Origin of the sequence: Frankia sp. R82 (assembly GCF_023716925.1) — a bacterium.
GTDB lineage: Bacteria > Actinomycetota > Actinomycetes > Frankiales > Frankiaceae > Frankia.
This window is the reverse complement of the sequence record NZ_JAMQQG010000026.1, coordinates 1-48,940: the sequence shown is the minus strand read 5'-3', so window position 1 is coordinate 48,940 and position 48,940 is coordinate 1. Positions and strand designations below refer to the sequence as shown.

Here is a 48,940-nt window from a genome sequence, read left to right as displayed (position 1 = left end):
CGGCATGGCCTACATCGCCACCTACGCGAGCGTCCAGGGTTTCAACGTCGGTGTCCTCGACGCCGAAACCCTGGGCCTGGGCATCAAAGAAACCTCCCAGCTCGTCAACCGCCTCCGGCCGCGCTGGGCCGGGTTCAACCTGTTGGCCCCCACCTACGAGGTCAGCGCCGAGATCGCCGCCGGACTGGACGGCGACATCATGGTCATGGTCGGCGGACATCAGGCCAAAGCCATGCCACAGGCCATCCTCACCGATCCCCGCTTCGACCGGCTCGAAGCCCTCGTACTCGGCGAAGGCGAAACCCGGGTCACCGAACTCCTCCATGACCGGCGTTCCCGCGCCGACCTGCCCGGCGTCATGTGGCAGGACCCGATCCTGCACCAGCCCGTCACCGGCGGCCGGCCGGGCGCTGGCCACCATCTGGCCCCCGACGTGGACGGCCTGCCCTTCGTCGACCGACGGTTCCTCGTCAACGACCCCTACCCGGCACCCGACGGCCGCCTCGAGGCGAACATGGTCGGCGCCCGCGGCTGCCCCTACGACTGCTCCTTCTGCGGGGCCGCCGTCAGCGCCAACCCTGACATCACCATCCGCACCCGCACACCCGACAACATCATCGCCGAGATGGAAACGCTGCACGCCACCCACGGCGTGACCGCCTTCCGTTTCGTCGACGATCTGTTCCTCGGCTACGAACGGTTCATCCGCCGCTGCATGGACGCGTTCACCGCCGCCTGTCTCGGCGACCGCTTCATCTGGGACGCCACCGGCCGGATCAACATCCTGCACCGCGCCGACGACGCCCTGCTCGACACCCTCGCCGCAGGCGGCCTACGGGAAGTCGCCCTGGGAGTCGAGTCCGGCAGCGAACGGCTGCTTGGCTACATGGGCAAACGGATCAGCCCCGACATGACCCGCGCCGTCGTCCGCCGCCTCACCCAGCGCGGCATCTCGGTCAAGGGCTACTTCATCCTCGGCTTCCCCACCGAAACCGTCGACGAACTCGCCGCGACCGTCCGTCACGTCCATGAGCTGTGGGAGACCGCGGACGACCAGCCCGGAGACTTCCGCGCCTCCGTCTTCGAGTTCCGCCCCTACCCCGGCACCCCGGAATGGGACCGCCTCCTCGCCACCGGCCGCTACCAGCCTGAGCAGCTCCTCGCCTACACCGCCATCGACCTCACCAACAGCGGCATCGACGAAGCCATGCGCGGCCGCGACGAGTTCAACTTCTCCGTCAACCTCCAGTTCGGAGACGCCACCATCGACCAGGTCCGCGCCGCCCTGGTAGACCTCTCCCGCCGGCAGCACACCCGCACCGACCCCCGCGGCTAACGCCTCGGATCGTCTCCCACCGACGGAAGGGGATCAGCCACGTGGGGCAGTGATCGCCGAGCTGGCGAGTCCACACTCTCCCGGCTCGCAGGTACCGTCGCCGCTGTTGTCTGTGCAGCCCGGACCAGGGAGTCGTAGGTCTCGGTCGTGCGTTCGACCGCGACTCCTAGCGAAGTGACGAACCCCGCCAGCTCGTCCTGGACGGCGGTGGCCGGCGTCTCGTCGGGCACCATCCGTTCCAGTTCCAGAAAGGTCCCGACGCCCTCCACCTGGTCCAGGCACAGCGAGACCTCGCCGAACCGGCCCGTGCGCCGGGACTTCGCCACGCGGACCGTCGCCCGGTAGCCCATCCGCAGGATCGCCTCGTGCATCTGCCCGCGGTCGGCGACCTCCGTCTCGTACTCCAGGCAGTCCTGCGCGTTCACACCCGGCTGTTTCAACGCAAACCAGTGCTGGCCGTCCACCGTGCGCAGCCGCAGGAACGACACCCCGAGCTTGCTGTCCCCAAAAGCCCAGCCCAGCGGAGCGAACGCCTGATCATCCTGAAACGCTGGCGCTCCGAAGGAAACGCCCCGCTGCCCAAGTGCAGTGAGCAGCACCTCCGGATCCGACACGGAGTACTTCACCTCGACCTCGCGCATGCCCGGCACCCTACTGGCACCCAGCGGGCATGCCGGGCGCAGCGTCGATCAACCCGGAACTGGCCGGTGCCGACTGGCACCGCCGATGCCACCCGCGGTGGACCAGCCAGCCGCCCACTGCCCGACGGACAGGATGAACGCGCCGCCGCGACGACCATCGCCTGCGTAGGTCTCACCACGGCTGGGCACCCACGCGGCCGTCACGAAGAATTCATGATCGCCGACGGTCGACGCGCTCCGCAACCACCTCACGCTGCACGACACCCGACCCGAAGCACATCCTCGCCTGCCCCAGTCATCCGAACGGAACTGCGATCTCAACCGCCATGAACGCCTCCGTCGGTCTGAATATTAGAGCGCTCAACCTGACTGTCGCGTAGGTGGGATACAATATAGCGTTTCTTTTTGAGCTCTCCAGGTTGGTCAAGAATCGAAAATACTGGAGTCTTTAGGAGCCAGATCGGTGGCCTGAATTTCCAAACAGGAAAGGCGGAGGGGAACCTGCGCAGCATGGACTTGCTCAGCTACCTGCGGCTGGAAGCGCAGATCCCGCTCCACTACTCCGATCGAGTGTCGAGACTGTCCGAGGAACTGCTAGCCGAAACGCTCCGCGCCGTTGACCTACCGGCGGATATTCTTGGCGAGAGTGAACGGAAAGCGTCGAATACCGCAGAAGGTAGTTGATTAGCTATCGGACGCTAGATGTAAGGCCAGCGTTGATTTCTCGGTCGTGTCCGGTGTCTTCTTTCTCTCTAGGCTGACCTCTTTCTGCCGGGCGGCGATCTGCCATCAGGCACTACTGTAGTGGAGTCCATCAAACACGAAGGGCGGACATTGTCATAGCCATCTGCTCATCCCGCACCAGAATCCCGACCCCCCTGCGATCAGCCACCGATTCACCATCACTTTCTGTCATCATCATCCCGCGCACTCATCCATCTGAGGGCCCCCTACCCCCGCCTGCCTGCCTGCCTGCCTGCCATCGCCCAGAGACGGAGTTTCCGCAGAAGCCAGCCGCTCGCGACCCGCTGCGACATCGCCCTAGCGGCCCACCTACAGACGGTTGATCGACAGAGTCGTGCGGAATGAGCCCATAATGAGCCCACAAGCGATCTTAACGGGGCTCGCGTCGATCTTGGGAACGATAAAACCGCAGCTCAGGACGGGTGGCTGGCTATCCACAGAGAAAGCCGGGGCGCTAATCACTCGATTACAAGTCGAGTGCGCTATCAATTGCGTTACGTCGGCCAGTGTCCCGACAATCCTTATCTATGCGCGGTTCGGGGGCTGCTGGGCTGGTGGGATTATTAGTTGGCGCTTTCGCGGGAAAATTTTGAATGGAGTGAGATTTCGTGGAGGAGGCGTTGGTGGAGCGTCTCCAGGTTACGGTCAGTGTCGCCGTCCCAGTAGGGTTCGGCCTGTTCTGCGCGGAGGTAGGCGCGGTATTCGGCGCGGAGGGCGTTGGGGTCGTGGTTGAGAGCGTGGGCGCGTAGGCGTAGGGCGAAGAGTTCGGTGTGGGCGGGGAGCATCTCGAGGCCTCGGATGGTGGTGGCGAGGGCGGCGGCGGTGTCGCCGTGTTCGAGGTGGTGTTGGGCGAGCAGGATGACGGCCTTGATGGGGGTGGTGGTGAGAATGGATCCCATGTGGGCGTCGAGCCAGGGGTAGCCGGCGGGGATGCCGCGGATGAGGTCGACGGCTTCCTTGAGGACGGGGATGGCGGTCTCGGGATGGTTGCGATGTTGTTCGGCGTGGTGGATGCGGGCTTCGAGGAGGTCCAGGTCGGAGGTGACCTGGGGGGCGAGGGTGAGGGCGGTGCGTTCGAAGCGGGGGAGCCAGTGTTCGGCGTCGTCGCCGGCGAGGGTGGTGAGTAGGCGGCGGACGCGGCTGAGGGCGTTGGCGATGGTTTTGGGGGTGGCGCCGCGGGGCCACAGGGCGGATTCAAGATCGGTGCGGGTGCCGCGGCGGTGGGTGACGAGCCAGGCGAGGACTTCGTTGGTGCGTTCGCGGGTGGTAGCGGGGTCGGCGTGGGTGCCGTCGCGGGCGGTGACGTCGACAGGGCCGAGGAGGCGGACCATCACCTGCCATGGAGGTTCGGTGAACGGGTGCGGGTCGGGTGCGGCGGGCGGGAGCGGCGATTCGGGGAGCGGTGCTGCTGCGTCGGCCCACAGTTCGGCGAGGGTGTCGCTTGCGTCGGCGGGTAGGCCGGTCAGGACGAAGGGCAGGCCGAGCGGCTGGAGCAGCCAGAGGTCGGGGTTTTCCTCGGTGGGTGTGGGGCGAAGGGTCCACCTGGTGGTGATGCCGGCGCCGGCTGGGATCAGCGCGCCGAGGCCTCGCAGTCCGTCGCCGGAAAGGTCAACAAGTTCCTGAACGGGTCCTGCCTCGTCCTCAGGGCTGCCGTTCGGGTCGAAGTCGGTGACGAGCAGGGCGATGAGCGGGTCGAACTCCTCGCCGGGTTCGTTGATGCGGGCGGTGAGGGTCGTGGGGTATCTGCCGGCGTCGAGCGTGTGTCGTAGGAGGTCGGAGTCGTGCCGGGCTGCGGCGAGGAGGGTGTCTGCGGTGTCGTCGGCGGTGACGCGTTCGGGGTCGGTGACGACGCCGGTGTCCAGGCCGAGGGTGTGAACGCGGGTGAGGTCGGCCCAGGTGGACGAGATGAGGGTCGCGAGGATGGCGCGGGTGGTGGCGCACAGACGGTCGGTGTCGGCATGAATGCCGAGGCTGCCCAGGGCCTCGAGGTCGGCGAGTACGTCGGCTCCGTCGAGGGTCGTGCCGAGCTGGACGAGCGCGGGGCACGGCGGTGGCAGGTCGGTGAGCGGCGGGAGGACGGCGTCGGAGGGCAGGGCCCAGATGAGGGGGTCGGGGCCGGCTTCCCACGGCGGGGGAAGGCTATGGATGCCGTTCGGATGCAGGTAAATCTCGACGGCGTCGTCGGGGTGGACGAGCAGGACCTGGGGATGCGGCCCGGTGGGCTGGCCGAGGTGGGTCAGAGCGAGGTGGCGTAGGGCGGCGTCGAGCCGGTCGAGGCGATCCGGGTCGTCGGCGTCGAGGAGCGCCGCGTGGAGCTCGGCCTGGTCGGGTGGGGCCGGGGGGACGAGGTGGCGCGGGGTCGTGTGGTTGTCGCGGTGGCGGCGTCTGGCCGTCCAGGATCCGACGATCGTGGTGGCGAGGAGTCCGGCGGCGGCGAGCCAGGTCAGATTTTCCGTGGTCCTGTCGTGCGGCGAGTGCGACGTGGCCGGCATGGCCGGTGTGTGGCTGGGACTCGGACTCGGGGCTACGAGCTGCTGGCTGGCGGCCGTGGTCGGTGCAGGAGCTACCTGGGCGGGCGATGGGGAAAGCGCCGGGGTTTGTGTTGGCCCAAGGGGAGTGGGCTGACTGGTCGGTGTCGGCGTGGCAGAGGAGGCACTGGGCGTGCTGACGGCTGGTTCTGGGGTGGTGAGCGCGGTGGGGGTGGCGGCGATCGTCGGGGCTGGCGGGGTCGTCGGAGTTGCCGAGGATGGCGCTGCCGGTCGTCCTGCTTCGGGTGACGGAGGGAGTTCGGGGCTGGGAGGGAGGTCGGGCAGTCGTAGCTGCATACCCGGGTTGATCAGCTGGGGTGAGGTCAGGACGTGGCCATGGTGGTCGGTGACCCCGTGGTTGGCGGCGAACACTGTGTCGACGGCGGCGGACACGTCGAGGGGCGACAGGTCACGGTAGGCGGCGTCGACGATCGTCCAGAGGTTCTCGCCGGGCAGCACCTTGTGGTTGCCGTCGCGTGGCTGGGTCGCCGGCCCGGCGGGTTGACGCTCGGCAGCGAGCGCGTAGGAAACGTCTGCCGATGGCGCGGCCGGGATGTGCAGGATGGTTCCGGGATCGAGGGCGACGAACCCAGCGGGCAGCGACGATCCGTCAGGTTGAACGACGCCGACGCTGGCGTCCCGGATGATCCACCACAGGTCCGCGGAGCCGTAGTGCTGGACTGCAAGGGACCGCAGGGTGTCGTAACGCTCGCTGCGGTGGAGGTCGTATGGCCCGGCGTGCGCATGCGTCGCGGTGATGGCTGCGGTGTTCGGCCAGGCGGCCTCCGGTGCTGAGTCCGGCGACATGGGCGGCAGGGCGGGCGTCGAGGTGGCGGCGGTGACAGCGGCAGGTAGCGGTGCGGAGCTCAACCGACCTGCGGCGAGAGCGAGCAGCAACGGCAAGCTGGTGATCCAGGTGCTGGCGAGCCGTTGGACGACTCCGGGAAGCAGTCGGGTGCGCGCGGCGGCGCCACCACGGCGCAGCTGGGCGGCGACCTCGCGCAGCAGCGCTGCCGCGAGCAGCAGCCACACGAGCCAGGCCAGGACGGCGAGGCCGTTGGGAATCACGTCCGGGTGCAGGTATCCGATGCGCGCCAGGCTGATCCACCGGCTGGGCTGGAAGGTGTGCGGCAGCGGGTCGGGGCGCCAGGCGTGCAGGACGAGCGGCACGGCGGCGAACAGCACAAGCCCCGTGAGCGCGGTGGCCGCCCGGGTGAGAGCGCCGGGGGCGGTAGGTCCGGCTGCGGGCCGTCCCGCAGAGAGCATGGCAGGCCTGCATCGGCGGGTACGGCTGGTGGTCATCGGCATGCCTCGCGGTCGGGGGCAGGGAAAGTGGCGATGCGGAGCAGGGGCAAGCATCGGGACGGCGCCGGGGATGAAGTCGGGGAAGGCCGGAGTCGTGACCGAAACCAGGTCCAAGGCCGCCGCGGGATCACGGGCCGGGGGTGGCGATCGCCGAGCGGGTCTGGGTGACCGTCGCCCGCGAGCCTGCGGTGAGCACGGGGATGCGGAAGAACACCGGCTGGTGCACGGTGACGGTGACGGCCGCGCCGGTGACGGTGATCTGGGCGTCGTGAATCCCGTGGGCGTCCAGGTAGGCGAGGGTGGCGGTGCGGGCGGTTGTGGGGTCGAGGCGGATGGTGCCGGTGTCGAGTGCGGCGGGGTCGAGTTGCTGGGCGCCAACGCGGGCGGCCTTGCCGGCGAGATCGAACGCCTGCCCGTTGGCGTGCAGCACCCGGACCTGGTCGCTGAGTAGCGCGGCGAACAGAACTGCAGCGACGAACAGCGCACCGAGCAGAAACAACGTGATCGAGCCCGTGTCATCGCCGCTGTGGCCGTCCACCTGGGTGAGGCGCCTGCCCAACGAGCCACAATGCCTGGTCAGCCACCTGCAGCAGCTGTCCGCATGATGCCGGGGCCGGGCGGCCATCAGAGTCCACCTCGGTACCGGTCGATGATCTCGTCCGCGCTCGCGTGCACCACCCGCCGATGGCCGAACAGACTCGCCGTTCGACAGGTGACAGCAACGTGCACCGTGCCCGCGGCATGGAACGAGGTGGTAGTCGTGACGACGGAGACGTCCGTGCAGGGGCCGGAGCCCGGCGTGATCCGCGCGTGGACGATCTGGTCGGCAGCGCTTTCGGCCTCGGCAGGGGAAGCGGCGAGGGAGGCGGCGCGGGCGGCTTCCCTCGCTGCGGCGGTGACCGCGGCGCTGCTCTGGCTCGCCTGGTAGGCCACGGCGACGATGAGCAGGGCGAGCAGCACGACCGCGGCGGCAACGGCGAACTCCACCGCATACGAGCCGTCGTCACGCCCGGTATCACGCTCGTCGACACGAAGCACAAGCCGCCTTGCCGGTGAGGCCGCGCGCCTCATCAGCGGAGCCCGGACCGCTGCTGGGGGACGAAGCGGATGCGCGGACCGGTGGCCGTACTGCTGACCGCACCCCCGAGTGGGCTGTGCGCGGTGACCGTTACGGATACCAGATCGTCCTGCCCTCCGATCCGGACGTCGGTACCGGATACGAGCAGAACACCGGCGGTGATCCGGCGAGCGACAGCGTCCACGGCCGGAGCCGTGGCACCGGGTGCCTGGGCGACCTCGAGGGCGCGCTGGCTTGCGGCCTGCGCGGCCTCGGCGGTGACCCAGCGGACGCCCATCATCAAAAACAGCAGTAGAAGTGCGAAGACGCCGATCATGATCGCGGCGAGTTCGGTGGCCTCACCCGCGTCCCGCGGGCTGCGCGACGACCGGCGCAGGCGGGTGCGGATGCGAAGACACGCATGCAAGGGGGTTCGCATGGCGTTACTGCTGCTGGCACTGGGCCGGATCGGTGGAGGTGCAGACGTTCGAGGCGATCTGCGTGGCCTTCTGCCGCAGATAGAAGATCACAACAGCGGCGATGAGGACGAGCCCCGCGGCGATCAGCGCCGTGGACAGTCCGCCGTCACCACGATCGCGTTCGCCGGGATCCGCGCCAGGGCGCAGGCAGTCAATTCTGCGTAGGCGATCGACGATGCAGGCGCTGAGTGTGAGGTGAGCAAGGAGGAGACGGGCTGCCAGGACGCGCAGCATGCGGGTGGCCCTTTCGCTCATGGCCGGCGGTCTCGCTACTGGCCGACCGTGCTATTGATCATGGTGAGGAGTGGATAGGCGAGGAAGGCGACGAACGCCAGGGCGACGACGGCGGCGGGCAGGTCCATCTGGGCATCGGCGGTGGCCTCTGCGGCGCGCTGCCGGGCGGTGTCGAGTCGACGTATCGCGGTGGCGCGGGACTCGAAAGCGAGGACGGGCGAGGCCCCGGCCCGTGCGGCGGCGAGCGTGCGGGCGAGATCGGTGAACTCACGTAGCGGGTAGGCGTCTGCGAGGGCGGCGACGGCGCGGTCGGGCGGTTCGCTGCGTTGCCGGGCGTCGGCGAGCGCTTCGCGGAGCTGGGTGAACGTCCAGCTCTGGCCGCGGTCGGCGGCGGCGGTCAGGGCGGCGGGTAGGGGAAGGCCGCCGACGAGCAGAACGCGCACCAGGTCGACGTAGGCGGCGATGGCGAGGGCTGCGTCGCGGCGGCGGTGGCGGGCGAGCCGGCGGACGGGCCGGTCGGCGAGCAATACGGCGGCGACCGACGTCCCGAGGAGGAGCAGCACGGACAGCAGGGTCGGCGGCCGGGCGACCAGATGGCCGAGGGCGATGCAGGCCAGCCCGGTGGCGGCCCGCCGAGCAGGTGCAGCACCCGGGACGCCATGTGGGCCTCGTCGCTGCGGTCGGCGAGCGCGACATCGTCGGCGAGCAACAGCCGCGTCAACCCGCTGGCCCGCAGCACGTCACACAGCCGGCCGGGCAGCCGCTGCAACGCGGTCGACCGTGGCGCCGGCGTGGCGAACAGGGCAGAGAGGTCGGCGCCGAGGTCGGGCCGGCGGGCGAGCACGGCACGTCCGGTGGCGAACAGGCCGTAGCCGGCGAGCGCACCGCCGGCGGCGATCGTCGACGTGCTGTTCATGCCGGCTCCGGGTCGGCGGCGAACTCATGATCGGCGGCGAAGACATCCGGGGGAAGGTCAGGCTGGCCCATGCGGATGAGCGTGTGGACCGCGCCCGCGACGGCTGCCCCCAATGCGAGGAGGACGAGCTGGCCGGTCGGGCTTCGGTAGGCGGCGAAGAACGCCGGCCAGACCAGCAGGACGCCGGTGATCGCGGCGGTGAACAGGCCGAGCAGCATCGTCATGGACCGGCGGTGCCTGGCACGCAGCGCATGCTGGTCGCGTAGCCGGGCGACGTCGTCGCGGGTGGTGTCGACCTGGCTGGCCATCAGTTTCACCAGGTCACCGGTGCCGCGCCGGTAGGCGATGTCGAGGACGGCGACGACCGGTCCGAGCGCGGGATGGTGGACCTCGCGGCGGAACTGCCACAGCGCGTCGGGAATCGGCGCCGACTCAAGGGTGGCGGCCAGCCGCGCCAGGGGTTCGGCGAGTTCGGCGGGTGGCTGGTCGCAGGCGGCGGCCAGCGCCGCGCGCAGGTGGCGGCCGGCGGCGAGCCCGTCGCGGACCATCTCGGTCCAGGTGGCGATCGCCTCGCCGAGGCGGGTGACGGCGGGCACCGACGGTCCGCGGCGTTGGGCCAGCACCACATAGCCGACGGCGGCGACCATCAGGCCAAGACCAGGTGTCCTGGTCACCGCCCCCGCACCAGCGGCAAGCGCGAGCACTCCGATCGCTGGTCGGCCTGACACCGGCGCAGTGCTGCCACGCAGGCGCCGAGGTGCGGGAAGCGCGACCCGGCCGGTCAGAGACATGGCAAAGAGCCAGACACCGAAACCGGCCACCGCACCGGCGAGGAGGAGAACAGCCACCGTGAACCCGTTCATCGGCGGATGCCGATCAGATAGCTGCGGTTGCGGTCGAGAATGTTCACGTCGAGGCCGGCGCCGGTCATCCGGGCGGTCAGCTCATCGGAGGCGACGAGGTCGGTGCGGGTCGCCCGGCCCGCGGACGGGTTCCACCGCCACAGCTCGGCGATGCTCACCCCCCGTTCGCCCCGGCCGGCGACCTCCAGGACGGAGCTGATGACCCGCCGGCCGCCGATCCGGCTGACCTGGACGATCAGGTCGACGGAAGCGGCGATCGTGTCGAGCACGACCGAGTCGGCAACCCGATGCTCGCCGAACGCCGCGTAGGTCCGGATCCGGGGAATCACGTCGGCGGCGGACGGCGCGTGGATGGTCGCTGCGACACCGCGGGCGACGCCCTGGCCGAGGGCGAGCAGCAGCGGCATGACCCCGCCGTCGGGCCGCAGTTCACCGAGCGCCACCCGGTCCGGGGTGAGCCGGCGCAGGTCGGCGGACAGGAACCGTTCCATCGTGTAGGCGCCTTCGCCCTCGACGTTGGCCTCCCGGGCCTCGAACGCGACGAGGTTCGGGAAACGGTTCGGGTCGAGGAAGAGCTCCATCTCGTCCTCGACGGTCACGATCCGGTCGAGCACGACGTTGGCCGGATGTGCGTTGAGGCAGGCGCGCAGCAGGGTGGTCTTGCCGGCGGTGGTCGCCCCGGAGATGACCAGGCCGAACGGGTCTTGCATCCAGGCAGTGGCGGTCAGCACGGCGGTGAGATCGGCGTCGAACATGCCGACGGATTCCAGGCCGGGCAGGCTGTCGAGGCCGGGGTCGGACAGCCGGCAGGAGATGTGGACCCGGCCGGTGACCTGGGCGATCGCGTGCAGCCGGATGCCTCCGGCCAGCCGGCAGCGGACGCTGGGCGCGGCGTCGTCGAAGCGGCGGCCGTGCGCGGCGGCCTGGGCGGCCACCCAGGAGAACGCCTCGTCCTCGCTGCGGAAGGGGCTGGCGATCTGGATGCGGCGTCCCGACCGGTCGGTGCAGATCGCGTTGGCGGCACCGTTCACCTCGACGTCGCTCCAGCTGTCGGGCGTGAGCAGGTAGGCCATGGGGCCGAGCGGTGACTGGGCCAGGCGCAGGCGGCGGCTGACCTCCCGTTCGGTCGCCCGGTCAAGCGGGGGCTGGCCGGTGTGGGTGCGGCGCAGCTGCTCCTGGCGGAGGCTGCTCTGCACGATCTCCTCGAGCCGCGCAAGGCGATCCTCGCCCGAGGCGGTCCCGTGCAGCGCGGACGCGACGATGAGGCGCAGCCGGTCGACGAGCGCGTCAACCTCCTGCGTGTGCGCGTTCGGTGGCGTCCAGGTCATGGGGCAACCTCGGTGGCGAGGCTGGTGATGTCGGGTGCCGGGCAGGCGGCCAGCACATGATCGGTGGCCCGCAGCAGCGCCGACCTGCGGCGTAGCCGGCGGCCTTCGGCCAGGTCGCGGGCGCTGCGCGGATCGTCGGGAAGGGCGAGCACCGGGACGAGCGAGGAGCCGAGCTGCTCGGCGACGAGCCGGCGGACGTCGGCGAGCGTGTAGGGGGCGGACCCGCGCACGACGAGGACGATGCGGCGCGCGAACAGGAACAGCCCGGGCAGGCGCACCAGCGCGCAGGCCAGCCCCTCACGTTCGGTGGACGTGACCAGCACCAGCGTGTCGCAGAAGGTGATCAGTTTCGCGGTGGCCTGCCGTATACGGCCGACGTCGAGTAGCAGCGGGACGTCCGCGTCCTGGCGTAGCCGTGGCATTGCGGTGGTGAAGCCCTCCAGTGCGCCCGCGACGGTCTCTTCGGTGGTGGAGGCCGGGACCACGGGCAGGCCGTTCGGGCAGGGCTGCGCATGGTCGAGCACGTGGACGCGTCCGCCGGTGGCGGCCACCGCGAGGCTGGCAAGCCCTGGCGCGTCCGCGCTGAGGGACAGGTTGCAGCGGGCCGCGAGGACACCGCCGTCGGCGCCGGCCTCGATGACGACCCCACCGCCCACGGCGGCCAGGGCGAGCGCGAGCGTGGTCGCCCCCGGCGATCCCGGTCCGGCGGTTCCGATGGCCCAGCAGGTCGTCATCGGCGAACCCCCAGCAGCCGCAGCCCCTGACCGGTCGTCCCCGTTCCGGCCGCGGCGGCGATCCGCGCTGCCTGGTCGGCCGGAGCGTCGAGGTCCACCACCAGGTCACCGTTCGCGGTCTGGCCGGACAGCGGCCGGACCTCGGCGACCTGCACCGGGTCGCCGAGCAGATTCGGCGCGGTAGCACCGGAACTGCCGTCCGTGCCCTCGGTGCTGTCGGTGGCGCTCGACCCGGCTGGCGCGCTGGAGACGACAATCTGAACCCAGTCGCCCGCTCGCAGGGTCCGCGACGGCAACGTGTCCGCGGACAGCCGCAGACCCACCCGCGCCGAGCCGGCCGGAGGCGTGGCCGAACCGACCATCTCGGGAGAGACCAGCGTGCCCGCCGCCAGGGAGACCAACGCCTGCCGTCCCACGATCGCGGCACGCGCGGTCGCCGGTGAGGCCAGCCGGGCCGCGGTCCCCTCCACCGAGACGCGCGCCACCGCAAGCACCGAGGAGTCAATGATGTCGCCGCGGGAGACCGGGCGGGTGAGAATGACGGCGTCAATGCGATCGTCGTGCAGGCGCGCCGCCCAAACGGCGGTTCCGGCTCCGAGCACTATGAGCAGGACCGCGACTGCGAGGCTTCCCCGGGATGTTCGGCGCGGCCGGAACTGCTCGTCGGGGGAGGACCTGGATAGTTTTTCCGTACCCATGGTTGCCGTCATCGCGTCACCCATCCTGCTTTTCTCGTCATGCTTCAGATTTCCTTGACGTGCGTGGTCAACTGGCCTGCTCCACGGCCTGGATCTCGCCGACGGCCACGTCGTACGATGCTTCTGTCGTGACGTCCGGCAAAGTGCCCCTGTCTCCAGTGGATGCCGTCCATGCCACGGCCCACGTCATCTGCAGGCGTGCCGGCCAGGACCGTCCATTCGGCGCGACGGAGGAGGCGTTCCGATAGGAATAGGCGCAGAGCGATGCCGACTGTGGTTGTGTTTTTTCGAGGGTGCAGCCCAGGGCGGGTGATCCGTCGCCGGGGGAGAAGGCCAGTGCCCGTGGCGTTGCGGTGACGGTCGCGGTCACCCCGGCGACGGAGGCCGTCGCTGTTGTCGGGGCCCACGAGCGCACCGCGAAGCGCAGCGGAGCATGCACGACGACCCGCTGGCCGCCGCGCAGATCCGGAGTGAACACACCGTCCGGTGGCGGGATCCGCTGCCGGGCCAGACTCATCGCGAGTGCTGCGACCTGCTGTGCCATAGGGGTGGCCCGCACCCAGTAGTAGGTGATGTCGGTCGGGCCGCACACCCGCGCATACAGCGTGGCCTGCACACCGTCGGCATCGGTACGCGTACTCGGCTGCGGGGTCCGTTGCAGATAGCTGAACAACGCCCCGGACTGCCAGCTACACGGATCGGGAGCGGCGCTCGTCGAACGCGGTGCGGTGGCCGGTGTTCGCATCTGGGCGTAGGCCTCGATCTGCCCAAGTACCGGGTCGACCTTTCCGGAAGCGCTGTGCTCTGCGCCGTTACCGACGGCCGCCTGCGCTGGGGTGCGAATCAGCGCGAGCGAGGCAATCATCAGAGCGGCCATCGTGAATGCCGGCGCTAGCGGGCGGCGCATCGGTCTGCTCCCGGCCATGTCGTGAGCGTCGTGGCATCGACAATCTTCCATTCGCCGGCGACCAGCAGCCAGGTCCATCGAGTGCGGTAGCTCTGTGTTTCGTCGTTCACCACGATCTCGCTGCCGTCAGGAGCACGGTTGAGCGCATCCACCACCCGTCCGGAGTCGTAGGTGCAGGTAATCGTCTCCGCTTTCCCCTGGGGCGAGGAAGGCGGCACCGTGACCTGCTCGATTGACTGGTGGTCCAGCGTGCCTCGGCGACCGGCCCAGCCCTTGGTGCTGAACGTCTGCAGGAACGTCGACACCCCGGCGCGCTCGGGCGAGTCGGCGGTGTACATCGCCAGAAGGGTCTGCCGCTTTCCCGTGCTCGTCGGATCGGCGACCGCGTCCAGGTAGGCCTGCTGGTAGGCGGCAGTCGCGGCGCGGATCGCCCGCTCGGCGCTGGTGGGCGGACTGGGTGTCGGTGACGTGCCGCTCGACCGGGTGCTCGGTGACACGGCCGGTGCGAGCGGACGAGGGGACGCGCTGCCGGAACAGGCAGCGGGCGCCAAGCCCACGAGTGCGAGACATCCGGCGACAACGAGACCGCGCCGCGCTGGTGCGATGACAGGCAGGGATTGCAGGGGCGGACGGGCTCTCGGGGCATCAGTAGCTGGCCGGTCGTCCGTTGCGCACGATTCGGGCACGATGGCCTCTCGGGGCTATGGATGTTGACGTTTGATGCTGTTTACCCCCGTAAGCATCAAATCTGATCCGTATGCCGCGAGGTGTCAAGGCTGTTGCGGAGAGTGGGATGTGACATGCGCCGTTCCGTGAACGTCGGGTTACGCGACGGCTGGGGTGATCAGGGCAGGCAGCGACTGAGTACTGAAGCGCCGGAACCTTGATCAACGGAAGCGGTCGGGTGCCAGGAGTACGCGGCGTCTCCTCGGCCTGGCGTCAGAGGCGTAGATCCAGCGCGTCCGCTGTGGTGATCAACTCGAGATAGCGGCGACGCTGATCGGGATCGTCGGGCATCGCGCCGAGCGCTCGGTGGGACGGGAGGGCAGCCTCGGGTTGCGCGGGCTGGCCGTAGGGGAGGCCGAGGGCGCGCAGACGGTAGTCCTCGATCTGACCGGCGCGGGTGTACCAGCTGTGCGCCAGGTTCGCGGCCGACGGGACCGGGCCGAGGAGGTCGGTGAGGTAGCGGGCGGGGTTCTGCCGCAGGTGGAGCTGCGCGGCGTCGGCCTGGCGGGTGAGCGCGGCGTCGAGACGACGTTCCCGGTCCTGCAGGGCCCGCTGCGCGGCCTGGTCATCCTCGGGGATCGCGGCCGTGCGGTCGGCTGCTTCCGGAGCACGGCGGGCGCGGCGTACATGGTCGAGTTCGTCGGCCAGCTGGTCCGGCGAGTGGGTGGCGAGATGGGCGATCTCTGCGGCGTCCAGCAGGGTGGTCGCGGCGTGCCACAGGTCGGTCAGGCTGCGCGGTGGCGGGAGCTGGTAGAGGGATGCGTCCACGGCGTGCTCGTGGCAGAGCGCTGTAACGCGATGGTCGAGGATGGCGGCCGGGTCGCGAACAGGGGACTGGTCCTCGGTGGTGAGCTGGGCGAGCAGGCCGGACGGGGTCCAGCCGCTGTCGAGCAGTGCGTGGATGCCGGCGATCGCGCGGTCGCGGGGAATGGCCCGGGTGCGTATGTCGAACAGCTCCCGGGCGCTCGGGCCGAGCCTGGATACCCAGGCCAGAGCGAGGTCCCGGGCATCTCTGCGTCGCACCTCCCACTCGTCCGGATGGCTCCTGGCGGGAGCGGGCGGGGGTTCGGGATCGTCGAGGCGGGCGTTCGGCATGTGGGCCTGGTAGATCGTGGCAGCGGCGACGGCCCGGTCCCAGTGGTCACGGTGGAGTCCGCTCGCTGGGCGGGGACCGAGGCGGGCGAGCAGTTCCGGTGCGGGATCGGCCAGGGCTGCGGAGACGAGTGCGGCCTCGGCGGCGAGTTCGGCTCGGCGCACGATATCGGGTGACGGGCGAGGTGAGCCGCGGGTGCTGCTGGCCTGGCCGTGTCGAAGGCGGTGCAGCTCGGGCAGGGTATGGGCGGCGGCGAGGTGGTGGGCGGCGTGGGCGTGGGGATCGATGTCGCGGGCGAGGCGTTCGTCGCGGGAGGCGCGGATGCGGTCGGCGAGGCGGGTGGTGGCGTCGGCGGTGGGCAGGACCGGAAGCCAGTTCTCGTCGTCGAGGCCGGATTCGAGGTCGTGGCGGCGGATCAGGTAGGCGCGCAGGTCGTGCTGGGCGCGGGAGAGCATGACGTACAGGCCCGCCCGGGACGTGTCGTCGGCGATCAGCGGGCGGGCGGTGGACATGGTGGAGCCCTGCGCCTTGTGGGCGGTGAGCGCGTAGGCGTGGGCGAGCCCGCCGTCGCGTCCGTCCGGGAAGGGATGGGTGAGGTAGTCCCAGCCGACGAGCACGGTGCCGCGGCCCGGGAAGCGCACCCGCAGGTACTGGGTGTCAGGCCGGTCAGGGTTCACGTGGACGGCGGTGATGCGGCCGATGGTGCCGGTGCGGATGTAGTGCTGGCGGCCGCGGCCGTGCGGGATGAGGGTGTGCCCTGCCTGGGTCAGGGTGATGACCTTGTCCCCGGCCTGGAAGTCGCGGCCGGCGACGGTGAGGACCGGGCCGGTGAGGCTGCCGTCGGCCTGCAGGGCGGCGCGGGCGGTGATGTTGAGGGCGTCGACGTCACGCTGGTGCTCGGCCATCATCGGCGCCGCCGCACGTGCGGAGCCGGTGGTGCGCTCCTGGTACCAGTCGGTCGCCGCGGCCGACAGCAGGGATTCTCGGTCGTCGAACAGCCGAAGGTGGCCGTCGTCGGCGAGCCGGGCGAGGGCGGACATCGTCCGCGCGGGCACCGCGGTGCGAAGCCCGTCGAGTGCGGCGCGGACGCTGCGCATCGCGGGACCTTCCTGACGGCGCACGCTGGCCAGCCCCGGGGGTGGATGCCGGTCGACGAGATGGGCGAACCAGCCGCCGGCACCGACCGAGCCCAGCTGCGCGGGGTCCCCGACGAGGATCACGACCGTGCCGGTGCGGGTCGCGTGGCGGGCGATCTTTTCGGCGTCGCGGGTGGAGACCTGGCTTGCCTCGTCGACGATAAGCACGGTCTGGTTCGCCGGCCAGTGTGTGGTCGGGTCGTCGGCCGTGTCGAGCAGGGTGATCCAGGCGCTGACGACCCTGCTGGGTACGTCGAGGACGGCGCCGAGCTGCTCGGCCTGCCGCCCGCCGTGGGCCGCGCCGAGCACGGCGTATCCGCGTTCGGTGAGGATGCGGGCGAGGACTCGCATGACGGTGGTCTTGCCCGAGCCGGCCGGGCCGATGACGGGGCGCATCAGGTCGGTGCTGGTGAGTACGGCGCGTAGGAGCACGTCCTGCTCGTCGCTGAGGTGGATGACGCCCGGTTGGGCGCCTGACGCTGGCGATGACGAGTCGGCGACGGGACTGGTGCTGGTGCTGGCGGCGTTGGCCGGCGCGTCGGCCGCCAGAGCAGCACTGATCGCATCCTCAGGCAGCAGGGGATGCGGCAGACCGCCATGGTCGACGCAGCCTTGGCGGTGCAGGGCCAAGAGGCTGTCCTCGGCGGCAAGCAGATCCTCGGTGGTGTAGTACTGCTCGGTACGTCTGCGGCGCTGGTCGCGTTCCTCGATCAGGACGACCCGGGGGTCCGCCATGGCACGGTCGACGATGCGGCTGATCTCGGTGGCATTGAGGCGGTCCACCGCCCAGGCGGCGACCTGCTGGTAGACGTCGCGGCGGGTGAAAGCAGTGCTGTTCGCGGTGACACCGTGCGGGCCGACCAGCTGGTCGACGAGCGCGGGGACCTCGTCGCCGGCCGGGGTCTGCGCTGGTTGTGGCTGGTGAGCAAGAAGTGCGTTGACCTGCGACGGCGTCCATCCTGCGGCGGCGAGGATCGCCGCCTGTCTCGCGCGGATCTGGTCGTCGGCAAGGACCTTCTTGGATGCGCGGGAGCGCCGCTGGGCGGCGGCCTCGGTCCGTCCGTCGGGGAACAGGCCGCCGGCGACGAGCTGCGCGAACTCCTCGTGGACCTGGCCGTGCCGGGTTGAGAAGGCTGCCAACAGCGACGGCGGGAAGGCAACGAGCTCCGCGACCCCGTTGCGCACCGGCCCCCACGTGACCCCGCGGCATCGGGTCAGCTCGTGGCGCATCGCGGCGGCCCCGACGAAGCCGGCCGTGCGGACATGCTGAAGGAACAGCTCGCCGTCGAGTGCCCGCCACTGCACGATCGCCGTGCCATCCGCCTCGCGCAGCGGCGTGCCGTCCTCGTCGAACAGCGGCACCGCCACCGCGTTCGCGACGATGTTGTGGATGTGCAGGTGTGCCTCGTCCGCGCGGCTCACCTCGTGCTGGTAGGAAGCGGCGGCGAGCCCGAGACCGGGCCGGTTTCGGCGATCGATCATGCCCTGTACGGCATAGCGCTCGAGGTAGTCGACGAGCGCGTCGACGCCGGCATGCACGGCGGCGACGATGTCGCCGCGAAGCTCGTCGTCGGCGAAGGCATAGGCGACGCTGATGCTCTTCGGGGCGCTGCAGACCACGTCGTACCCGATCACCATCGTCGGCGGCTCGCGCTGGCGCAGAAAGCGGAGCAGCTCATCCCGGGAGACTCGCCAGCGCCCCGACTGCGGATCGCGCTCTGCCCGAAGCATCGCGGGAGCGGGCTCACTGTTCGTCGAGTCATCTGCCGTGGTTGTCGCCGGGCCTGGTTGTGCCTGGGTGGATGCGCGGGCGAGCCGGCGAAGGTACGACACATCTACCCCGGCGACATCTGCCGCTTCGGTGAGCGTGAACCACTCGCGCCCGAGTTGAAGATGGTGCCGGGTCCGCGCGAGCCGGCTGGCCGAACCTACGGCGGACAGCAGCGGACGCCCCGAGGCCGCGTGTTCCCCGCTCAGCAGCCGCTGCAGCTGCTCGGCCGTGACGTTGCTACCCGCGCTACCCAGCCCGACGATCCTGGCGCCGCTTCCCCGGGCCCGACCGGACGCCCGCCCGCCCTCGCGATAGTAGGCGGCCCCCGGCGCCGCAGGTTTTTCTGTGCCGCCCTCGACGTAATCGACCACCCGTCGCACCGCAGCGGCGATGCCCGTTTGGCTCCGCACAGCGATCCCCAGCACCTTGACCGTAGCGATCACTGCCATGCGCCTCCGCCCACCGCCCGGCGCGACCGACGGCCGGGCGCGCCTTCCTCGCTGGCTGGTCCATGAAGCGTGCTGGAACAGAGGCGCGGAAGAAGCGGCAGACGTCGGCCAGCAACAGCAGACGCTGGGCTTTGAACGAGTGAAAATCGGAGTTTTACCGATCTGGATGGAAAGTGAGAAAAATAGAGCTCAAACGTGCCCCGCGATGCACGTTTCCTGGAGATCGGGACTGGCCGCGAGCCGCTACCCTAGCGCAGCTGGTCGCGCTGGTTCAGTGACATCCCACAGTCGTATTGTTCGGTCTCTGCTGCCGCTGGCCAGCGTCCGTCCGTCAGGGGAAAAAGCAACCGAGGTGACGGCGCCCAAGTGTCCTATCAGAGGTGCGGAAACGGCGCGGCTGACCGTGTCCGCCAGCTGCACGGTTCCTGTCCTTGTGGCGCTGGCCAGCGTACGTCCGGTTGGAGAAAGGGTGATCGTAGCGGATGAGTCTTCTATACTGGTCGGTATCTTGCCGAGGTCGGTCGGTCGGGTGCGATCACTCAGGTCCCACAGGTGCGCTATGTCATCGGCTCCTGCGGTCGCCAGGGTGTGTCCGTCTGATGAGAAGGCCAGCGCCGTCAGTACCTTGAGCTCGGCAGCCAGGGGTCTGCCGAGGACTGTGGGACGTGTGCGATCAGTCAGGTCCCACAAGCGCAGGACCCCGTCGGCGCCGCCGCCGGCCAGGGTGCGGCCATCTGGTGAAAATTCGACGGAGGCCACATGGTCGCCGGCCGCCAGAAGTTGGCCGAGGGGTAGAGGATGGGTGCGGTTTGCCAGATCCCACAGCTGAATCATTCGGCCCATGCCGCCGACGGCAAGGGTTCGTCCGTCGGGCGAGAAAGATATTGAGTTTACCTGGCCGGCGACTCCAGTGAGGGGGGCGCCGAGGAGTTCAGGGTGGTTACGATTATTCATATCCCAGAGCTGGACCGTTTTGTCCCAACCTCCGACGGCCAAGGTCTGACCGTCTGGGGAGAACGTCACCGAGGTGACATAAAGGCTGTGACCAGTTAGGGGCTTGCCAATAGGCGTTGGGTGATCGCGATGGGTTACGTCCCAGAGTCGTACGGTGTTGTCTTCGCTGCCGCCGGCAAGGGTGTGGCCGTCCGGTGAGAACGCCACTGAGGACACTGCTTCTGAGAATCCGGAGAGGGCAAGTCCCCGGAAGGATGACGGGGTGGAACGTGGTGCTGGACTGGCTGTCGTCCGCGGGCCTGTGCCTGCAGCAGGGTTGCCCGGTGCCCGGGCCGTCAGCAAAACGGCCGCGATAGCAGCGACGAGCACCAGGGTGAACGGCACGACTATCTGAGGACGGCGGATCTGTCGCCGAGCGGGCGGGCGGGGAACACGCCGTGCGCTGTGACGCTGGGCCGGTATCGACCCCGCGCCGATGGAGCCTGAGCGATCGACAGTCCGTAGATCATGGTGGGGCGCGGGGTGTGGAGGAGGGAAAATCGACTTGTGATCTGCGGCGTGTGGGGAGCGCCAGGAGGAGGTCTGTCCAAGACGATCCGATCGCGCAGCCACGGCCAGGGCAGAAGGCGCAAGCACAGCAAGGGTGGGCACCGCGATACGGCGGATCCCCTCGTCGAGGTGCAGCGAGAAGCCGGTCGAGACCAGCCAGCGCGGCCCATAGACGTCGACGGCTGCAGCAGCCAGGTCACGGGCGAACGCGTCGGCGTCGGGCTGGCGATCCGCGGGATCCTTTGCCAGAGCGCGCAGAATGACGTCGGCCAGGGGGACGGGTGTGCCGGTGGGCGGCGTGGGCTCGACGGACAGGTGCTGGGTCCACAGCTGCGGCAGTGGCAGAGACGGGTCGAACGGCGGGGCACCGGTCAGCATCTGGTAAAGCAGGATTCCAAGGGCATACAGGTCGGTGCTCGGGCCGAGGCGCCCACCACGGATCTGCTCTGGCGCCATGTACGCCGGAGTGCCAGCCCCCCGCGCAGTGCCGGTTACGCCGCTTCCGGCGAACAGCCGGGCGATCCCGAAATCGGTGACCTTCGCGAGACCCGTGCTGTCGAACAGCACGTTGGCCGCCTTGATGTCCCGGTGCAGCACTCCACGCTCGTGCACGTGCGCCAGTGCGGCGGCCACTGCCAGGCCTACGGCGCATGCCTGCGGTGGGCTGATGCCCATCTGCTGCTGGCGTCGGGTCAGTGTTCCGCCGTCGAGTAGTTCCATCACGATGAATCCGAGACCGTCGGACTCCAGATAGTCGAAGACGCGCACGATGTGTGGATGGTCGAGGCCTGCAAGTAGTCGGGCCTCGGCAACGAAGGCGGATGCATCGTCTGCTTCCGAGGGCACTACCTTGATCGCGACCTGACGTCGGAGTCGACGATGCCGGCCTGCAACCACGAGGCCAAAGCCCCCGACTCCGAGCTGTGCGCCCAACTTGTAGCCGGGAAGAGCCGCCGCTATCCGTCCCCGATCGACGATCACGCGGGCAGAGGACGCAGTAGTGCCGGCAAGCCGCCCCGAAATGTCACGCTGCCCCCGCACTGTCCAGGCTGTCATTGCCTGCCGCTATCACCACAAATCCGAAATATATGGCGCACCAGGGCATGTGGGCTGTCTGATGCAGGACCATATGGAGGATTGCAACGGCATGATCACCGTGCTTGTCGGCCCGGGCTTCCGCGCGTGCTGAGCGGTGCGCTCCATCGGGGCGATGGTCGTCTCGGTGGAGGGGTGTGTCATGGCGGAGCCTGGTGGTCAGCGCGTGTCGGGAGGGTGGGCGGCTCGGGGGGTCGCCCCGCACAGGGCGGCGGGCATCGTCGCGAGCAGCGGGCGGTGGCCGGTGCGGATCGCGGTGGCGGGGGCCTGGTGGAACATCGCGCCGGTTGCTCGGCGGGGGTATCCGGGGAACGTGGCGGCCGAGCTGGTGGGCGCCCAGTCGGGGCGGGTTCTGGCGCAGACCCAGGCGGTGGGCCGGATCATCGAGGAGCGACTGGGTTTTCCGCTGCCCGAGCGGGTGCACGATCTGGTCCGCCGTGCGCCGGCCCAGGCGTTCTTCACGATCAAGGCGCAGGCCGTCAGGATGGAGCGGATCTGGGCGACGCCGGGTCTGCGACCTCAGGTCACAAGCGATGTGCAGCTGGACGGTCGTGGGCACGCACGGTACGGGGATCTTTTTGAGCCGAGCATCCGCACGTGGGATCATGATGATGTGGAGGTCGAGATCATCTCGGCCAGGTCGGCGATGCTGTCGCCGGGCTCGGGATCGCGTCTGACGTACCGGGTCTCGCAGGCCGGCTCTGTGATCTTCGCGGGTGATGATGTCGTGATCCCGGCGGGGATGCATCCTGGGTCGGCTGGGGCGTTGCAGAGAGTCGCTGTCGGGCCGGCAGGTGAGTGGTCTTCGCTCCATTTCTCGCCACGGCAACGCGAATTCATCGAAGCGCGAGGCAGGTCGCTTTGGGATGCGGTTTCCCGACTCGCCGATCCGCCGGGCGGTCCAGCACTCGGCGGGACGGATGTGCCGCCGCCCGAGTCTCTACCTCCGCCGGAAGATTTTGGGTTCGACCTGTAGCTGTAGGTTCCGTACCAAGCAGAATGGAAGTTCTGAGCGGTCGGTCGCAAGGTGGAGGTCGGATCCGTGAGATCCGACGCGAGCTCTCTCAGTACCCGTCGAGCCAGCTTCGGTAGTCGACGATGCTGACGGTTCGAGGGTAGCGCCATGTGCTGGCGGGTGTCAGCCGGTAGATTGCTGCAAGGTCGGTGGCAATCCGCGCGGCTGCCTCCTGGAAGGCCGGCGACTCGGCGGAGATCACCGGATCGCCGAAGAAGTCGCGCATGGCACACACGCGCAGTGTGGTGCCCATCTGCTCGTCCTGGACAGAGGCAACGTCGAGCACGACGATCTGTGCGGTTGCGGTGAGGATTTCGCGGATTCTGCTCACCGCGGCGGCGACGAGATCGGCCATGTCCTGTTCGTGCGCGCGCCGGGCCGCGGCCTCCGGCGTGTTGTATCCAGGTGCGAAGAAGTCCATGTCGGCCTCGATCTCCTAAGCGGTTGAGAAATCAGCCTACGTGGCTGCTGACATCACCAGACAGTAGTTGTTCTTATGCGCATGGTGTTGCCGGCGGAAGTCGGCCGGTGCCTCCGCCTGCGGCGCGAGGCCTGGCGCTCGCTTTCCACGTTGGTGCTTCCGCAGCGGGCCACCGCTGCACTTCACGTCATGTGATGTCGCTACTGCATCGGAGGCACAGGTGAGGGCGCAGAGGAGAATCAGAGGGGTCGCGTTCGTGCGTCGCGTCCTCGTGGCCTGGTCGGTGTGTCTGGTGACGATCGGGGCCGCGGCGCTTCCGGCGGTCGCTGAGGACGTCGAGGTCCATCCCAGCTGGGACAACATGCCGGGTGTCCCCGTGATCCAGCGCGTGCTCGATGTCATCGCGCAGGCAGGTCTCGCCAGCTCGGTGGGATCCCTGCTGGTCGGCGGCGGCATGCTCGGGCTGGGCCGGATCACCGGGTCGATGGGATCGGGTAACCGGGCCGCCGGTTACATCCTGGGCGGCGGCGGAGGCGCCTTCGTGATCGCCGTCGGGGCGAAGATCGTGACCTGGCTGATCGCGCCCAGCACCGTTCATGCGACATGACCGGGCGCCATCGCGCCAGGCGACGAAGCTCCGCGCAGCCGGCGTCCCCGTCGCCGTCCGAGCTGGCGAAGCCGTGTGACCAGGTGGAATCAGCGGAACCGTCCGAGCCGGTGGGACCGGCAGTAGACCCGGAGCAGGACCTCCAGGCACGTGGGCGGCTGCGCAGGTACGCGGCGGCTGCCCTGGTGCTCGCGGTCGTCGCCCTTGGCGTTGTTGCGCTCTGGTCGGAACTGCGCGGAGGTTCACCTGCACCGTCGGTACCCGGGCAGAGCTCGGACTGCGGCCAGCCCGGACTCGTCCATGCGCCCGGATGGACGTTGGGTCCGGCCACATCACCGCAGACGGCGGCGTCGGTGGGGATCAGTGGCTTGCGGAGCACACGGCCGGTGGCGGGTGAGGCTGCCGGCCAGCTCGGCGTCGTACCGGCAGGCTTCACGGCGCAACCCGTGTCCGTCTCGAGCTGGCTGCGTGGCGGCATCACGGGAAGCATTGATGGTCTGGCGACGAGCGCCGCCAAGGCGATCGTTTCCTGGCTGAATGAGAATGTTGTCGACGCCGCCCGATCGATGGTGACCGGATTCGTGCACCGATCCATGACACCCCGCGTGACCGCCGAGGAGTTCATCGGCCAACACGGGGCTTATCATGATGTCGCCTCGTTTGCCTGCCTGGGCCTGATGGGCTGCATCAGCCTCAGTGTGATAACCGGCCTGTTCTCCGGTGAACCGGGGCAGGCTCTGGCTCGCCTGCCCCGTGACGTCGTCGTTGCGATCCTTTCCATTCTCGGATTCCCCTGGGCCGTGAGCAAAGGCGTGGAGGTTTCCGACGTCCTCGCCACCTGGATGTTGCCACCCAGCAAGTTCAGGCCAGACGACCTGGCCGGCGCAATACTGCCGTACGCGGCCACGCCCGGCGCGAACATCGGTGTCCTGCTTCTCAATCAGCTCGTTCTGTTCGCGGTCATGGTGATCTCGCTTGAGCTGGTCGTCCGGACGGCGCTTGTCTATGTGACGGTGGCGATGGCTCCGCTGTCCTTCATGACGATGACCACGGCGTCCGGGCGTGGTGCGGCGAGGAAAGCCGTGGAGATGGTGGTCGCCATCGTCATGATCAAACCGGCGATCTTTCTTGCGCTGCGGGTCGGGGTCGATCTGGCGAAAATCAACGGCAACCCGAGCCCCGCCAGTGGGGACGACTGGGCCGCCATTCTGCTGGGCCTGGCCATCGCCGGAATCGCGGCTTTTATGCCGTGGATTGTCTGGCGGATGATCCCGTCCATGGAGCAGGCCGTGATCGCCCAGGGCCTGAGCCGGGCGCCGTTTCGCGCGGGGATGCAGGCGATGCAGACCGCCTACTTCGGGTCGGCGCTGGGATCGTCGCTGTCGCGGATGGGCGGACGTGGCGCGGCGACGCCGGGTTCGTCGTCCCAGACCGGAGGCGGCGGACTGGGCCCGTCCCGTCGGCTGGCGACGGCCACCGCGGGAACCGCTGGCGGGGAGCGGCCGATGGGTGGCCGGTCGACCGGTCCGGCGGCAAGGTCCGGGCAGTCCTCAGGCCCGAGATCCGCGGCGCCAGAAGGCGAAAGCGTCGGGCAGGGCCGCCGCTCGGCGGGGTCCGGCGCACGAACGCTGGTCGACCCCTCGCCGTCACCAGGTTCGAGCGGCAGCGGTCCGTCGCCGCCGCCGCGTAGACCACGGCCACCTCGCTCGTCTCGTCCCCCAGGAGGCTTGTCGTGACAGACAGTTCCCCGGCGCCGACGTACCGCCTGGCACGGCGTCGCCAGAACGGCTCGTTCCTCGGCCTGCAGGTCGGGCCGCTGAGCCTGCTGGTGTTCGGCCTGATCGCGCTGTTGGCCCTGCCGCTGCTGACCGGATCGGTGCTCGCCGGTGTGGCTGTCGCGGCCGGCTGTTGCCTGGTGGCACTGCTGCCGGCACCGGGCGGACCGGCACATCAGGTGCTGCCCCTGGCCGCCCGCCAGCTTGCTCGGCGGGCGAGTGGACGGGACCGCTGGTGGGCACCGCTGCCCGCGGCGCGAACCGCGCCGATCGAGAGCAGACGAGGTGGGCCGCCGGCGGTGCTACTGCCACCGGTACTCACCGGCCTGGAGATCGTCGGTGTGGCCCGCTCGGCTATGGCCGGGGCGACGGACTCCGTTACGCCGATCGGCGTCATTCGCGACCGGCGCCTGGGCACCATGAGTGTCCTGATCTCGGCGCGCGGCACGGAGATCGTGCTGCTCGACCCCGCCGACCAGCATCAACGCCTGGGCGCCTGGTCGGCGGTGCTGGCGAACCTCACGCGGGACAGCACGGTCGTGCAGCTGGGCTGGTCCCTGTGTTCGGCGCCGGCCTCCTTCACCGCCCACCGCCAGTGGCTGGCTGGCCGGCGGGCCGAGCACCCGGCCGAGCCCGAACATGATCAGGTGGCGATCCACTATGAGGCGCTGCTCGACCAGATCAGCCCGGCCCTGGCCGACCATGATCTGCGCCTGTGGGTGACCATTGACACGCGGCGGCTACCCCGGCACGCCGACCCGGCCGAGGCGGCGGTCGCCACCGCGTCGACCCTGCTGGAGCAGTGCCGGTCCGCGGGCCTGGTGGCCGGCGCGCCGGACTCTCCGGTCGCGATCGCCGAGGCTTTCCGGATCCGCGCCGACCCGGGCGCGGTCGGCCGCCAGCGTGGCGCGCGGCGGGGCCTCGCCGAACATGCCGGCCTCGCGAGTCCGCTCGCCGGGGTGCACGCCGGCCCCCTGTCGCTGCTCAACCGGTGGGATGCGGTCCGCGTCGACGACGTCTGGCACCGCATGTTCTGGGTGACGCAGTGGCCCGGGTCCCAGCTGCAACCGGGCTGGTTGGATCCGCTGCTGTTCGAGCCGGACGGCATGCACACACTGGCGATCCTGTGCGAGCCGATCTCGTCGCGTTCGTCGCGGCGACGCATCACCTCGGATGCCGTGCAGGTCGAGTCCGCTGTCGCCGCCCGGGAACGGTACGGCTTCCGCGTCCCGACGCATCTCGCGAGCGCCCAGAGCGCGGTGGACCAGCGGGAGGTCGAACTGCAGAGCGGGCATGCCGAGTTCGGCTACCTGGCCCTGGCCGGGGTGGCCGCACACACGCTGGAGGAACTCGACGAGGCCAGCCGGCGCCTGATGGACCGGGCCGCGCAGACCGGCATCACCGAGCTGCGCGCATTGCACGGCCGGCACGATCGCGCGTGGGCCGCGAGCCTTCCCGGTGGACGCGCACCAAGCCAGGGACTACGCAATGCCGTCCGGTAGCGGCCACCGGCCAGGCGGAGCAGGACGCGACGTGGGCCGTCGGTCCACGGCCGGGTTCGCACGGCACCGCCTGACGCTGCCCCGGGATCTTGCCACCACAGCGCACCTGTGTGTTCTGTACCCGGGGCGGATCGGCGCCCGGCTCGGGGTGGCCGGAGCCTTCCTCGGCGGCAACCGGCTGGGCGGCGGCGGGTTCTTCTTCGACCTGCACGAGGCCTATCGGGAGGGCCTCGTGCAGGGACCCAACATGGTGCTGTGCGGCGCCGGCGCCTATGGGAAGAGCGCGATCGCCAAAACGCTCGTCTACCGATCCACCGCACTCACCCCCACCCGGTTCACCGCGGTCCTGGACCCGAAGGGCGAGTGGGCCCGTCTGGGGGAGGCTCTCGGCTGGGCCGTGCTCCGGCTCCGCCACGGCGGGGACGTCCGGGTGAACCCTTTCGACCTCGGCCCGGCGCGCGCCGCCGCGGCCGACGAGGACCTGCTCGCCCACCGGGTCGGCGTCGCGGCCGCACTGGTCGCCATCGCGACGAACCGCACGAACCTGCCGGCCGGCGAGCGGCGCATCCTGCACGAGAGCCTGCGCCTGCTCACCGCTGCCGGAACGCCGGACCCGACCCTGCCCGACCTGCGCCGCCTGCTCGCCGAACCCCCGGCCAGCCTTGCCGACGATCTCAACACCACCCCGGACGAGCTCGCCGACCGGCGCCGGCCGCTGCTCGACGCGGTCGCCCTGCTCGTCGAGGATGACCTGCGGGGCATCTGCGACACCGCGACCAGCGTCGACCTGGACTGGGCCCGAGCACCCGGACTCATCGTCGACCTGTCCGCGTTGCTGTCGCGCCGCCGCACGCTGCGCCTCGTGCTGGCCGCCGCCGCAGGCTGGCTGCAGGGTGCGATGTACGGCAGCCGTGACCGGCACAAGCTGACCATCGTCGACGAGGCCTGGATGGCCCTCGAGGACCTCGCGATCACCCGCTTCCTGCAGGACCAGTGGCGGCTTGGACGGCAGTGGGGGGCGGCGAACATCCTCATCACGCACGCGCTGAGCGACCTGCGCAGCCAGGTCGACGACGGCTCCGCCGCAGCGAAGATTGCCGAGGGGCTGCTGACGACGACCAGCGTCCGGGTCTTTCTTCACCAGAATCCCGAACAGATCCGGGGCCTGCTCGCCGACCTCGGCCTCACCAGCACCGAAGCAACGCTGCTCCGATCTCTGCAGCCGTTCCAGGCGCTGTGGAAGGTCGGTACGCAGTCGGCCATCGTGGATCACGTAGTCGCCCCCTGGGAATGGGACCTCTGCGACACCGACCATGCCATGACCGGATCTTGATTTCTGATGTCTTCGACACCGAAGCCTTCTCCGCCGGTCTTCATCCACGTCGATGGGGCGTACTGGGAACTGCACCATGCCCGATCGGCTGCCTCTCCGATCGTCGTCGCAGAGCTTTACCCGACGGGCACGCGAACCGAGCCGGTAGAGGCCACGTACCGCGTGGCCGCCCCCCGCTGGAGACTCGAGGAGTCACTCGGATTCGTGATACCGGAATCCATGTACCAGGCTGTCCTCGCGGCACCAGCACAAACCATCGACGCTGCTCCAGCGGCCGCGAACGACTTTCCCTCGGCTGATCGTGACAGGTGGCGGCCGACTCGGACCAGCCCTGTGCTGATGCCCGGGGCCGGGTTCGCCACGTACGGCAGAATCCTGCACGACAACGCCCCACTGCGGACCTGGGAGGACGGCAGCCATCGCATCGAGATCGTCAGCCTCACCGCCGGCCCAGCTGCCGCGCAGGCGGTCTCCTATCGGCTGTGGCTGGACTCCGACCTGACTGCTGCCGACAATGTGCCCGTCTCCCAGGAGTTGGACGCCGAGGACGACGAGCTGGTCCGCCAAGTGGCAGCGCATGCGATCACCGGCCGGGCGCCGAGCACCCTGACAGCGCGCCAGCAAAGCGCTGTCGCAGCTCACGGGAAGGATCTGCTACGGTCCATTGCGCTACCAGCATCCCCGTATCCCCAGGGAACACGGGTCGCACTTGTCGGCAAGGACGGCCGGCCCACAGATATCACGGTGACCGTCACGGACACGATCACCGACGCAAACGGCGCCACATGGTACGCAGTCCATCCCGAGATTTCCAGAATTCCGGGGCACCCGCTGAGGGAACATCCTGACGCATTCCTGATTCTCTCCGCAGATGACCTCGTGCCGACGCTGCAAGCGCCGAGCAGCGGCATCGAGCCGATCCTCTCCTACGGTTCTCGAGTTCGAACGATTGACCATCACACCGTTACCACGGGAACGGTGGTCCGTACCTTTGCGAGAGCTGACGTTCCCTGGTACGAGATCCAGGCTGATGATCTCGCCGAGTCGACCGTCAGGCTGAGCGCACAGGACATTGAGCCGATCTCCGGCAGTTTTTGGCCATCGATCGACGATCTCGTCGCAACTCGCACCGAGGCCGGCATTCACCTGCAGGAGGGCGAGGTTCTCGTCAGCCTCAGCGGGTTCGCCACGGTCGACGCCGGCCCGCAGGGGCCGGTCCTCGGCCCGGAACGTGAACTACCCCCACGCGACCCGGTCCTCGGCCAGGTATGGAGCCACTCACATCGCGTGGAACCATCGAGCGCAGGAACAGAGGTGGAAATCGAACCGCTCTGACGCGGGCGGGGTGCAGTTTCGTCGGCCACTCGCGTGGAAGCCTGAACCCGCACAATGAAGCGCCCCGCCAGCTCGGGGGGTGCTGGCGAGGCGTACTGAGCATAGCATGAATAGCGACATCGACAGGCCGAAAGCGATTGATGGTTTCGGATGCAGATGTGTGACCACATCGACCAGGGCATCGTTGCGGGAAGTTCATAGCGGCCCGACGGCTCCAGTCGGCCTCTCGTAGATCAGGTTCTCGAGATTGAGGACGACCAACCGGCTGGGCAACGGGCCGGCGCTGCTTGGCCAGGCGAGCCTGCCGAGTCCTTCCACCCGGTGCTCCTGGTATCCGGCCGGCAAGGGCGGCAGCGGTGGCTGGTCGCTGGGCTGCAGAACGCCGATGGGTGGTTCCGCCGGACATGAGGCTCCCTCGGCGTCGTTTGGCAGAAACGGTAACGCCCCGCCGGGCAGATAGAGGAGGATCGTCGCTTGGCGTCCGTCGTCGGGTGGACGGGCCGGCAGGGCCGAGGTCACGACGGCTGCGTCCGCGAGTGACGTGCGCTGCCGGTCCGATGATGCTTCCGGGACGGCGGTGATCTGGACGGTTCCCGCTGTTCCATCGACGGTGAGCAGGGTTCCCGGCTTGATCGTGTGTAGGTCGGCGGGCAGGGCGGTGACGCAGGGGACGCCGAGCTCGCGGGCAACGATGGCTGCGTGGGAGAGCGGCCCGCCGGAGGTCGCGGCGATTGCCGCCGGGCCGGCGAGGAGAGCGTCGAGGGCATCAGGGCCGATGTTGTCGCAGATGATCACAGCGCCGCCAGCCCCGCCGGCTGGGGTGGCCGCCGCCGCGCGCACATGGTGGGCGGGACCGCCACCCCGGCCGGGCGATGCCGGGATACCGTGCCAGGCCGCGTCGTCGTCGGAGGGAGTGTCTGTGTGAGGCTCGGGGATGGGTCCGGTGAGCGGGCGGGCCTGAAGGATGTAGAGGGTCCGGCCGCCGGTGGCGGCCCACTCGATGTCGATCTGGTCGAGGCCCAGGGCCGCGGCGGCCCGGCCAGCGAGGCGAAGCAGGCGGTCCCGAGTCGGCGGGGTGACGAGGGGATGGCCCTCCGCCTGGAGGGTCGCATGGAGCTGAAGCAGGCCGTCGGCAGAAGTCTGGATCTTGACCCGGTGCGGCGGTAGTCCTTTCTCTGCGGGCAGCTCGATCCATTCGCCGGGGGGTCGGCGTAGCTCACGGGCGGTGCCGGGGAGCAGCAGAACGTCCTGCTCGGCGGGGACCGGGCTGTCCCGGTCGCTGTGATGATGTTCGCCGCGCTGGCTTCCGTTGACCACGGGCACCGCAAGGCCGTGCACGGCGTCCAACGCCCACCGTCGCAGGCGTCCCGTGGGATCGAAGTCCGCGGCGAGCACTCCGGCGGCGCGGGCGCGGATCGCGGGTTGGATGAGGACGGCAAGGCGGCCGGTGAGGTGGATATGGCGGTGCGCGGCGTAGGCGGCGACAGCGGGGGCGGTCGCGCCGGCGCGTACCTCGCGGATGGCGGCGAGCAGCGCTGGGGGACGGATGCGCGTGAAGCGCGAGGCATAGAGGCCGGCGAACGACGCCTGCGGGCCGTCCTCCTCGGGCGCCGAGGACCGAACGACAAGGCCGAATCGGACGGCGTGGGACCTGGCCCAGGCCACGATGTCAGGGACCGCCCCTTCGATCTGCGCGTCGGTGAGGTCGGCGGGCAGGACGAGCCCGTCGGGCACCGGAAGCCCCTGGGCGATCAGGGTCGCGAGGGCCGCGGCCTTGCGTCCGTGCCTGGCCCGGTCGGTGGCATCGGCGAGGCCGGTCACCTCAGCAAAGGTCATCGGGGTTCTCCCAGGAGGTCGGCCGCGGTGATCTGGTTGCGGTCGGTGTTGGTGAGGGCGCACCAGGCGTGGGCAGCGGCGAGAAGGCGTCCGCGGAGTTCGTTGCGCCGTTCCTCGCTGTCGGCTGCCCAGCTGAGAAGACGGCTCAGCGCGCGGACCTCGGTGACCACGGTGTCGGTGCCGGCGGTAGCGAGCAGGGCGGCGGTGGTCCAGGCCTCGCGGCGGCTGGCGGCCCGGGTGCGGCGGGCATGCAGGTCCGCGGGCCGGTCGGTGGAGGCCTGCGGTCGGGCCGTTGCCACCACGCCGGATGCGGCTGCTGCCACGGGCGGGTGACGCGGCTGCAGGTAGGTGGCCAGGATGTGCCCGGGTGCGGCCGGGAGTTGCAGCGCCGACAGGCAGGTGAGCGCCGTGTCGGACGAGCCGAAGATGCCGGTGAGCAGGCGTTCCCAGTGCTGCTCGGGAAGCAGCCAGTTGACGATGTGCGTGGCGTTCACCCTGATGAAGGCCGCGGTGGTCGCTGCGAGCGCCCGGGTGAGGTCGTCGACGTCCTGGCGCCGGCGGGCGTCGTCCACACGGTCCAGAGCAGCGCGGGCGACGGTGCGGTCGCGGGTGGTGCGGGCGATCAGGTGGTCGGTGTAGCGCAGGCTGGCGAGCTGGCGGTGCCAGGTGCTGGTCAGGTCGCGGTGGGTGGGCTCGGGGATGTCGACGATGCCCGCGCGGCGCAGCCGGCCGTAGGGCCTCGGATCGTCCATGAGAATCGTGGGCCAGCTGATCAGGGAGGTGGTGTAGAGATCCCATTCCAGGCGGCTGGCCTGCGGCCGGGTTCGTTCGTAGTCGCAGGTCAGAATTCCGTTCCAGACGGCCTCCATGGCCACCTCCCGCACTGGGTCCGAAGCTGCTGGGTCTGGGTGCGCCGACGTTTCGGGTGTCCCCGCGTGGGTGCGTGGGATTGCGGCCGAAGACGGGCAGACGCGGTATGGGAGGCTCGCGCCATTCCTACGACAGCGCCGGTGCGGCCGATGGTGGAAAGGCAGGTCCGATGAGCAAGGAGGCGGTGGCGAAGGAGGCGACGGCGACGGTTTTCGTGTTCCGTCGGGGCGAGGACGCGGCCTGGCAGGTGGCGATGATGTGGCATCCGCGGTTCGGCGGCTGGCTGCCGCCCGGTGGTCATGTCGAGGCGTACGAGAGCGCCGCGGAGGCCGCGGTCCGGGAGGTCGAGGAGGAACTTGGCTGCCGCGTCCGGCTGGTGGCTGGCCTGGCGACACCCCTGCCCGACGGCTTCCCGCACCGGCCGGTGATCGCACCGTGGTGGATCGTCGAGATGGCGGCAAGTCCGGACAACCACTGCGCCGCACGGCATGTACATGTCGATCATGTTTTCGTCGCGTTCTGGGACGGGGATGTGGAGCTGCCGGAGACCCAGGTGCGCTGGTTCGACGAACGGCAGCTCGCCGACGCGGCGGATGTCGCCGAGGACTCGAAACTGCAGGCCAAGGAACTGTTCGGCCGCATCGGTGACGTCGCGCAGCTGGCGCACCGCTGAGGGCCGGATCAGAACAGGGCAGGCTGGACGGCGGCATCCGCCGGGCCCGGCGGCGGGTGTCTGGGCGGCAGGCCACCGAGACGGTCGAGGTCGGCCAGGGTTGACCAGTGGCCGGCGGCGGCGCCGTCGGCGAGCAACTGCGCGAACACGGCGACGGTCACTTCCACGTCCGGCAGGGCCCGGTGCCGGTCCGCGGGCAGCGGGATGCCCAGGTGGTGGAGCACCGCGTTCAGGCTGTGGGAGGGCAGCTCGGGGTAGGCGACGCGGGCGAGCCGGACGGTGCACAGCAGCGGCGTCGCGGCCAGCCGCGGGCAGTGTTCGTGCTGGCGGGCGATGAGCCCGGCCTCGGTGGGCGCATGGTGGGCGACCAGACGGTAGGGCGGTGCGGTCAGCCGTCCGTCGAGGGACGCCATGACCTGCGCCGCGGGGGCCTGGGCACGCAGCACCTCCTCGGTCAGCCCGGTCTGTTCGACGTCGAACCGGGTCACCGGCACATCGTCGGGTGGCCGTATCAGCGCGCTGAACCGGCCGGTTTCCACCCAGCGGCCGGTGCGGAACGAGCCCGCCACCGCCGCGACCTCGGTGGGTTCGGCCGGACGGCCCTTGGGCGTGAGTGCCTCGAAGTCCAGGACGACGAACGTATGGGCCTGGAACTCCGGGTCGTCGAGGATCACCATGCCGATACCTCTGTCGTGATCAGGTCCGCGATCCAGGCAAGTCGGCCGTCGTCGTCCAAGCTCGAATCCGAATCTGGCAACGAGACCGGGACCGCGAGCAGGGAGTCGGCCGCGTGTGCGGCGTTCGGGCAGGGCGCGGGGTGCAGAGAACGGCAGGCCACATGCTGGTGGGCGGCGCGCAGGCCGAAGGATCCGACGCTGTTGACCACGCCGGCTTCGGCGAGACGGCCGGACAGTTCCCGCGGACGGGGGAGCAGGATCCGCCACATCGCGCAGTAGCCGTTGGGCTGTTCTTCTGGCGCAGCCGGAATGACAGTGAGACCGGGCACGTCACCGACCAGGTGGACGAGTCGGTTGGCGCCATGGCGATGGCGCGCGAGCCTGGCGTCGAAGCCGGCGAGGCTGAGCCGGGCCAGCGCGGCGAGCGGCTCGGCGAGCCGGTAGTTCGTGCCGAGACGGGTCAGCGCCGGCTGGCCGGGTGCCGGCGTCTGCCAGTGGGACTGGAACGCCCGGGCCCGGGCGGCGAGGTCGGGATCGTTGGTGACGAGGTAGCCGCCCTCGCCGCACGAGAGCAGCTTGCCGTCCTTGAGCGAGAAACAGCCGGCCGATCCCAGCGTGCCGAGCAGCCATCCCCGGTAGCGGCTGCCATGCGCCTGGCAGGCATCCTCGATGAGGTGAAGGCCGGTGTGGGCTGCCAGATCGACCACCGGCTGCAGGTCGCCGCTTCGTCCGCCGAGATGGACGGGAAGCACGGCCCGCGTCCTGGATGTGATCTTGGAAGCGGCATCGGCGACATCGAACGGCTCGCCGTCCGGCCCGGTGTCGACGAAGACCGGCCGGGCGCCGGCCAGGACCACGGCCGCCACCGTCATGATCACGGGGATGGCTGAGACCAGAACCTCGTCGCCCGCGCCGATCCCGGCGGCAACGAGCGCGGTGTGCAGGGCCGCGGTTCCGGAGGAGACGACGACCGCGTACGCCACGTCGTGGGCGGCGGCGAGTTCGGCTTCCAACAGGGCCGCCTGCTCGCGGCTGGCGGGATCCGGCCTGCGCGTCACCACCTGCTCCAGCAGGGCCAACGGATCAGGCACGGTCACGGCGCCGTCCCAGCGGTGGTGGACAGGACTCGGTCGAAGTCCATCAGGGGCCACATGTTCACGCAGTCGACGGAGAACAGTGCGCAGTCCGCGCAGCTGTCGTCCGCGGTGAAGACCTCGGCAGCGGTGTTGCCCCGAATCGTCCGGTGGCGCGACGGCGGGGTGGCGGCGATCCGCAGCGACGACGGGCAGTCCCAGACCGACCCGTCGGGCTGCACGAAGAACAGACGCCGGCCCCCGAAACAGCCGCGGACGGACCCGACGGAGGTCCGCACCGCGTCGGCGATCCGGCCGGGGTAGTCGACCGCCGGTGTCCACAGCGGCAACCGCGCGTTGGCGAGGGCGGTGAACTGCTGCCCAAGGGCTGGCAGATCGTCCTCGACCAGGGTGAGCTCGGAGTGGAGCCGGTGGCCCGCGTCGAGTGCGACCGGCTGCGGGACGAAGTAGTCGCAGCCGAGGTCAGCGGCGAAGCGACCGGTCGCGGCGAGGCTGGTGAGGTTGCGCCGGGTGAGGACCATGTAGATCCCGATCCGCGGGGTCGGCGCGTTGCCGCGGGCGGTGACCAGGGTCCGGAGGCCGTCGACGGCCTGCTGCCAGCCGTCCTTGCCGTTGCGCGAGGGGCGCCAGGTGTCGTGGTAGCGGGCGTCGAGCGAGTCCAGGGACACGGACACCGCGTCGACCTCGAGCTCGACGAGTGAACGCGTGATCTCCGGGCGGTTCAGCGGGATGCCGTTCGTGCAGACGACCACCTCCACCCCGCCGCTGCGGAGGATCTCGATCAGGCTCAGGATCGGCGGCCACACGAGAGGCTCTCCGCCGGCCAGGAACACCCGCTGCACCGCCGACCCGGCGATGGTGCGGGCGAAGGCGAGGACGTCACCGGCGGGAAGGTCGTCGCGGGACAGATGGGAGAGTGTTCCCGGTGCGGTGACGGGGTTCTCCCGATGCTCCTCGAGTGCTCCGAAGTAGCAGTACTCGCAGGCCAGCGGGCAGGGGCTGCGCAGCGCCCACAACACGGTGGTCCCCTCATGGGCACCACTGGTGATCACCGGGCCTCCAGGGTCGGGGTGGCGGCCACTCGTTCGCAGGCCGCGACGATGCGGTGCACGCAGGCGTCCGTGTCCAGCTTCGTGCGGTCGAGCACCTCGAACGCGAACGGGCCGGGCAGGGTGGCCGCGAACATGTCGTAGAGGCTGGCCACGCGCTCCATGAGCACCACCTCGCCGGGGCTGGCACGGCGACCGGTTCGCCGCTCGAACCGCTCCCGGCACAGGCGCGGATCGTCGACGATCAGGAGCGTGGCAGTGGGCAGGGGCCGCCACTGGGTCAGCAGGTCCAGGATGGTGCGGGCAGTGGCGAACGCCTCGTCGAGGGAGGCGGTGGCGCAGAGCACGGCGGCCTGGTAGACGGCCACGCTGTACGGGCCGCGGTCCTCGAGAACGACCTGGCCCGCTTCGAGCCGGGTGGCCTCGTGGCGGTGCACCTGGAGGGCGGCCAGCAGCAGGGTTTCGGTCTTCGGATGCCCCGTCTGCAGAAAGTGGTCGCCGGTCGCGTGCAGGGCATGGATCACCTGTCCTGGGAGCCCGTCGCTGTCGTGGTCGGGCAGTTCGACCAGCGGCACGCAGCGGGTGCCGAGCTGGTCGACGGCGCGGTCGGCGAGGTAGGTCTTGCCGACCCCGTTGATGCCTTCGAGGGTGACCCAGGGTCGGACGGACGTGGAATCGGGCTTGGCCAGCGTCGGCCCGGCTGGCCTCGGACCGGTCGTCATCGTCGGGTTCTGATCATCGGGTGGCATGGGAAACCTCCGAGGCGAGGGCCGAGGTCCAAGGGCTGACCGCCGCACCGGCGACCAGGATGCTGCGGGCGGCCGGGCCGCAGTGCAACAGAAGGTCCAGGGCTGACAGGCCGGGCAGGAAGCCGCGGCGGCCCTGGGCGTAGGGCGGATGGGAGTAGGTCGCCACCTCGATCCCGATCTCGGCGCGGGCAAGGCTGTCACCGTCGAGGTAGCTGGTCGCGCCGGTGCCGACGCGCAGGACCCGGGCGCCGGTCAGCCGACACAGGTCGATCAGCATGTCGGTTCGATGGCCCGCTGGCGCAAGCTCGCTGGAGCGGACGAGCTTCACGGACAGCCCGAATCCGTCCAGCAGAAGGCGCAGCAGCGCCTCGTTCAGCGCGGCAAGCCGCTCCCAGGGCCGGTCGTAGATCGTCGCCAGGTGCGGCTCCCACTGCGGCCAGAAGGGCGCATACCGGTAGCCGTCTGTGATGATCCGCCAGTGGCGTGCACGCCACCGGTCATCGGCGATCATGACGTCGCGGATCGGCTGGTGGTGCGGCCGGCGGATCGGAACCGTCAGCAGCCGGCGGGTGCCGTCACTGCCCAGGGTGACGTTGCGCTGCTGCCAGCTGCCCGCGCTGAACTGGACATGATCGAGCAGGAGGAACCGGTCCGCGTCCAGCAGCCGGGCGAAGTAGCCAGGCCAGGGCAGATAGGCCGGCTGATGCGCGACGAGAACGTGACCGGTGGCGGCATCTACGGCGGCGGCGTCGTTGTCGGTGGTGGCGTTGGCGGTGTCGGGGCTGGTCACGAGAACGCCATCCGGTAGACGGCGAACCGTTCGGCGGCGTGAGCACCGATCTCGGCGCCCGCCGCGCAGTCCTGTGCCTGGATCTTCTCGATGCTGCGGGGATGCGGATCGTCGCGCAGCTGGCTCTGGTAGCAGGCGAGTGCCTTGGCTTTGGCCTGGAGGGCTGAGGTGATGTCGATGAGCACGGGCCGCGGTGCGCAACCAGCAAGCCAGGCGCGGTCCTCGGGCCCGTCGTAGCCGAGTACGAGGCGCGGCAGGGGGCGCCCAGGCCGAGGGCCGGGGCGGACCGCGGCGAGGGCCGCGAGGTGCACGGCCTGGTGGTCCTGGTGATGGCCGCCTGCCGGGATGAACAGGGCGGCCGGCCGTGAGGCGGCCAGGGACACGTCCTCGCCCGTCTCGATCAGAGCGACCAGCTCGGAAAGATGCGTGCTCGGACTGGCCGCACGCCGGTCGTCGAGCCACGCGACCCGACGCCGGTCGACGCCCAGGACGTCGCACGCCTCGTGGAACTCGTCAAGCCGCGTGCGGCTGTCGGAGTGGCCGCCGTACATCGGCGTGGTAACGCAGACGACGGAGAGCACGTCGACCTGGATGCCGTAGCCGGTCATGGCGGCGATCGTGCCGGCCATGCCGACGGTTTCATCGTCAGGATGAGCGCCGACGACCAGCGCTCTGTCCCCGGGTAGTAGTCCGAACACGGAGCCCTCCTCTTGACCGTGGAAGGGGTTGGACGGGGCCATACGGGGCCCGTATGGCGGTGGTGCCTGGCCCGGCTTCGCGGGTTGTGGAGCTCAGGGTCGGCGTTCAGGGAGTCGAGGTGGCCGTCGCGGCGAGGAATGCCTCGGCCGCCTTTTCCGGGGTGTGCGGGGCAATGCGCGTCGGCGCCGCGGAACTGGCGGCGTGGTAGGCGTCGGCGTCTGCCAGCAGGTCGTCGAGTGCCGCCCAGACGGCGGGAAAACCCGACCGCAGCGGCACGACCCGTCCGGCCGGGCCGATGAGCGTCGGCACATAACCGTGATCGAAGGTGATCACCGGGGTGCCGGTGGACAGCGCCTCGGCGGCCGTGTGACTGAACGTCTCGGGCTCCACCGACGAGATGACGGTGGCCGCCGCGCCGGCGAAGAACGCGGGCACCTCCCGCCAGCCCAGCGCCGGCAGCAGGTGCACCACGTCAGGACGTCGGGCCGCCTGGGCGCGGCAGGCAGCCAGCGCCGCGGCCTGCTCGCCGGGCTCGAACTCGAAATCGGCTTCGGCGAGCACGACCTCCACCTGGCGATCCCAGTGCGGCGGCATCGCCGCCAGAAATTCGGCCTGCCCCTTGACCGGCGCGGCCCGGGACACCAGCCGCAGCGGACCGGACGTGCGTAGCCGCTCCCGCAGTTCGCGGTCCGCTGCCCGGGGGACGGTGAGCAGCCCGTTGGGCACCACCCGCCAGGCACGGGTGTCCCAGCCGTCCCTGTGCGCCGCGGCCACCAGATAGGGGCTCGCCGGCAGCACGACGTCGGCGGCGGCTATCGCCTTCGCCCACGTGTCCGCCGAGCTGGGCCGGATCGTGTTGTGCATCATCAGCGCGGTCCGCACACCGGCTGGTGCCGGACTGAGGTGGCCGAGACCCCAGACGGGTGCGCCCCAGCACACGACCTGCACCGACAGGTCATGCAGCACGCGCGACACCTCGGCCAGGACCGGCTCGGGCTCGGCAATCGAGGCGAGCACGTCGGCGTTGAGCGCCGGACGAGGCAGCCGCACCGACGCAAGCCGGATCAGCCCGGGCTCGGCCTCGTCGCCCGGTTCCCCCGGACCGCCAGCGAGGATCACGACTGTGTGGCCGAGCCCGCGCAGGCCGGCGGCCAACGCGGCGATGCTGCGCTCGATACCCGACGGATGATCCGGCCGGTAGGTAAGCAGGCAGAACGCCACCGTCGTCACGGCTGCTCCCAGGGAAAGACCACCCACCGCTGGATCTCGCGCCCGAGGTAGGTCGGGATCCGCGCCTCACCGCCACCGCCACCGCCACCATCACCGGCAACGTCAGCACCGGCACCGGCACCGGCACCGGTGCCGTGGGCGTCAGTGTCGGCAACCGGCTGGTTCGCCCGATTTCGCAGGCAGATGGCGCTGCGTATTCTGCGGGCGCCCTGGCCGGCCAGATGGTCGCAGGCGGCCTCGAGGGTGTCTCCGCTGCCCATCACGTCATCGACCACCAGGACGTCCCGGCCCTCGAGACGGCCGACGGAGCCGGGGTACGCCAGCATTGGCCGCTCGGTCTTCGGCGCGTTCACGCCGTCGTACCGGGTGTGCGTGATCGGGAGAGCGCGGACGTCCCGAACACCCAGACGGTGGGCAAGCAGAACCGCGGGAACCATCCCCCCGCGCAGGATACCCACGATGACATCCGGCACGGGATCGGCGGCCACCGCGGCGGCCAGTTTCTCGGTGATGTCGGTGAGCTCGGGCCAGGTGAGCACGTCAGCGTCCACGGGCGTCTCCCCAGAGGAGAATGTGCAGCCGAGGCGTGAGGTTCCACCCGCGGACCAGCACCTCGTCGGCCAGCGCTCTCATCACCGCAAGCGTGGAAGCATCCTCGGTGCCTGCCGGCATCACCCAGATCGGCTCGAGGCCGAAGCGGGTCTCGAGGTCGGCGATCTCGTCGAGATCGCCCGGCTGCTGGACGACAAATTTCCAGCTGCAGGCCGAGGTGTTGGCAAGAGCTCGGATCGCATCTGGTCGGACGCGTCGTTCTTCCGTCACCCCGCTGTGGGCGAGTTTGACGCTCACGTTGAACCTCGCGGCCGAGGCGGCCAGCGCGGCACCAGGAACAAGCGTGCCGTTGGTTTCGATCTCGACGCGTTTCCCGGCGATCTCCAGCAGGATCGCCAGTTCCGTCAGCCGGTCGCGCTGGAGCAGCGGTTCTCCGCCGGTGACGACGACGAGCTTCGTCTCGAATCCCGCCGTCCAGCGAACAAGATCGATGATACTGATGTGCTGGGTCTCGGCAGAACGGTCAAACGCGCTCCAGTCCCAGGTGAAGGGTGTGTCACACCAGCGGCAGGTCAGATTGCAGGCGGCGAGGCGGACAAAGAGTGCCTGCTGGCCGGACGAGGCGCCCTCGCCCTGAAAGGTGGGTCCGAAGGTCTCGCTGACAAGCAGGTCCTGGGCGAGGGCCGGTGCATGGTGTGGCACGGTGGCGATCACTGGGCACGCCCGGCGGGGGTGAACTCGGCCCAGCTGGTGGGGGACTCCGACACCCGAACGGACTCCAGCCGTCCCTGAACCAGCGGCTCCAGATTGCCGATGATCCAGTGGGCCAGGTGGGCGGCCAGCAACTCGCTGGTCGGCGGAACATCCAGGACGTCGTTCAGGTCGCGGTGGTCGAAGTACTCGTCGAGATACGCACCGAAGGGTGCCAGGTCGCCGAAGTCGGTCACGAATCCGGGTTCATCGAGACGGTCGGCTGCGAACACCACCTCGACCGTGTAGGTGTGCCCATGAACGCGGGCGCACTTGTGCCCCGCAGGAAGCCCGTCAAGATGGTGGGCTGCGTCGAACGAGAATCTCTTACCTATTCGGTATTCCACACTTCACCCCTTTCGGGCGAGTATTCTGGGTGGTCTTGCGATCGTGTCGTCCGGCGCGTCCGGTGCCGCAGCTTGTCCCAGAGGAAAGGTCCGGAGAGCCAGCAGACATGCGCCGGAAGCACGATGAGCCGGCAGGTTGGGCAGCGGTGTGGCAGCCACGGCCACAGCTGCCATCGCCATCCGGAACTATCCGGGATACGAAGGTGCCCGCCTTCGCATCGTGCTCGCCGGGCGTAGGTGAGGCCGCCGCCGGCCCAGCCGGGGCAGCGGCCGGGCTTGTTGTAGCAGGGCCGGCTGATCCGCGGCAGGCGGCGCTGTGTCATGCCGGCGCCAGACATGTGTTCTGGCGGTGAAGGTGAACCGCTGGCTGCACTTTCACGACTTCCGTGCCACCGCGCCGTAGACGCTTACCTGGGCATCGGTGAGGCCCGGCGGCACCCCGTCGTCCGGCCGCCAGCGGTGGACCAGCCGTACGCCTGGGTAGAGGAGATCCAGGCCGTCGACGAAGCACTCGATGTCGTCGATGGATCGTGCCTGCACCGGAATGCCGCGCTGGCGGTAGACCTCCGCGGCGGCGTCCACCGCTTCCCGATCATGGTCGGCGGTGATGTGGGTGAGCGCCAGGTAGCTGCCAGAGGGCAGGGCGTCCATCAGACGCCGGACGATGTTGTACGGGTCGTGGTCGTCCGGAAGGAAATGCAGGATGGCGATGAGGGACAGGGCGACCGGTCGGGTGAGGTCGAGGGTGTCGTGGAGTTCTGGCGAGGTCAGGATGCGGTCGGGGTCGTGGAGGTCGGCGTCGAGGTAGGCGGTGGCACCCTGGGGGACGCTGGTGAGCAGCGCGCGGGCATGCGCGAGAACAAGAGGATCGTTGTCGGTGTAAACGATGCGGCTGTCGGGGGCGATTGTCTGGGCGACCTCGTGCAGGTTGGGGCTCGTGGGAATACCGGTGCCGATATCCAGGAACTGCCGGATTCCGACCTCGGTGAGGTGGCGGGTGGCCCGGAGCAGGAAACTCCGGTTCTGCCGTGCGGCGATCCGTAGCGTCGGAAGGGCGAGCAGGGCCGCCTCTGCGGCGTCGCGGTCTGCCGGGAAGTGATCCTTACCGCCGAGGTAGTAGTCGTACATTCTGGCCGCGTGCGCGACGTCCACGCGCAGCTCGGCGGGCGCGAGAGGTGCGCGCGTGCGCGTTGCGTCGGTTCCGAACAGCGTGGCGGGTGTGGCGGGCGTCGATGTCTCAGGCGGCATGATGGATTCCGATCCCGGGTGGGAAGACAGACGGACGTGGCGAAGGTGGCGGATTCGGTCCCGGCGGCAATACCTGCGGATACATCACCTACATCACCGCCGCGATGGATGGGTTCTCGGCTACAGCAGTGCGGGGCGCCGCAGGCCAGCTTCGACAGCCGCCCGTGCCCTCTCTCGTTCCTGTTCGACGCCCTCGGTGAAAAGCCTCAGCTGCTCCTCGGCGAGCAGGTCCTGCCCGTCAAGGACCGCGTCGAGGTAGAGCTGCTCTGCCTGCAGGCTCAGCGTGTTGCGCCGGGCGACCTTCCTGCGGAGTTCGGCCCGCTCATCGGGGCCGAGGTGCCGGCCGGTCTGCAGGGCCTGGTCGATGTCGCCGGCGAGGGCGGTCATCTCCAGGAAGATTCCGAGGATCTTTCCGGTGTACTGCTGGCAGCGGTCCGCCAGTCCGTTGATCGTCTCGAGGGTCAGGTCGAGCTCTCCGCGGCGGTGCAGGTAGGAGTTGTAGAGGCCGCCGGTGGGCGCGAGGTTGTCGCCGCCGATGGCTGCCATCTCGAGCAGGTACACGCAAAGTCTCCGGATGATCGTGTTTGGGGTGAGTGGTTTACTGAGAGCAAAGAAATGATGGTTCGTCCGCGGGGTGCGTCGGTGGAATCCGGCCGACGGCTCGGGGGGGAACCGACGGCCGGACGACACGAGACTGCCGTATCGCGAAGCGGAAAAGATCCCTTGTAGTGCGGACGTTTCCTCGCGTCGTCACGATGGCCGTGAGCTGCACAGATGAACGCCCGTGGGGGAGAATCTCGCAGTCGGGCCCGCTGGTGGGCGTCCGTAACGCACGCAGCGCGACTCGAGGGGCGTACCGGGTGGTTGCCTGTCACCTATCCTCGACATGTGGGCACGACGGCTGTGGAGTCCGGAGGGGAGCTGGTCGCGGCGCCATGAGCAGGTCGAGTCAGCGGGCCGAGCAGGAAGAGCTACGGATCCGGATGCACACGGCCGGAATGAGCCGTGACGAGATCGCCGTGGAGCTCGGCCGCCGCTACCGGCTTCGCCCCCGGGCGGCCCACCGCCTCGCGTGCGGCTGGTCGCAGACCCAGGCAGCGGCACACCTCAACGCGCACGCAGCCCGGCTGGGCCTGGATCCCACGGGCAGGGCCGCGATGACCGGCGCGAAACTGTCCGAGCTGGAGCTGTGGCCGCATCCGATGCGCCGCCGCCCCACCCCGCAGATCCTCGCGCTGCTGGCGGAGGCGTACGGCACCGACATCCACCACCTGCTCGATCTCGACGACCGCGAGCACCTCACCCCCGCAGACCTGCATCTGCTCGCCACGATCCGAGCCAAGGGCACGTCAGCCGGAAGCGCCGAAGCTCCCGCGCAGACCGAACCTGGTGAGCACGACGCGGTAACGAAGCCCGGCCAGCTCAATCGGCAGCAGTTCCTGATCGGGGCGTCGGTCGTCGGCGTCGCCACCGCGATACTCCCCAACCACCAGAGCAACGCTGGTTCAGCGGGCCGAGACTCCGAGCCGCCGGCCGGCGGCGATCTCCTGGCGGAGCTGCGCGAGGCCATCACCGCGCCGACGGAACAGCCAAGCGATCGCAGAATGACCTCGGCCGTCCTCGACGAGCTCACCGCCTTGGCCCGGGACTGCCACAGCAGATACCAGGAGGCCGATTTCGCGTCGGCAGCCAGACTTCTCCCGGTCGCCGTGCGCAGCGTGGAGGCGCTCGCAGCCGATCCACCGGCTGGAGTCGATCCGCGGATGGTTGGGCGCACCCGCGCTGCGGTCTACGTCGCCGCAGCCAAACTGGCAACCAAAACCGGCGATCATGACCTTGCCTGGCTCGCCGCGGACCGCGGCCAGCACGCCGCGCTGATCGGTGACGCCCCGGCACTGGTCGCCACCGCCCGGCGGCAGATCGCCTGCGTCTTCTATGACACAGGACGTCCCGCTGACGCCGAACGTCTCGCGCTCGAGGCGCTTGACGCCCTGAACGGACGGCGGAGCGGGATCGATGATCCGGATGTCGTCTCGGCGCGGGGCGCGCTGCTCCTGCTCGCAGCAATGATCTCGGTACGGCGCGATGATCGCGTCGAGGCCCACCGACGCCTCGACGCGGCAGCCGACCAGGCGGCCGTGCTCGGCCGGGATGACAACCGCCTGTGGTCGGCGTTCGGGCCGACAAACGTGGCGATCCACGCCCTCGCCGGCGCCCAGACCCTGGACGACCCGGCCGAGGCCGTCCGGATAGGCGCTCAGATCGACACCCGGCTTCTGCCGGTGCCCCTGGCAGGCCGGCGCGCCCGTGTCCACGTGGATCTCGCGAGCGCGCACACCAGCCTGGGCGACAACGATGTCGCGGCCGTGCACATCCTTGATGTGGCCCGGCGTGCTCCCCAGATGCTGCGCTTCGATCCTGCGGCCCGCTGGGTGGTCACGACCCTGCTGCACCGCGCTCGAGGATCCACCGTCCCGATCCTGCGCAGCGTCGCCGAGCAGGCTGGGATATCCGCCTGATGGCGGCCGAGGGCGATCGGCGGGTCCTTCATCTGGTCGTATGCGCGGCGCCGCCCGCGAGCCAGATCACCGCGCTGGTACGTGCGGCTCACGACGCAGACTGGTCGGTGTGTGTCGTGCCTACGCTGCCCGCCGCCTCCTGGTTGGATGTACGCGCGCTGGAGGAGCTGACCGGCCATCCGGTGCGAACCCGGCCTCGGCAGCCGGACGAACCCCGTCTCCCGCAGGCAGACGCCGTGGCGGTCGTCCCCGCTACCTTCAACACGATCAACAAATGCGCGGCCGGGATCAATGACAGTCCGGCGCTTGGTGTCGTCAACGAGGCGATCGGGCTTGAGCTCCCGGTGGTCGTGGCCCCCTACGTCAAAGCGAGCCTGGCCGCGCACCCGGCGTTCGGACGGGCCCTGTGTGATCTGGCCGCGTTCGGCTTCACCGTGCTGGCGACCAATGCGATCCAGCCGGCCGAGGGCCAGACGGACTTCACCTGGCAGCCGGTGCTGGATGCCCTGCCCGTACGGTGATGCGCGGATGATCTGATGTCGGCCGCGGTCAGAGGTCCAGGTCGAATGTCGGCCCGTCGACGGGTGGGTCGGGGGCGGGCGCGTCGCGTGCTGGTGAGACGTCAGGGAAGTGGATGGCGGTGAGCGCGGCGAGGGTGGCGTGCGATTCGGAGCCGTCCAGAGCGACGGTCTGCCGGCTGGTGAGTAGCTGGGTGAGGTCGGCGTTGGAACGGGTCAGTGCGGCCGCGTAGGCGTCTGACTGCACGGTCATGAAGCCGTGGGTGGGGTCGACGAGCTGGAGCTGGTTCTGGTCGATCGACACGACCGAGGGGTGACGGGTGGATGTGCGGGTGAACCTGACCTGCTCGGGCGCGGGGACGTCGGGAGTGTGCGGATCGAGTGCTGCGTCCAGTGAGGGCAGCCGCCGTTCGGCGACGCGGGCCATGGGGCCGAACGGGGTCGAGATGGTGGTGGTCAACTCGCGAAGAGCGACGATGATCTCATCGTTTTTCAGGGGTACCTGGGCTGCTGTGCGGGCCTCGAGGATGGTGACGGTCGTCGGCCAGGCGGTGCCGGCGACCGGGACGACGTCCGTCGCGGGGATCTGCACGACGGCGGTCTGGCGATCGGGGAGCACGTCGTAGAAGAGCTCCTCGGGGCCGAGGCGTGCGCGCAGGACCGTTGCGTGGTGGAAGCCGGGGTGGTCGATCGTTCGTATCCGGCTGCCGTAGGTGAGGACGGCTGATCCGTCGGGGCCGTCGATGGCGGTGTCCGGCGCTTCGAGCGTGGGTTCCACCTGGTGGTGGGGCGAGACCAGCGTGTGACCGTGGTGTCGGGCCCGGTAGGGGTGGCCGGGCAGGTCGTAGACGTCGGGTCGCCAGAGGTAGAGGAGATCGCCGGCGGCGTTGCGGGCGGTGTCGACGACTGTGCCGACTGCTGTGAGGGCGGATCTGGTGTTCTGGGCGGAGATCCTCGTGCCGGGCGGGTAGGGGTGGGTTGGTGGCAGGAGCATGCTGGTCAGGGCGGTGGCATGGTGGGCGAGGAAGTCCGCCTGCCTGGCGGTGAGGTCGCTGTCCGTCCTGCTGGTGCGGGGGAACCCGGCCAGGTGCCGTAGGGCTTCGTCGGCGAAGGGGTCGAATCCGGCCAGGTGCAGGTCGTCTCCGGCGAAGGCGATGAGACCGTCGGTCCAGACCCGGTAGGCGACGTCGAACTCGAGATGCTGGCCTGTCTGCTGGACTTTGGACACCGCGTGGAGGTCGAGTCGGTATCGGCCGTGCTGCCAGCTACGCATCGGCTGGTCGCCGTGCATGAGCCGGCCGTAGGTCTGCGAGTCGCCGCCGACAACGTGGACCTGGTCGAATCGTCGCGGAATCGTCGAGTCGGGAACATCGGCCGGCCCGAGATCGGCGACCGGCCGCAGTTGCTCGGGGGGCGGCCAGAGGTGCTGCCCGACTGGTTCGCTGCGCTGGAGTGCCCGGTGGACAGCGTGGGGGAGGGGGAATCCCAGCTGCTCTTCCACCTGCCAGACCGTCCCCTGCGCCGACCACAGGCCCGATTCCGGATCGGCGCCGGTCCCGTCCGGCTGGAAGAACGCGGCCACGGGGCGTCGGGATTGCGGCGTGCGGATCAGCTGCCAGTGCCCGCCGGATGTCTCCACGATCGCCGTGGGCTTCAGTATCGGGTCGGGGCTCACCGTGGAGCACCGTCAGCGGGAGGTGAACAGTTCGATTGACCACCCATGGCGGATGAAGTGCGGAGTCCCTCGTGATTGGAAGGGGACTGACCCTGCTGCCACGGTGGCGCCTGGCTTCGAGGGCGGGTCTGCGGTCAGGCCGCTTCGTGGGTGTTTCAGGACGACTGACGCGACGGTTCGCGATGTTCCAGGTGCTTTCGGGGGAGTCCGGTGGGGAAGCTGTCGGTGTTCTCGGACGTCGTGGGGAACGTTCCTGCCCGGAATCGGGAGGTCCCGGGAAGCGCGGAGGCGGCTGCGATGATGCAGTGGCGTGCCGGGGTGGTGTCGAGGCCGGCGGCTTGTGCGGCGTCGTAGGCGTCGAGGGCGCTGCAGAGTGCCCGCCAGCCGGCGGAGTTCGGGCTGATGGGGGGATGGAAGAGGCCGAGTGTCCGCTTGGCTTTGAGCGATTCAAGTGGCCCCACCTTCCAGCGAGAGTCGGCTCCACTGGGTGGATCGGCCGGGTTGGTTCGGTGAGTCTTGGCCCCACCTGTGGCGATGACGGTGGGTGACGGCTGGTAGTCCGGTCGTGGGCCCTCTGGTCAGGTTCGGCGTGGCGGCTGTGGGTCGGCCGGATGATCGGCGTGCGCGGCGGTGGGGAGGGCCGGTCGGTGACGCCGATGTCGAAGGTCGAGCTGTTCGCGGCGATCCGTCGGGACTCGCGGGTCGAGGGGTTGTCGGTGCGGGCGTTGGCGCGCAAGCACGGGGTGCACCGGCGGGTGGTGCGTGAAGCGTTGTCCGGGGCGTGGCCGGCGCCGCGGAAGAAGATGGCGCCGCGGGGGTCGCGGCTGGACCCGTTCAAGCCGGCGATCGATGGGATCCTGCGGGCGGACCTGGACGCGCCGGCCAAGCAGCGGCACACGATCCAGCGGATCTACGACCGGCTGGTCGCCGAGTATGAGATGGAGGGCGTTTCCTACTCGACGGTCGCTGACTACGTCTCGAAACGCCGTGGGCAGGTTCGCGCCGAGGCGGGGCGAGGGCCGGCGGAGGTGTTCGTCCCGCAGAAACACTCTCCCGGAATGGACGCGGAGGTCGATTTCGGCGACGTCTGGATCCTGCTTCGCGGGGTCTCGACGAAGTGTTTCCTGTTCGTGTTCCGGATGTCGTACTCGGGGAAGGCGGTGCACCGGGTCTTCGCGACCTGCGGGCAGGAGGCGTTCCTCGAGGGGCATGTCCACGCGCTGCGGGTCCTGGGCGGGGTGCCGCGGGGAAGGTGCGCTACGACAACCTGAGCTCGGCGGTGTCAGCAGTGACGTTCGGGCGGACTCGCACGGAGACGGACCGGTGGGTGGCATTCCGGTCGCATTACGGGCTGGACGCGTTCTACTGCCTGCCCGGCCGTGACGGGGCGCATGAGAAGGGCGGGGTCGAGGGCGAGGTCGGCCGGTTCCGCCGCAACCGGCTGGTCCCGGTTCCCGAGGTCGACTCGCTGGATGAGCTCAACGCTGCGATCGAGGTCTGGGACGCCGCCGACGACGGTCGGCGGATCGGGGCGCGGGCCCGCACGGTCGGGGAGTGTTTCGCCGCCGAGGTACCGCTGTTGGACCCGTTGCCGGACGACGACTTCGCGACCACGCGGCTGTTCACCCCGCGGGTGGACCGCTATGGGCAGGTGACGGTTCGGATGAACCGCTACTCGGTGCCGGTCCGGCTCATCGGACGGCAGGTCCGGGTGCTGCTGTCGGCGTCCGAGCTGGAGATCTACGACGGCCGGACCCTGGTCGCCCGCCATCCGCGGCTGATCGCCAAGGGGCAGGACAGCCTCGATCTTGACCACTACCTGGAGGCGTTGCTGCGCAAACCCGGCGCGCTGCCGGGGGCGACCGCGCTGGAGCAGGCCCGCGCGGCCGGCCGGTTCACCCCGGTCCACGACGCCTGGTGGGGCGCCGCACGCCGGGCCCACGGGGACGCGGCCGGCACCCGCGCCCTGGTCGAGGTCCTGCTGCTGCACCGCACGATGGCCCACGAGCATGTCGTCGCCGGGATCGCCGCCGCGTTGTCCGCCGGGGCGCTGACCGCCGACGCGGTCGCGGTCGAGGCCCGCAAGTCCGCCCAGGCCGACATCCCCGCCGGCCCGGCCGAGCTGGCCGGGCG

At 69.8% G+C, this 48,940-nt stretch carries 42 protein-coding genes and 1 pseudogene; 11 read left to right on the top strand and 32 right to left on the bottom strand.

The genetic code is table 11. The features are described 5' to 3' along the window. Positions 1–1,336, top strand: a 1,336-nt coding sequence (locus tag ND747_RS07820) for a B12-binding domain-containing radical SAM protein (RefSeq protein ID WP_251732810.1), incomplete at its 5' end; no start/stop codon positions are given. Here the strand turns inward: ND747_RS07820 and cyaB are convergent. The 16 genes from cyaB to ND747_RS07740 all read right to left on the bottom strand — a co-directional run bounded on the left by cyaB (position 1,333) and on the right by ND747_RS07740 (position 21,429). Then, positions 1,333–1,977 carry a class IV adenylate cyclase gene (gene cyaB / locus ND747_RS07815; RefSeq protein WP_251732809.1) on the bottom strand — a complete coding sequence of 215 codons (645 nt, stop codon included), beginning with the start codon at positions 1,975–1,977 and terminating at the stop codon, positions 1,333–1,335. The two genes, ND747_RS07820 and cyaB, sit on opposite strands and share 4 nt — an antisense overlap. A 1,307-nt stretch (positions 1,978–3,284) precedes the next feature. Next, the gene (locus ND747_RS07810; protein WP_251732808.1) at positions 3,285–6,515 is read right to left on the bottom strand and encodes an SARP family transcriptional regulator; all 3,231 of its coding nucleotides are present in this window, start codon (positions 6,513–6,515) and stop codon (positions 3,285–3,287) included. Between the two features lie 166 nt (positions 6,516–6,681). Further along, positions 6,682–7,113, bottom strand: a complete 432-nt coding sequence (locus ND747_RS07805) for a hypothetical protein (protein ID WP_251732807.1) — start codon at positions 7,111–7,113, stop codon at positions 6,682–6,684. A gap of 65 nt (positions 7,114–7,178) precedes the next feature. After that, on the bottom strand, positions 7,179–7,592 hold the full coding sequence (locus tag ND747_RS07800) for a hypothetical protein (RefSeq protein ID WP_251732806.1): 414 nt from the start codon (positions 7,590–7,592) through the stop codon (positions 7,179–7,181). 32 nt (positions 7,593–7,624) lie between these two features. Then, positions 7,625–8,050, bottom strand: coding sequence for a hypothetical protein (locus tag ND747_RS07795; protein WP_251732805.1), 426 nt, complete (start codon positions 8,048–8,050; stop codon positions 7,625–7,627). Positions 8,051–8,054: 4 nt separating this feature from the next. Continuing rightward, positions 8,055–8,345: a hypothetical protein gene (locus ND747_RS07790; RefSeq protein WP_251732804.1), complete on the bottom strand. Its 291-nt coding sequence runs from the start codon at positions 8,343–8,345 to the stop codon at positions 8,055–8,057. Between the two features lie 14 nt (positions 8,346–8,359). Next, positions 8,360–8,767 carry a type II secretion system F family protein gene (locus ND747_RS07785; RefSeq protein ID WP_251732803.1) on the bottom strand — a complete coding sequence of 136 codons (408 nt, stop codon included), beginning with the start codon at positions 8,765–8,767 and terminating at the stop codon, positions 8,360–8,362. Then, positions 8,722–9,240: a hypothetical protein gene (locus ND747_RS07780; RefSeq protein WP_251732802.1), complete on the bottom strand. Its 519-nt coding sequence runs from the start codon at positions 9,238–9,240 to the stop codon at positions 8,722–8,724. Before ND747_RS07780 ends, ND747_RS07785 begins: the two co-directional genes overlap by 46 nt. Beyond that, on the bottom strand, positions 9,237–10,103 hold the full coding sequence (locus tag ND747_RS07775; protein ID WP_251732801.1) for a type II secretion system F family protein: 867 nt from the start codon (positions 10,101–10,103) through the stop codon (positions 9,237–9,239). Before ND747_RS07775 ends, ND747_RS07780 begins: the two co-directional genes overlap by 4 nt. Next, positions 10,100–11,431 carry an ATPase, T2SS/T4P/T4SS family gene (locus ND747_RS07770; protein WP_251732800.1) on the bottom strand — a complete coding sequence of 444 codons (1,332 nt, stop codon included), beginning with the start codon at positions 11,429–11,431 and terminating at the stop codon, positions 10,100–10,102. Before ND747_RS07770 ends, ND747_RS07775 begins: the two co-directional genes overlap by 4 nt. Then, positions 11,428–12,165, bottom strand: coding sequence for a hypothetical protein (locus ND747_RS07765; RefSeq protein WP_251732799.1), 738 nt, complete (start codon positions 12,163–12,165; stop codon positions 11,428–11,430). The genes ND747_RS07770 and ND747_RS07765 overlap by 4 nt, the downstream gene beginning before the upstream one ends. Beyond that, a complete protein-coding gene (locus ND747_RS07760; RefSeq protein ID WP_251732798.1) occupies positions 12,162–12,767 on the bottom strand; it encodes an SAF domain-containing protein in 606 nt (201 codons plus the stop codon). The genes ND747_RS07765 and ND747_RS07760 overlap by 4 nt, the downstream gene beginning before the upstream one ends. A gap of 163 nt (positions 12,768–12,930) precedes the next feature. Further along, a complete protein-coding gene (locus ND747_RS07755; protein WP_251732797.1) occupies positions 12,931–13,770 on the bottom strand; it encodes a hypothetical protein in 840 nt (279 codons plus the stop codon). Continuing rightward, positions 13,755–14,267 (bottom strand): hypothetical protein, encoded by a 513-nt coding sequence (locus ND747_RS07750; RefSeq protein ID WP_251732796.1) that lies wholly within the window; start codon positions 14,265–14,267, stop codon positions 13,755–13,757. The genes ND747_RS07755 and ND747_RS07750 overlap by 16 nt, the downstream gene beginning before the upstream one ends. Positions 14,268–14,709: 442 nt before the next feature. Next, positions 14,710–18,945 carry a MobF family relaxase gene (mobF, locus tag ND747_RS07745; protein ID WP_251732795.1) on the bottom strand — a complete coding sequence of 1,412 codons (4,236 nt, stop codon included), beginning with the start codon at positions 18,943–18,945 and terminating at the stop codon, positions 14,710–14,712. A 243-nt stretch (positions 18,946–19,188) separates the two neighbouring features. Then, positions 19,189–21,429: a serine/threonine-protein kinase gene (locus tag ND747_RS07740; protein ID WP_251732794.1), complete on the bottom strand. Its 2,241-nt coding sequence runs from the start codon at positions 21,427–21,429 to the stop codon at positions 19,189–19,191. A gap of 358 nt (positions 21,430–21,787) precedes the next feature. Here ND747_RS07740 and ND747_RS07735 point away from each other — a divergent pair, with 358 nt between their 5' ends. After that, the gene (locus tag ND747_RS07735; RefSeq protein WP_251732793.1) at positions 21,788–22,519 is read left to right on the top strand and encodes a hypothetical protein; all 732 of its coding nucleotides are present in this window, start codon (positions 21,788–21,790) and stop codon (positions 22,517–22,519) included. A gap of 88 nt (positions 22,520–22,607) precedes the next feature. Here ND747_RS07735 and ND747_RS07730 read toward each other — a convergent pair whose 3' ends face one another. Then, entirely contained in the window at positions 22,608–22,979 is a 372-nt protein-coding gene (locus ND747_RS07730) for a hypothetical protein (RefSeq protein ID WP_251732792.1), read from the bottom strand. A gap of 256 nt (positions 22,980–23,235) precedes the next feature. Between ND747_RS07730 and ND747_RS07725 the strand changes: the two genes are divergently transcribed. The 5 genes from ND747_RS07725 to ND747_RS07705 all read left to right on the top strand — a co-directional run bounded on the left by ND747_RS07725 (position 23,236) and on the right by ND747_RS07705 (position 29,531). Beyond that, a complete protein-coding gene (locus tag ND747_RS07725) occupies positions 23,236–23,586 on the top strand; it encodes a hypothetical protein (RefSeq protein WP_248826413.1) in 351 nt (116 codons plus the stop codon). 368 nt (positions 23,587–23,954) lie between these two features. Continuing rightward, positions 23,955–25,322 (top strand): aminoglycoside adenyltransferase, encoded by a 1,368-nt coding sequence (locus ND747_RS07720; RefSeq protein ID WP_251732791.1) that lies wholly within the window; start codon positions 23,955–23,957, stop codon positions 25,320–25,322. Continuing rightward, positions 25,319–26,863 carry an SCO6880 family protein gene (locus tag ND747_RS07715; protein ID WP_251732790.1) on the top strand — a complete coding sequence of 515 codons (1,545 nt, stop codon included), beginning with the start codon at positions 25,319–25,321 and terminating at the stop codon, positions 26,861–26,863. Before ND747_RS07720 ends, ND747_RS07715 begins: the two co-directional genes overlap by 4 nt. 31 nt (positions 26,864–26,894) lie before the next feature. Beyond that, complete coding sequence (locus ND747_RS07710; RefSeq protein WP_251732789.1) at positions 26,895–28,196, top strand: ATP-binding protein; 1,302 nt, start codon at positions 26,895–26,897, stop codon at positions 28,194–28,196. 6 nt (positions 28,197–28,202) lie between these two features. After that, positions 28,203–29,531: a hypothetical protein gene (locus ND747_RS07705; protein WP_251732788.1), complete on the top strand. Its 1,329-nt coding sequence runs from the start codon at positions 28,203–28,205 to the stop codon at positions 29,529–29,531. Between the two features lie 195 nt (positions 29,532–29,726). On the opposite strand, the gene ND747_RS07700 is transcribed toward ND747_RS07705, so the two are convergent. Both ND747_RS07700 and ND747_RS07695 read right to left on the bottom strand, forming a co-directional pair. Continuing rightward, positions 29,727–31,367 (bottom strand): PEP/pyruvate-binding domain-containing protein, encoded by a 1,641-nt coding sequence (locus ND747_RS07700; protein WP_251732787.1) that lies wholly within the window; start codon positions 31,365–31,367, stop codon positions 29,727–29,729. Beyond that, positions 31,364–32,236, bottom strand: a complete 873-nt coding sequence (locus tag ND747_RS07695) for a hypothetical protein (protein WP_251732786.1) — start codon at positions 32,234–32,236, stop codon at positions 31,364–31,366. The genes ND747_RS07700 and ND747_RS07695 overlap by 4 nt, the downstream gene beginning before the upstream one ends. Positions 32,237–32,406: 170 nt before the next feature. Here ND747_RS07695 and ND747_RS07690 point away from each other — a divergent pair, with 170 nt between their 5' ends. Next, positions 32,407–32,910 (top strand): NUDIX domain-containing protein, encoded by a 504-nt coding sequence (locus ND747_RS07690; protein WP_251732785.1) that lies wholly within the window; start codon positions 32,407–32,409, stop codon positions 32,908–32,910. Positions 32,911–32,918: 8 nt separating this feature from the next. Here ND747_RS07690 and ND747_RS07685 read toward each other — a convergent pair whose 3' ends face one another. The 12 genes from ND747_RS07685 to ND747_RS07630 all read right to left on the bottom strand — a co-directional run bounded on the left by ND747_RS07685 (position 32,919) and on the right by ND747_RS07630 (position 42,656). Continuing rightward, on the bottom strand, positions 32,919–33,587 hold the full coding sequence (locus ND747_RS07685; protein ID WP_251732784.1) for a PolC-type DNA polymerase III: 669 nt from the start codon (positions 33,585–33,587) through the stop codon (positions 32,919–32,921). After that, positions 33,581–34,684, bottom strand: a complete 1,104-nt coding sequence (locus ND747_RS07680) for a DegT/DnrJ/EryC1/StrS aminotransferase family protein (protein WP_251732783.1) — start codon at positions 34,682–34,684, stop codon at positions 33,581–33,583. The genes ND747_RS07685 and ND747_RS07680 overlap by 7 nt, the downstream gene beginning before the upstream one ends. Next, on the bottom strand, positions 34,681–35,733 hold the full coding sequence (locus tag ND747_RS07675; protein ID WP_251732782.1) for a radical SAM protein: 1,053 nt from the start codon (positions 35,731–35,733) through the stop codon (positions 34,681–34,683). The genes ND747_RS07680 and ND747_RS07675 overlap by 4 nt, the downstream gene beginning before the upstream one ends. Further along, positions 35,730–36,479, bottom strand: coding sequence for a hypothetical protein (locus ND747_RS07670; RefSeq protein WP_251732781.1), 750 nt, complete (start codon positions 36,477–36,479; stop codon positions 35,730–35,732). Before ND747_RS07670 ends, ND747_RS07675 begins: the two co-directional genes overlap by 4 nt. Then, complete coding sequence (locus tag ND747_RS07665; RefSeq protein ID WP_251732780.1) at positions 36,466–37,269, bottom strand: WbqC family protein; 804 nt, start codon at positions 37,267–37,269, stop codon at positions 36,466–36,468. The genes ND747_RS07670 and ND747_RS07665 overlap by 14 nt, the downstream gene beginning before the upstream one ends. Then, a complete protein-coding gene (locus ND747_RS07660) occupies positions 37,266–37,967 on the bottom strand; it encodes a PIG-L family deacetylase (RefSeq protein WP_251732779.1) in 702 nt (233 codons plus the stop codon). The genes ND747_RS07665 and ND747_RS07660 overlap by 4 nt, the downstream gene beginning before the upstream one ends. A gap of 106 nt (positions 37,968–38,073) precedes the next feature. After that, positions 38,074–39,198, bottom strand: a complete 1,125-nt coding sequence (locus tag ND747_RS07655; RefSeq protein WP_251732778.1) for a glycosyltransferase family 4 protein — start codon at positions 39,196–39,198, stop codon at positions 38,074–38,076. Continuing rightward, a complete protein-coding gene (locus tag ND747_RS07650) occupies positions 39,195–39,749 on the bottom strand; it encodes a phosphoribosyltransferase family protein (RefSeq protein WP_251732777.1) in 555 nt (184 codons plus the stop codon). Before ND747_RS07650 ends, ND747_RS07655 begins: the two co-directional genes overlap by 4 nt. Further along, complete coding sequence (locus ND747_RS07645) at positions 39,739–40,452, bottom strand: 7-carboxy-7-deazaguanine synthase QueE (RefSeq protein WP_251732776.1); 714 nt, start codon at positions 40,450–40,452, stop codon at positions 39,739–39,741. The genes ND747_RS07650 and ND747_RS07645 overlap by 11 nt, the downstream gene beginning before the upstream one ends. Before the next feature lie 8 nt (positions 40,453–40,460). Continuing rightward, the gene (locus ND747_RS07640) at positions 40,461–40,847 is read right to left on the bottom strand and encodes a 6-carboxytetrahydropterin synthase (protein ID WP_251732775.1); all 387 of its coding nucleotides are present in this window, start codon (positions 40,845–40,847) and stop codon (positions 40,461–40,463) included. A 375-nt stretch (positions 40,848–41,222) separates the two neighbouring features. Next, positions 41,223–42,095 (bottom strand): SAM-dependent methyltransferase, encoded by an 873-nt coding sequence (locus ND747_RS07635; RefSeq protein WP_251732774.1) that lies wholly within the window; start codon positions 42,093–42,095, stop codon positions 41,223–41,225. A gap of 120 nt (positions 42,096–42,215) precedes the next feature. Continuing rightward, positions 42,216–42,656: a hypothetical protein gene (locus ND747_RS07630; protein WP_251732773.1), complete on the bottom strand. Its 441-nt coding sequence runs from the start codon at positions 42,654–42,656 to the stop codon at positions 42,216–42,218. A gap of 374 nt (positions 42,657–43,030) precedes the next feature. Between ND747_RS07630 and ND747_RS07625 the strand changes: the two genes are divergently transcribed. Both ND747_RS07625 and ND747_RS07620 read left to right on the top strand, forming a co-directional pair. Beyond that, complete coding sequence (locus ND747_RS07625; RefSeq protein ID WP_251732772.1) at positions 43,031–44,614, top strand: hypothetical protein; 1,584 nt, start codon at positions 43,031–43,033, stop codon at positions 44,612–44,614. Continuing rightward, complete coding sequence (locus tag ND747_RS07620; RefSeq protein ID WP_251732771.1) at positions 44,614–45,135, top strand: flavoprotein; 522 nt, start codon at positions 44,614–44,616, stop codon at positions 45,133–45,135. The genes ND747_RS07625 and ND747_RS07620 overlap by 1 nt, the downstream gene beginning before the upstream one ends. 28 nt (positions 45,136–45,163) lie before the next feature. On the opposite strand, the gene ND747_RS07615 is transcribed toward ND747_RS07620, so the two are convergent. Continuing rightward, positions 45,164–46,807, bottom strand: coding sequence for a hypothetical protein (locus ND747_RS07615; RefSeq protein WP_251732770.1), 1,644 nt, complete (start codon positions 46,805–46,807; stop codon positions 45,164–45,166). A gap of 656 nt (positions 46,808–47,463) precedes the next feature. Here ND747_RS07615 and istA point away from each other — a divergent pair. Then, positions 47,464–48,940 (top strand): annotated as a pseudogene (istA, locus tag ND747_RS07610) (IS21 family transposase); the annotation flags it as partial.

Coding starts and splice junctions, on each gene's coding strand:
- cyaB (WP_251732809.1), bottom strand. CDS start 1,977: ATGCGCGAGGTCGAGGTGAAGTACTCCGTGTCGGATCCGGAGGTGCTG.
- ND747_RS07810 (WP_251732808.1), bottom strand. CDS start 6,515: ATGCTCTCTGCGGGACGGCCCGCAGCCGGACCTACCGCCCCCGGCGCT.
- ND747_RS07795 (WP_251732805.1), bottom strand. CDS start 8,050: ATGCGAACCCCCTTGCATGCGTGTCTTCGCATCCGCACCCGCCTGCGC.
- ND747_RS07790 (WP_251732804.1), bottom strand. CDS start 8,345: ATGAGCGAAAGGGCCACCCGCATGCTGCGCGTCCTGGCAGCCCGTCTC.
- ND747_RS07780 (WP_251732802.1), bottom strand. CDS start 9,240: ATGAACAGCACGTCGACGATCGCCGCCGGCGGTGCGCTCGCCGGCTAC.
- ND747_RS07775 (WP_251732801.1), bottom strand. CDS start 10,103: ATGAACGGGTTCACGGTGGCTGTTCTCCTCCTCGCCGGTGCGGTGGCC.
- ND747_RS07770 (WP_251732800.1), bottom strand. CDS start 11,431: ATGACCTGGACGCCACCGAACGCGCACACGCAGGAGGTTGACGCGCTC.
- ND747_RS07765 (WP_251732799.1), bottom strand. CDS start 12,165: ATGACGACCTGCTGGGCCATCGGAACCGCCGGACCGGGATCGCCGGGG.
- ND747_RS07755 (WP_251732797.1), bottom strand. CDS start 13,770: ATGCGCCGCCCGCTAGCGCCGGCATTCACGATGGCCGCTCTGATGATT.
- mobF (WP_251732795.1), bottom strand. CDS start 18,945: ATGGCAGTGATCGCTACGGTCAAGGTGCTGGGGATCGCTGTGCGGAGC.
- ND747_RS07730 (WP_251732792.1), bottom strand. CDS start 22,979: ATGGACTTCTTCGCACCTGGATACAACACGCCGGAGGCCGCGGCCCGG.
- ND747_RS07705 (WP_251732788.1), top strand. CDS start 28,203: ATGTCTTCGACACCGAAGCCTTCTCCGCCGGTCTTCATCCACGTCGAT.
- ND747_RS07700 (WP_251732787.1), bottom strand. CDS start 31,367: ATGACCTTTGCTGAGGTGACCGGCCTCGCCGATGCCACCGACCGGGCC.
- ND747_RS07695 (WP_251732786.1), bottom strand. CDS start 32,236: ATGGAGGCCGTCTGGAACGGAATTCTGACCTGCGACTACGAACGAACC.
- ND747_RS07690 (WP_251732785.1), top strand. CDS start 32,407: ATGAGCAAGGAGGCGGTGGCGAAGGAGGCGACGGCGACGGTTTTCGTG.
- ND747_RS07685 (WP_251732784.1), bottom strand. CDS start 33,587: ATGGTGATCCTCGACGACCCGGAGTTCCAGGCCCATACGTTCGTCGTC.
- ND747_RS07670 (WP_251732781.1), bottom strand. CDS start 36,479: ATGCCACCCGATGATCAGAACCCGACGATGACGACCGGTCCGAGGCCA.
- ND747_RS07635 (WP_251732774.1), bottom strand. CDS start 42,095: ATGCCGCCTGAGACATCGACGCCCGCCACACCCGCCACGCTGTTCGGA.
- ND747_RS07625 (WP_251732772.1), top strand. CDS start 43,031: ATGAGCAGGTCGAGTCAGCGGGCCGAGCAGGAAGAGCTACGGATCCGG.
- ND747_RS07620 (WP_251732771.1), top strand. CDS start 44,614: ATGGCGGCCGAGGGCGATCGGCGGGTCCTTCATCTGGTCGTATGCGCG.